Origin of the sequence: Aeromonas sp. Y318-3 (assembly GCF_027706185.1) — a bacterium.
GTDB classification, from domain to species: domain Bacteria; phylum Pseudomonadota; class Gammaproteobacteria; order Enterobacterales; family Aeromonadaceae; genus Aeromonas; species Aeromonas veronii.
The window spans coordinates 1-57,671 of the sequence record NZ_JAPDCN010000017.1 but is presented as its reverse complement, the minus strand read 5'-3'; the positions used below and the strand labels follow the sequence as shown (position 1 = coordinate 57,671).

The 57,671-nt window shown below is 59.3% G+C and carries 46 protein-coding genes and 1 other annotated feature (1 of these 47 running past the window's edge); of the genes, 20 read left to right on the top strand and 26 right to left on the bottom strand.

Annotation, left to right across the window (positions count from 1 at the left end):
• A protein-coding gene (locus tag OKB77_RS19560) for a CHAD domain-containing protein (protein ID WP_270818213.1) crosses the window boundary here: on the bottom strand, positions 1-608 show its 5' portion. The gene continues 259 nt to the left of window position 1, outside the view; only the first 608 of its 867 coding nucleotides appear in the window; it begins with the start codon at positions 606-608; its stop codon lies off the left edge, out of view.
• 15 nt (positions 609-623) lie between these two features.
• Positions 624-896 (bottom strand): acylphosphatase, encoded by a 273-nt coding sequence (locus tag OKB77_RS19555; RefSeq protein WP_005345583.1) that lies wholly within the window; start codon positions 894-896, stop codon positions 624-626.
• An 82-nt stretch (positions 897-978) separates the two neighbouring features.
• Between OKB77_RS19555 and OKB77_RS19550 the strand changes: the two genes are divergently transcribed.
• The gene (locus OKB77_RS19550; RefSeq protein ID WP_270818211.1) at positions 979-2,409 is read left to right on the top strand and encodes a methyl-accepting chemotaxis protein; all 1,431 of its coding nucleotides are present in this window, start codon (positions 979-981) and stop codon (positions 2,407-2,409) included.
• Positions 2,410-2,538: 129 nt separating this feature from the next.
• On the opposite strand, the gene OKB77_RS19545 is transcribed toward OKB77_RS19550, so the two are convergent.
• Positions 2,539-4,116 carry a flagellin N-terminal helical domain-containing protein gene (locus OKB77_RS19545; protein ID WP_270818210.1) on the bottom strand — a complete coding sequence of 526 codons (1,578 nt, stop codon included), beginning with the start codon at positions 4,114-4,116 and terminating at the stop codon, positions 2,539-2,541.
• 294 nt (positions 4,117-4,410) lie between these two features.
• Here OKB77_RS19545 and OKB77_RS19540 point away from each other — a divergent pair, with 294 nt between their 5' ends.
• Together OKB77_RS19540 and OKB77_RS19535 are read left to right on the top strand one after the other, a co-directional pair.
• Positions 4,411-5,604 carry a class I SAM-dependent methyltransferase gene (locus tag OKB77_RS19540; RefSeq protein ID WP_047440115.1) on the top strand — a complete coding sequence of 398 codons (1,194 nt, stop codon included), beginning with the start codon at positions 4,411-4,413 and terminating at the stop codon, positions 5,602-5,604.
• Positions 5,605-5,954: 350 nt separating this feature from the next.
• On the top strand, positions 5,955-7,139 hold the full coding sequence (locus OKB77_RS19535) for an acyltransferase family protein (protein ID WP_265775569.1): 1,185 nt from the start codon (positions 5,955-5,957) through the stop codon (positions 7,137-7,139).
• A gap of 33 nt (positions 7,140-7,172) precedes the next feature.
• Here the strand turns inward: OKB77_RS19535 and OKB77_RS19530 are convergent, their stop codons facing one another.
• Positions 7,173-7,601 (bottom strand): GNAT family N-acetyltransferase, encoded by a 429-nt coding sequence (locus OKB77_RS19530; RefSeq protein ID WP_265775570.1) that lies wholly within the window; start codon positions 7,599-7,601, stop codon positions 7,173-7,175.
• Positions 7,602-8,005: 404 nt separating this feature from the next.
• Here OKB77_RS19530 and selD point away from each other — a divergent pair, with 404 nt between their 5' ends.
• Genes selD through OKB77_RS19515 form a run of 3 tightly spaced genes read left to right on the top strand, consistent with a single transcriptional unit; the run spans position 8,006 to position 10,822 of the window.
• The gene (gene selD / locus OKB77_RS19525) at positions 8,006-9,043 is read left to right on the top strand and encodes a selenide, water dikinase SelD (protein ID WP_088868923.1); all 1,038 of its coding nucleotides are present in this window, start codon (positions 8,006-8,008) and stop codon (positions 9,041-9,043) included.
• Entirely contained in the window at positions 9,040-10,155 is a 1,116-nt protein-coding gene (gene mnmH / locus OKB77_RS19520) for a tRNA 2-selenouridine(34) synthase MnmH (protein WP_270818207.1), read from the top strand. The genes selD and mnmH overlap by 4 nt, the downstream gene beginning before the upstream one ends.
• Positions 10,156-10,177: 22 nt before the next feature.
• On the top strand, positions 10,178-10,822 hold the full coding sequence (locus OKB77_RS19515) for an MBL fold metallo-hydrolase (protein WP_270818205.1): 645 nt from the start codon (positions 10,178-10,180) through the stop codon (positions 10,820-10,822).
• A gap of 809 nt (positions 10,823-11,631) precedes the next feature.
• Here the strand turns inward: OKB77_RS19515 and rnd are convergent.
• The 7 genes from rnd to OKB77_RS19480 all read right to left on the bottom strand — a co-directional run bounded on the left by rnd (position 11,632) and on the right by OKB77_RS19480 (position 19,273).
• Positions 11,632-12,744, bottom strand: coding sequence for a ribonuclease D (rnd, locus tag OKB77_RS19510; RefSeq protein WP_058059758.1), 1,113 nt, complete (start codon positions 12,742-12,744; stop codon positions 11,632-11,634).
• A gap of 108 nt (positions 12,745-12,852) precedes the next feature.
• The gene (gene fadD / locus OKB77_RS19505; RefSeq protein ID WP_085942148.1) at positions 12,853-14,529 is read right to left on the bottom strand and encodes a long-chain-fatty-acid--CoA ligase FadD; all 1,677 of its coding nucleotides are present in this window, start codon (positions 14,527-14,529) and stop codon (positions 12,853-12,855) included.
• A 198-nt stretch (positions 14,530-14,727) separates the two neighbouring features.
• The gene (locus OKB77_RS19500; protein ID WP_265775571.1) at positions 14,728-15,606 is read right to left on the bottom strand and encodes an alpha/beta fold hydrolase; all 879 of its coding nucleotides are present in this window, start codon (positions 15,604-15,606) and stop codon (positions 14,728-14,730) included.
• A gap of 8 nt (positions 15,607-15,614) precedes the next feature.
• Entirely contained in the window at positions 15,615-16,130 is a 516-nt protein-coding gene (locus tag OKB77_RS19495) for a Slp family lipoprotein (protein ID WP_270818249.1), read from the bottom strand.
• A 118-nt stretch (positions 16,131-16,248) separates the two neighbouring features.
• Positions 16,249-16,950, bottom strand: coding sequence for a tRNA (adenosine(37)-N6)-threonylcarbamoyltransferase complex dimerization subunit type 1 TsaB (gene tsaB, locus OKB77_RS19490; protein ID WP_201943645.1), 702 nt, complete (start codon positions 16,948-16,950; stop codon positions 16,249-16,251).
• A gap of 90 nt (positions 16,951-17,040) precedes the next feature.
• Positions 17,041-18,960, bottom strand: a complete 1,920-nt coding sequence (locus OKB77_RS19485) for an ATP-dependent DNA helicase (protein WP_270818201.1) — start codon at positions 18,958-18,960, stop codon at positions 17,041-17,043.
• Between the two features lie 67 nt (positions 18,961-19,027).
• The gene (locus tag OKB77_RS19480; protein WP_005336755.1) at positions 19,028-19,273 is read right to left on the bottom strand and encodes a hypothetical protein; all 246 of its coding nucleotides are present in this window, start codon (positions 19,271-19,273) and stop codon (positions 19,028-19,030) included.
• Between the two features lie 187 nt (positions 19,274-19,460).
• Positions 19,461-19,589 (top strand) — a sequence feature (His leader region).
• 24 nt (positions 19,590-19,613) lie between these two features.
• On the opposite strand from OKB77_RS19480, the gene hisG reads away from it, so the two are divergent.
• The 8 genes from hisG (at position 19,614) to hisIE (ending at position 26,983) form a co-directional block, all read left to right on the top strand.
• Positions 19,614-20,510, top strand: a complete 897-nt coding sequence (hisG, locus tag OKB77_RS19475) for an ATP phosphoribosyltransferase (RefSeq protein ID WP_159158899.1) — start codon at positions 19,614-19,616, stop codon at positions 20,508-20,510.
• A 12-nt stretch (positions 20,511-20,522) separates the two neighbouring features.
• The gene (gene hisD, locus OKB77_RS19470; RefSeq protein WP_265775573.1) at positions 20,523-21,848 is read left to right on the top strand and encodes a histidinol dehydrogenase; all 1,326 of its coding nucleotides are present in this window, start codon (positions 20,523-20,525) and stop codon (positions 21,846-21,848) included.
• Positions 21,845-22,930 (top strand): histidinol-phosphate transaminase, encoded by a 1,086-nt coding sequence (gene hisC, locus OKB77_RS19465; RefSeq protein ID WP_265775574.1) that lies wholly within the window; start codon positions 21,845-21,847, stop codon positions 22,928-22,930. The genes hisD and hisC overlap by 4 nt, the downstream gene beginning before the upstream one ends.
• 15 nt (positions 22,931-22,945) lie before the next feature.
• Positions 22,946-24,055: a bifunctional histidinol-phosphatase/imidazoleglycerol-phosphate dehydratase HisB gene (hisB, locus tag OKB77_RS19460; RefSeq protein ID WP_265775575.1), complete on the top strand. Its 1,110-nt coding sequence runs from the start codon at positions 22,946-22,948 to the stop codon at positions 24,053-24,055.
• The gene (hisH, locus tag OKB77_RS19455) at positions 24,055-24,699 is read left to right on the top strand and encodes an imidazole glycerol phosphate synthase subunit HisH (RefSeq protein ID WP_265775576.1); all 645 of its coding nucleotides are present in this window, start codon (positions 24,055-24,057) and stop codon (positions 24,697-24,699) included. Before hisB ends, hisH begins: the two co-directional genes overlap by 1 nt.
• Positions 24,700-25,461, top strand: coding sequence for a 1-(5-phosphoribosyl)-5-[(5-phosphoribosylamino)methylideneamino]imidazole-4-carboxamide isomerase (gene hisA, locus OKB77_RS19450; protein ID WP_042030922.1), 762 nt, complete (start codon positions 24,700-24,702; stop codon positions 25,459-25,461).
• On the top strand, positions 25,461-26,234 hold the full coding sequence (gene hisF / locus OKB77_RS19445; RefSeq protein WP_270818196.1) for an imidazole glycerol phosphate synthase subunit HisF: 774 nt from the start codon (positions 25,461-25,463) through the stop codon (positions 26,232-26,234). The genes hisA and hisF overlap by 1 nt, the downstream gene beginning before the upstream one ends.
• 182 nt (positions 26,235-26,416) lie before the next feature.
• Positions 26,417-26,983, top strand: coding sequence for a bifunctional phosphoribosyl-AMP cyclohydrolase/phosphoribosyl-ATP diphosphatase HisIE (hisIE, locus tag OKB77_RS19440; RefSeq protein ID WP_443111797.1), 567 nt, complete (start codon positions 26,417-26,419; stop codon positions 26,981-26,983).
• Between the two features lie 33 nt (positions 26,984-27,016).
• Here hisIE and OKB77_RS19435 read toward each other — a convergent pair whose 3' ends face one another.
• Positions 27,017-28,531, bottom strand: a complete 1,515-nt coding sequence (locus tag OKB77_RS19435; RefSeq protein WP_270818192.1) for a KAP family P-loop NTPase fold protein — start codon at positions 28,529-28,531, stop codon at positions 27,017-27,019.
• A 354-nt stretch (positions 28,532-28,885) separates the two neighbouring features.
• Here OKB77_RS19435 and OKB77_RS19430 point away from each other — a divergent pair, with 354 nt between their 5' ends.
• Positions 28,886-30,175 carry a sensor domain-containing diguanylate cyclase gene (locus OKB77_RS19430; protein ID WP_270818190.1) on the top strand — a complete coding sequence of 430 codons (1,290 nt, stop codon included), beginning with the start codon at positions 28,886-28,888 and terminating at the stop codon, positions 30,173-30,175.
• 86 nt (positions 30,176-30,261) lie between these two features.
• Here OKB77_RS19430 and OKB77_RS19425 read toward each other — a convergent pair whose 3' ends face one another.
• Positions 30,262-31,884 (bottom strand): acyl-CoA synthetase, encoded by a 1,623-nt coding sequence (locus OKB77_RS19425; RefSeq protein ID WP_270818189.1) that lies wholly within the window; start codon positions 31,882-31,884, stop codon positions 30,262-30,264.
• Positions 31,885-32,549: 665 nt separating this feature from the next.
• Here OKB77_RS19425 and OKB77_RS19420 point away from each other — a divergent pair.
• Entirely contained in the window at positions 32,550-34,076 is a 1,527-nt protein-coding gene (locus OKB77_RS19420) for a YfcC family protein (protein ID WP_270818187.1), read from the top strand.
• A gap of 62 nt (positions 34,077-34,138) precedes the next feature.
• Here OKB77_RS19420 and OKB77_RS19415 read toward each other — a convergent pair whose 3' ends face one another.
• Complete coding sequence (locus tag OKB77_RS19415; protein WP_150389057.1) at positions 34,139-34,327, bottom strand: hypothetical protein; 189 nt, start codon at positions 34,325-34,327, stop codon at positions 34,139-34,141.
• Positions 34,328-34,827: 500 nt separating this feature from the next.
• On the opposite strand from OKB77_RS19415, the gene OKB77_RS19410 reads away from it, so the two are divergent.
• Positions 34,828-35,367, top strand: coding sequence for a glycine zipper 2TM domain-containing protein (locus OKB77_RS19410; protein WP_026035120.1), 540 nt, complete (start codon positions 34,828-34,830; stop codon positions 35,365-35,367).
• A 117-nt stretch (positions 35,368-35,484) separates the two neighbouring features.
• Here the strand turns inward: OKB77_RS19410 and xdhC are convergent, their stop codons facing one another.
• The 11 genes from xdhC to mocA all read right to left on the bottom strand — a co-directional run bounded on the left by xdhC (position 35,485) and on the right by mocA (position 53,405).
• Entirely contained in the window at positions 35,485-35,970 is a 486-nt protein-coding gene (gene xdhC / locus OKB77_RS19405) for a xanthine dehydrogenase iron sulfur-binding subunit XdhC (protein WP_021230037.1), read from the bottom strand.
• Positions 35,967-36,845 carry a xanthine dehydrogenase FAD-binding subunit XdhB gene (gene xdhB / locus OKB77_RS19400; protein WP_270818185.1) on the bottom strand — a complete coding sequence of 293 codons (879 nt, stop codon included), beginning with the start codon at positions 36,843-36,845 and terminating at the stop codon, positions 35,967-35,969. Before xdhB ends, xdhC begins: the two co-directional genes overlap by 4 nt.
• Positions 36,838-39,156, bottom strand: a complete 2,319-nt coding sequence (gene xdhA, locus OKB77_RS19395; RefSeq protein WP_064338011.1) for a xanthine dehydrogenase molybdenum-binding subunit XdhA — start codon at positions 39,154-39,156, stop codon at positions 36,838-36,840. The genes xdhB and xdhA overlap by 8 nt, the downstream gene beginning before the upstream one ends.
• 374 nt (positions 39,157-39,530) lie before the next feature.
• Positions 39,531-40,832 carry an NCS2 family permease gene (locus OKB77_RS19390; RefSeq protein WP_180343373.1) on the bottom strand — a complete coding sequence of 434 codons (1,302 nt, stop codon included), beginning with the start codon at positions 40,830-40,832 and terminating at the stop codon, positions 39,531-39,533.
• Positions 40,833-41,229: 397 nt separating this feature from the next.
• Positions 41,230-42,546 (bottom strand): guanine deaminase, encoded by a 1,317-nt coding sequence (guaD, locus tag OKB77_RS19385; RefSeq protein ID WP_005336781.1) that lies wholly within the window; start codon positions 42,544-42,546, stop codon positions 41,230-41,232.
• A gap of 52 nt (positions 42,547-42,598) precedes the next feature.
• Positions 42,599-44,122, bottom strand: coding sequence for a nucleobase:cation symporter-2 family protein (locus OKB77_RS19380; protein WP_199416304.1), 1,524 nt, complete (start codon positions 44,120-44,122; stop codon positions 42,599-42,601).
• Between the two features lie 95 nt (positions 44,123-44,217).
• Positions 44,218-47,115 (bottom strand): molybdopterin-dependent oxidoreductase Mo/Fe-S-binding subunit, encoded by a 2,898-nt coding sequence (locus OKB77_RS19375; protein WP_270818182.1) that lies wholly within the window; start codon positions 47,113-47,115, stop codon positions 44,218-44,220.
• Complete coding sequence (gene ygfM, locus OKB77_RS19370; RefSeq protein ID WP_064338013.1) at positions 47,112-47,888, bottom strand: molybdopterin-dependent oxidoreductase FAD-binding subunit; 777 nt, start codon at positions 47,886-47,888, stop codon at positions 47,112-47,114. Before ygfM ends, OKB77_RS19375 begins: the two co-directional genes overlap by 4 nt.
• Positions 47,889-47,968: 80 nt before the next feature.
• Positions 47,969-49,297: a putative aminohydrolase SsnA gene (gene ssnA / locus OKB77_RS19365; protein WP_150389055.1), complete on the bottom strand. Its 1,329-nt coding sequence runs from the start codon at positions 49,295-49,297 to the stop codon at positions 47,969-47,971.
• A 30-nt stretch (positions 49,298-49,327) separates the two neighbouring features.
• Positions 49,328-52,438, bottom strand: coding sequence for a putative selenate reductase subunit YgfK (gene ygfK, locus OKB77_RS19360; protein WP_150389054.1), 3,111 nt, complete (start codon positions 52,436-52,438; stop codon positions 49,328-49,330).
• A 319-nt stretch (positions 52,439-52,757) separates the two neighbouring features.
• Positions 52,758-53,405, bottom strand: coding sequence for a molybdenum cofactor cytidylyltransferase (mocA, locus tag OKB77_RS19355; protein ID WP_223849298.1), 648 nt, complete (start codon positions 53,403-53,405; stop codon positions 52,758-52,760).
• A 1-nt stretch (position 53,406) separates the two neighbouring features.
• Here mocA and yqeC point away from each other — a divergent pair, with 1 nt between their 5' ends.
• On the top strand, positions 53,407-54,255 hold the full coding sequence (yqeC, locus tag OKB77_RS19350) for a selenium cofactor biosynthesis protein YqeC (protein ID WP_150389053.1): 849 nt from the start codon (positions 53,407-53,409) through the stop codon (positions 54,253-54,255).
• Between the two features lie 27 nt (positions 54,256-54,282).
• The gene (gene yqeB, locus OKB77_RS19345) at positions 54,283-55,875 is read left to right on the top strand and encodes a selenium-dependent molybdenum cofactor biosynthesis protein YqeB (RefSeq protein ID WP_270818177.1); all 1,593 of its coding nucleotides are present in this window, start codon (positions 54,283-54,285) and stop codon (positions 55,873-55,875) included.
• Between the two features lie 71 nt (positions 55,876-55,946).
• Here the strand turns inward: yqeB and OKB77_RS19340 are convergent, their stop codons facing one another.
• A complete protein-coding gene (locus tag OKB77_RS19340; RefSeq protein WP_047440047.1) occupies positions 55,947-56,870 on the bottom strand; it encodes a DMT family transporter in 924 nt (307 codons plus the stop codon).
• 262 nt (positions 56,871-57,132) lie between these two features.
• Between OKB77_RS19340 and OKB77_RS19335 the strand changes: the two genes are divergently transcribed.
• Positions 57,133-57,627 (top strand): hypothetical protein, encoded by a 495-nt coding sequence (locus tag OKB77_RS19335; RefSeq protein ID WP_270818175.1) that lies wholly within the window; start codon positions 57,133-57,135, stop codon positions 57,625-57,627.
• The last annotated feature ends 44 nt before the right edge of the window (positions 57,628-57,671 follow it).

Sequence of the window (57,671 nt, the reverse complement as noted above, 5' to 3'; positions counted from 1 at the left end):
CGCTCCTGCCAGTGAGTCAGGGTGCTCAACCAGCCGGGATCTCCACTCCCCAGATCCAGCAACAGTTCCACGCCATAACGGGCCTGCTTGATCTCGAGGCGCAGCCGATGCCAGCGGTGCAACTGTTGCTGACGGGAGCTGGCAGATTTCCCAACGCAGGGAAGAGGTTCATCGAGAGCGCTCTGTGCCTCATCAAGGCGCAGGGCCAGATGCTGCTGATAGAGGAGCGCCAATTCCCGCGCATCCTGCACCTGCACCACCACCGCGAGCCAGCGGGCCAGTCGCCTCGACAACAGGGGTACGCGAGAGGCAGATTTGTGAGTATTACCCGTGCTGGCAGGCGGCTTGCCAAAACGCTCGGCGTAGACCTGAGCATCCCTCAGCGCCGAGAGCCGCCCGACCGAGCGCAGCAGACGCTGCTCCAGCTCGGGATGATAGGTGAGTGGCCGCCACAGGGCGAGCAGCGCCAGCAAGCGGCGCGCCGCGATACGGTACCCATGCACGGCCGGTTCGCTGGCCTCTTCGCGCACCGCTCGCGCCGCCTCCTGATAACGGGCGACCCAGCTTGTTGCCTGAGTCAGCAACAGACCTTCCTTGTCAGCGTCCATCTCGTCTCCGCCCCTTCAGTTGGTGTGAAAGCCCTGACCGGTGGGCGGCAGCGCCTCTTCATATTCCATCCGGGTCACCCGAGCGGTGCGCGGGCCATGCTCCAGCCAGCCCAGCATCATCTGTACCCCCTGCGCGGGGCCGCTGATGAGGATCTCCACCGAGCCATCCTCCAGGTTGTAGGCATGGCCCCGCAAACCCAGTTGCAGCGCCCGCTCACGGGTGAAATAACGAAATCCCACCCCCTGCACCTGCCCCCACACCCGAATGACAAACGATTGCTCTCCCATTTCTCACACCTTCCGCTTAAGAAAAAAATTCCCGAGACGATAATGTGCCCGACACTCTATCTCTGCAGGATGCAGCTCCATTATGAAAGAAGTTAAATTCCGGTGGGTTGACCGCTATCTCATTCACCTCACCATCAGTGAAAAATTCCATATCACGTTCTGGTTACCTCTCTTCATCATCGCCTTTCTCAGCTGGTATATGCTGGCGGCCAGCCATCAGCAGGAGATCTCCCTGCGGGTAGCGCAGTTGCAACAACGGGTCGAAACCACGGCGCAGCTGGTCAGCCAGCAGCCCACTCTGGTGTTGCCTGCTGATCTGCGTCTGACCCGGCAAGGCAGCAGCGGGTTGCAGCAGCAAGGAGGTCACTACCTCTTTACCGCGCCAGCGGGTCAGGCGGGCTACGTCACCGGTGATCTCGATACCGGCAACCTCTCCATGTGGAAGGGTCAGGGCTCGACCCTGCTCCTGATCGGCGCGCTGGCCGCCCTGATGGCGCTAGTGATCCACTACATGATGACCTTTGTCTCCGGAGCGCTTTACTCCACCAACAAGGCGCTGCAAACCGTGGCGGACGGGGATCTCACCTTCCGACTCAACTTCTTCCCGGTGCGGGACGAGTTCTCCACCCTGGCGGGCAGCATCGACCGCTTTACCGACCGCCAGCACCAGATCGTCAAACTGGTGGAGGAGTCTGCCGAAGCGCTGACCATGGCCGCCGACGAGTTTCGTGACCATGCCCGCGAAGGCGAGACCATGGCGCGCTCCCAGCGCCAGCACATGGATTCACTGGCCACCGCCATGGAGCAGATGTCAGCCGCCATTCGCGAAGTAGCGCGCAATGCCAACGACACCCTGCAGCAGACCCGCCAGTCGAGCGAAGAGGCAGCCAATGGCGCCAACCGGGTAGCCCGCACCATCGAAGCGATCCGTACCCTGGCCGACGAGATTGGCAACGCCTCCGGCGCGGTCGAGCGCTTGACCCACAACGCCAACCGGATCAACGAGGTGGTCAACGTCATCAACGCCATCTCCCAGCAGACCAACCTGCTGGCCCTCAACGCCGCTATCGAAGCGGCCCGTGCCGGTGAGCAGGGTCGCGGCTTTGCGGTGGTAGCGGATGAAGTGCGTACTCTCGCCAGCCGTACCCAGCAGGCGACGGTGGAGATCCAGCAGATGATCGAAGAGCTGCAGACCGGTACCGGCGCGCTGAACGAGATAATGGAAAAGACTGTAGGGCGCGCCGCCAGCAGCCAGCAGCTCATCAGCGAGGTGGGGCTAGATATCGAAAAACTGAGCAACCACAGCGATGCTGTGCTGGAGATGAGCACCCAGATCGCCACCTCCAGCGAAGAGCAGAGCTCGGTCGCCGCCGAGATCACCCACAATCTGGATCAGGTGCGCCATGAAGCGGCGCAGGTGGAAGAATCTGCCAGCGCCTCGGTAGCCGGTACGCAGGGGCTGAAAGCCACCGCCAGCGAGCTGACCCAGGCACTCAAGGGGATCACTCTCTGACGCTGCCGAATAGCATCCGGCAACAAGAAGCAATAAGAAAAGAGGCCACCCATTGGGTGGCCTCTTTGTCTGTATGGATAGTGACCATGAATGATAGCGACCAATTGCTATGCTGGCTGGCAGCCCCGCTCAGGATTGCAGCAAACTCAGGGCCGCATTGGGGCGACTGTTTGCCTGACTCAAAATCGAAGCACTCGCCTGCTGCAAGATTTGAGTGCTGACCAAACGCGCCGATTCTACCGCCATGTCGGCGTCCCGGATCCTTGAACGGGCAGCGCTGAGGTTCTCATTGGCATTGGCCAGATTGCGTACCCGTGAATCCAGCGCGTTGGCTTGGGCCCCGAGCCGAGAACGCTGAACACCCAGCTGTTTCATACCCACATCCAGGGTTTTGATGGCCCTGCTGGCGTTGTCTTCACTAAGAACATCAATATTATCAACGGTATATTTCTTCTTGTCCTCTTGATAAAAGCCAAGCGCATGCAAGCTGGATCCCTGCATATCAATATTGGAATACTTGTCGCCTGATGAGCGCAGCTCCATCTGACCGATATACGTCGTCGATGTAACATCGGGTAACAGAGAGCTCAGAGAGGAACTACTGATCACCGGAGGCGCCGGTGGTGCCGGTGGTGCTGGTTGCGGAGGGGGGGTTGTGCCATTGGCCAGCGCAAGGCTGTTGCCCTGAGCGCTATGCATGGTCAATGCATTGCTGGCGGGATTGCTGTTGTTGGAGGCACTCACATAAAAACCCAGACCTGCCGATTGCGCAGTATTGTTGATGCGTTGAACCACGGTTGCCATGATGGCACTATTTTTTGCTGTCGGATTGACCGGATCCCATCCGGTCATATCAATGCCTGTGGTCAAATCCACAGAGTGACCCGCCACATCGATATAGGAGGGTAATGCGGATAAATCGACCGCGGAGGCGACTGAAAATGGCAGTTGTTGCGCTTGTACCGGCCCCTGATTATTGGGAAAGGTGGTGCCATTAATATCTGCCACGAACGCTTCCAGGGTTGAATAGTCCTTGTCAAAAGTGACGCCATTAAGGGTGATAGGCTGAGATGAAAGCTTGAGATCAGCAATGTCATACGCCCCAGGCTTGCTTCCTGCCGGACTGCGCGCTCGCCACTCCATCTCCCCCAGATTTTTGGTCTGGGCATTGAGATCGGTAATGACGGTATTCTGTCCTGCATAGGCACCGACCAAGAAGATACCTTCGTAACTCCCCGCCAGCAGGTCCTGTCCGGCAAACCGGGTACCTGTGGCAATCCGGTCCATCTCCAACTGCAGTTGCTTGAACTCAGCATTCAGGGCTACGCGATCCTCTGCTGTATTGGCACCGCTTCCCGACTGCAGTGCCAGGGTGCGCATCCGCTGCATCAGGTTCACCGACTCATCAAGCGCCCCATCGGCGATGTTGATCACCGAGATCCCATCATTGGCGTTGCGAATAGCGGTGTTGATCCCGTTCACTTCACTGGTGAGGCGATTACTGATCTGCAAGCCTGCTGCATCATCAGCGGCACTGTTGATGCGCAAGCCGGATGAGAGTCGTCGATATACCGAATCCAGCGTGTTGGATGATTGACCAAGATGGCGAGAAGCATTGAGGGCAGAAATATTGGTAGCGATGGAGAGGAACATGGACAGCTCGATACAGGAAAGATTCAAAATGGTCTTCCCCACTATCGACATCATCAAATGACTCTTTAGCGAAAATCACTATAAAGTAAGGTTAAAACGCTTTATTGGCTACATTGTGCACATATAGCGACCAGCGCTGAACAAAAAAAAAAGCACAACCAACTGTGACATATAAGATAAACAGCGTGAAACGCCAACATTGAGATTCTGCAAATCTTGCATATGCAACACTCGGGCGTTGTCCAGACGTACAATTCGTCACTCTGCCATATACCAGCAAAGGCTGGCTTAGCCGCACTATTGCACATAGAATGTGGCCCCTTTTCTTTCTACCATCGGCAAACATCCATGAGCGCTTCCATCTATCTCGTCAAAGGCCGCGAAAAATCCCTGCTGCGTCGCCACCCCTGGATCTTCTCCAAGGGGATTGAGCGGGTTCAGGGCAACCCCATTGACGGCGATACCGTCGAGATCTATGCCAACGATGGCAAGTGGCTCGCCCGTGGCGCTTGGTCAGGCAGCTCCCAGATCCGAGCCCGAGTCTGGACCTTCGACAAGGATGAGACCGTCGATCTCGACTTCTTTATCCGTCGTCTCAAATATGCGCAGGAGTCTCGCGATCCGCTGATCAAGCGTCAGGGTCTCACCGGTTATCGCCTCTGCGCCGCCGAATCCGACGGCCTGCCGGGTCTGACCATCGACCGTTATGCCGATTTTCTGGTGTGCCAGGTCCTCTCTGCCGGCGCCGAGTTCCAGCGTGAGCTGATAATGCAAGCACTGCGTACCCTCTACCCAGAGTGCAGCATCTATGAGCGCTCCGACGTGGCAGTGCGCAAGAAGGAAGGGCTGAAAGAGCGCACCGGCGTCATCTATGGCGAGACCCCGAACGAGCCGGTGGTCATCGAGGAGAATGGCGGCGTCAAGATCCTGGTGGATATTCGCAACGGTCACAAAACCGGTTTCTATCTGGATCAGCGGGATAACCGTCAGGCTGCCGCCAAGTACACCGAAGGCAAGCGGGTGCTCAACTGCTTCTGCTACACCGGTGGGTTTGGCGTTTATGCCCTCAAAGGCGGCGCCAAGGAAGTGGTCAACGTCGATCTCTCCCAGAATGCGCTGGATATCGCCCGCCAGAACGCCGAGCTGAACGGGCTGGATACCAGCAACACCCAGTTCGTCCGTCACGACGTGTTCAAGCTGCTGCGGGAATATCGCGAGAAGGGCGAGAAGTTCGACGTCATCGTGCTGGATCCGCCCAAATTCGCCGAGAGCAAGGCCCAGCTGCTGGGCGCCTGCCGAGGCTACAAGGACATCAACATGTTGGCGTTCCAGCTGCTGGCGCCGGGTGGCGTGCTCTTGACCTACTCCTGCTCCGGTCTGATGGAGCAGAGCCTGTTCCAGAAGATCGTCGCCGATGCGGCGCTCGACGCCGGTCGCGATGCCCAGATCCTGGAGCTGCTCTCCCAGGCCTCTGATCACCCCATCGGTACCGCCTATCCGGAAGGCTTCTACCTCAAGGGTCTGGTGGTACGCGCCCGCTGATCGACAACCACCCTCCCCTTGTGATCAATCAGGCCCCTCGCGGGCCTGATTGTTTTGCATCGCGCCGTATGGGCCTGAGCCTGACGCTCGCCCCGATGACCACCCTCTCTGCTTTATTCGCGTTCCTTCTCCTCCTCTTTTGCTGCCGGCGCCCCACTTCTTCTCTGTTTAAATTACTTTGCACAATAACTGCACATTTATGATTCAAATCACATCCGTATGACTCTCTTTTTCGTAGTGTGATCCCGCCTGCGGCAGCCAAGCCGGGGCAGCCGCACCGTCAGGATTGATGGGCGGCACAACAACAAAATAGATGTCAGGCCAAGCTGAACATCACAAGGGATCCCGTTATGAATCAATCATTGCCGCTGTTAACGCCGCTGCGGGGCATCGCTGCCCTGATGGTGGTGCTGTTCCATGCCCGCTTGCTGCTCTTTCCTCAGTGGATGGAGCTGATCGCAGGCCACACCCAACTCATCGAGAACGGCTACCTCTGGGTCGATCTGTTCTTTATTTTGAGCGGCGTGGTGCTGGCCCATGTCTATGGGGAGGCCTTCACCCGCACGCCCCGCACCGTGGGCTATGGCCGCTTTCTCTGGCTGCGGCTGACCCGCGTCTACCCCCTCTACCTGGTAACCCTGCTGTTGCTGGTCGGCTGGGAACTTTACAAGGCGCAGCACGGAGTAGGCTTCTATGCCGGCCCCTTGTTCAAGATGTGGGAGTGGGAAGGGATGCCGCCTTTCGGTTCCCCCTTCACGCCAGCCGAAGCGCTGCCCAGCGCCTTACTGCTGCTGCAGGTGGTAACCGATCATGGGTTGACCTGGAACTTCGCCGCCTGGTCGCTCAGCGTAGAGTGGATCAGCTACCTGCTGTTCCCGCTGCTGATCCCGCTGGCGGTGACCCGCAGTCGCTGGAGCCATCTCGCCCCCCTACTGGCGCTGACGGTGCTGGCCTTTATCGTGCACAGTCGCGGCACCCTGGATGTCACCAGCGGCGCGCTTGCAGTGGGACGCGGGGTGAGTGAGTTTGTGCTCGGCCTCTGGCTGCTGCCGAGGGTGAAGGCCGCGAAAAGCTCGCCCATGATGAAGCATGATCTGCCGCTCTTGATCGCCTTTGTGCTGCCCTTCGCGCTGATGCAGTTCGCCATGACGCCGCAGCTGACCCTGCTGCTGATCAGCTCCTACGTGCTGTTGATCTGGATTGCCGCCGCCCAGGGGGAGCGCCAGAGCCCGCTGCTGCGCCTTTTGGATAACCGCTTCACCAACTGGCTGGGGGATCTCTCCTACTCCATCTACCTGCTCCATGCGCTGGTCCTGCTCACCGGCTGCGAGCTCATCCACTATCTGGCGCCAGGGCTCACCGAGTGGTGGTATGGCCAGACCAACCCGCTGCTGGGGGTGGTGGCCACCTTGCTGATGCTGGCGGTGCTGATCGGGCTCTCGTCGCTGAGCTACAACCTGCTGGAGCGGCCACTGCAACGGCGCCTGCGCCGCTGGGGCAAGTCACGGCAACCGGCGCTGGAGCAAGCCGGATAAATTAATCTCGCCCTGCTGGATGAGTTGACGGTTTTATGCCAACTCATCCAGTACCAGTTCATCCAGACTGCTCATCACCCAGGCACTCGGGTGCTGGCTAAATCCGAGCTTGGGGTAGTATACCACCGCCTGCGGCGCGGCCAGCAGGATCAGCTTGCAGCCAGGCTGCAATTGCAAAAACGTCTCGCGAATAAGTGCTTTGCCAATCCCCTGCCCCTGCACCGACTCGGCCACCGCCAGATCCGAGAGGTAGCAGCAAAAATGAAAATCGGTCACCGAGCGGGCCACACCGACCAGGGTCTCGCCCTGCCAAGCGGTGATCAGCAAATTGGCGTGATCCAGCATGCCCTGCAGGGTGGCCGGATGGTCCAACGGCCGTCTCGCCCCCAACGAGGTCTGCGCCAACAACGCCGCAAACTGCGCCGTGGTAATGGGGTGGTTAACCAAAAATGTGGTGGTCACTAAGCTCTCCTCCACGGGGTTGTGGTTGCACGCGCTGTTGCACTTTGACGTTCTCTTTGCTGCATCTGTACTGCAATCAATCAGCCAGCGCCGGATCCAGACCGATGACAGGCAAGTGCGGGCAATTCCCTGCTGTTTATGTGAATTCCTGTTCGAACCCCAAGGGGCAAATGTGGCATAATGCCCCGTCCTGTGGCCCTTGGCGGGGCTGCGCTGGCGCACCTTGTCGCCCTTTTCTTCCCCGTCCGGCCTGGCGGTCCTTCATAACTGCCAGTCATCGCTGCCCCTGTTGGCACCGAGGCCACCCATATTTGCGGCTTCTTGTCCTTCTCTCTACAAGGCCGCCCATTGACCAAGACGGCTCCACAGAGCCTCTGCTCTGTTTGCAAATAAAAGGGGTAAGTATGTCTTCCATTCGTCTGACCCAATACAGCCACGGCGCTGGCTGCGGCTGCAAAATCTCTCCCAAGGTACTCGACACCATCCTCAAGAGCCAGATCCCGGGCTTCAACGACCCGACCCTGATCGTTGGCAACAGCAGCAAGGATGACGCGGCCGTGGTCGATATCGGCAACGGTCAGGGCATTGTCTCCACCACCGACTTCTTCATGCCCATCGTCGATGACCCCTTCACCTTTGGCCGCATTGCCGCCACCAACGCCATCAGCGATATCTACGCCATGGGCGGCAAGCCCATCGTTGCCATCGCCATCCTCGGCTGGCCCATCAATACCCTGCCAGCCGAAGTGGCCCAGCAGGTGATCGACGGCGGCCGTCAGGTGTGCCATGAAGCGGGCATTTCACTGGCCGGTGGCCACAGCATCGATGCCCCCGAGCCCATCTTCGGCCTCGCGGTGACCGGTATCGTGCCTCTGGATGCCATCAAGCAGAACGACACCGCCAAGGTGGGTGACACCCTCTATCTGACCAAGCCTCTTGGTATCGGTATCCTCACCACCGCCCAGAAGAAGGGCAAGCTGAAGCCTGAACACGAGCAGCTGGCCCCCAACGCCATGTGCACCCTCAACAAGATTGGCCAGCGCTTTGCCGAACTGCCGGGTGTGCACGCCATGACCGACGTCACCGGTTTTGGTCTGGCCGGTCATCTGCTGGAGATGTGCGAAGGATCCAATGTCAGTGCCCGTCTCGACTTCAAGGCGCTGCCGCTGCTGGATGAGGTGGATTACTACCTCGCCGAGGGCTGCGTACCGGGCGGTACCCTGCGCAACCACGACTCCTACGGCCACAAGCTAGATGCCATGGACGATCGCACCCGCAACATCATGTGCGACCCGCAAACCAGCGGCGGCCTGCTGGTCGCCGTGGGTAAAGAGAGCGAAGCCGAGCTGCTCGCCATCGCGCGCGAAGCTGGGCTAGAACTCTCGCCCATCGGTCAGATCAAGCCCCTTGAGGGCTCCCGCTTTATCGAGATTGTCCAATGAGTAAATTGCCACTGGCCACGGACTACGCCCAGATTTTTTTAGGCGATGTGCCGTTGATTGATGTGCGCGCGCCCATCGAGTTCAAGGAGGGGGCCTTCCCCTGCTCGACCAGCCTGCCCTTGATGACAGACGATGAGCGCGCCCAGGTGGGGACCTGCTTCAAGAAGCAGGGTCAGGCTGCCGCCATTGAGCTTGGACACAAGCTGGTGGGGGGAGCTGTGCGTGCCGAACGACTCGAAGGCTGGCTGGCGCAGTTGCGCAAGCAGCCCGATGCCGTGCTCTACTGCTTTCGCGGCGGCCTGCGCTCGCAAACCGTACAACAGTGGCTGGCTGATGCCGGGGTGACTCGCCCCCGCGTCGCCGGTGGCTACAAGGAGCTGCGCCGCTTCCTGATCGACACCCAGGACAAGGCCTCTGCCGAGTGTCGCTGGACTGTGCTGACCGGCATGACCGGCTCCGGCAAGACCCATATGCTGGACCACGTGGCCCAGGCGCTCGATCTGGAAGGACACGCCCATCACAGGGGCTCGTCGTTTGGTCAGCTGCCCGGCGGCCAGCCCAGCAACATCAATTTTGAAAACAACATGGCCATCGAGCTGCTTAAGCGCCGCCATCAGGGCGAGCATGCCTTCGTGGTCGAAGATGAGAGTCGCCTGATCGGCCGCTGCTGCCTGCCCCTCTCCCTCCATGAGGCCATGAGTCAGGCACCGCTGGTGGTGGTAGATGTACCGCAGATCGATCGCGCCGAGCAGATCCGCGAAGATTACGTGCACGATCTCTGGCTGCGCTATCAAGCTATGTATGGCCAAGAAGAGGGATGGCCGCTGTTTGCCGCCTACCTCACCGATGCGCTGGCCCGCCTCAAGCGCCGCCTCGGCGATCAGGCCCACCGTGAGCTGGATGCCCTGATGCAGACCGCTCTCACCGAGCAGGAAAAGAGCGGTGATACCGCGCTGCATCTGGCCTGGATCACCCTGCTGCTGACCCGCTACTACGACCCCATGTATCTCTACCAGCTTGGCAACAAGCAGGAGCGCATCGTGTTTCGCGGTGACAAACAGGCCTGTCTCGACTATTTCGCCGAGCAGCATGCCAGCGCGCTGCGCGACTGACCCATCCCAAGAGAGGAACTCTATGTTGAAATTCGAGGTGATCCCGGTCACCCAGTTCGCCCAGAACTGCTCCCTCATCTGGTGTGACGAGACCCATCAGGCCGCCCTGATCGATCCGGGCGGCGAAGCGGACAAACTGCTGGCTGCCATCGCCAAGCGCGGCCTGACCCTGACTCATATCCTGCTGACCCACGGTCATCTGGATCATGTGGGTGCCGCCGCTGCTCTGCGGGAAAAGACCGGCGTCGCCATCACCGGCCCTCATAAGGAAGACGTCTTCTGGCTCGATATGCTGCCCCAGCAGAGCCAGATGTTCGGCTTCGCCCATACCCCCGCCTTCACGCCGGATCGCTGGCTTGAGCAGGGTGACAAGGTGCAGCTTGGCCAGTGCGAGCTGGATGTCTACTTCTGCCCCGGCCACACCCCGGGCCATATCGTGCTGCTGAGTCAGGCCGAAAAACTCGCCTGGGTGGGCGATGTGCTCTTTGCCGGCAGCATAGGTCGGACCGATTTCCCCCGAGGCGATCACGCGACCCTGATTAAGTCGATCACCGAGACCCTGCTGCCGCTGGGCGACGAAGTCGTCTTTATCCCGGGCCACGGCCCCAGCTCCACCTTCGGTCGCGAGAAGGTGAGCAACCCCTACCTGACCCAGCCTATCTGGTGATCAAAAAAGGCAGCGGTGTTCCGCTGCCTTTTCCTTTTTTCTGAAGTCCTCATTGCTATAGGTACAAGCGAGTCTTTATAATTCACCATGATTTGTCTCTGACCATCAAAACTTGGGAACAAAAATGTATCTTGCTTTAGCTATTGCCATATTGTTATTTATTTTTTTCCTGAAGAAGTCACGAGCCAGATATAGAATCAGAGATTACAAACGCCCAACAATCATTCATGGGATAATAATACTACTCGTTAATATTGCATTTGAAATAATATATAGAGCTGAGTTTGTCCCCATTCAGGCCAGTTACAGCAGCTTACTAACCTATGTACTGCCTCAAGTTATATACTACCTATTGTTGATCACCATTTTTTTAGTTATGGCATATAGATATGGTTTTTTCATATGGCCAGATGATAGAAATGCAATAAATAGACAGCATACAATCAATATCCCTATGTGCTTCTTGTTGACTATTTTTATAGTATGCCCATCTGCCATGCGAAATGGAATTATTGAAGCATCACCATATCTGCATGTTTGCAGTCTTATTGGTAGCGGACTTACCTCTATCTATCTTGTAAGAATTTTCACTATCAAGTTTAACAAGACAATTAATGATATATAACTTTTATTGCCAACACAGTCACGAAAAATAAGCTCGTTTATTTCGAACTCTTGTTCTTGAGCCACAATTATTTGATAAGCGACCGCAAGATATTCTGACATTTTAAATCTTAAATATCCCCTGAAAATAAAAAAATCCCCACCCGAGGGTGAGGATTGATTTATAGGTGCAACCGTCTGGTGGCTTATTGTGCCAGCAGGTGACCGACCAGCTCATGACGCCACCCTTGCAGCAGCATCGGCTTGTCGCTGCGAGCCCGCTCTTCGTCGTTCATCCGCCAGCTCCAGGTGAAGTACTGGTGAATGATCTTCTTGCTGGCAATCAGCTCGGGCGGAATATTGCTCGCCTTGGCCTTCTCTTCCACCATGGCTTTGATGCGCTTGAGCTCGGCCTTGTACTGGGGGAAGTCCACCAGCCGACGAATGGGCTCGGGCCAGCTGTCAGGATCGCTCTGCTGCGCCTTGGCGACAATATCGAGCATCCGCTTGCCGTGGATCTTGATCTCGATGGGCGAGAGGCCGAGCTCGTTGAGATCCCGCAGGGAGGCAGGACGACGCTCTGCCACCTTGAACAGGTGCAGCTCTTTGACCACGAAGTTGAGGGCCAGATCCCGGCGCACCGCCTCTTGCTGGCGCCAGGCGGCCAGCTCACGCAGGATGGCGAGCTCGCGGCGCCCCAGTTGCCAGGCGTTGACGATGTCAAGATATGCCTGACGGGGATCGCTACCCTGGGTCTTGCGGGCGGAGTGGTTTTGGCACTCCTGCTCGAACCAGGCAAACTTGCCGCTTTCCCGCAATTTGGCCATCACTTTCTCGTAGAGCGGCATCAGGTAGAAGACATCCGCTGCCGCGTATTCGAGCTGACGCGGCGTAAGCGGGCGTGCCAGCCAGTCGGTGCGCGCCTGATCTTTTTCCAGCTCGACCCCGAGGAATTCATTCACCAGCGCACCAAAGCCGACCGAGACGCCGTAACCGAGAAAGGCGGTAGCAAGCTGGGTGTCGTGCATCTGGTTGGGCAGGTGGCCAGCCTGATGCTGGATAAGCTCCAGATCTTCGCCAGAGGCGTGCAGGATGGCGATCTGCCCTTCCCTGCCCAGTCGTTGCCAGAGGGCGGAGAGATCCAGGGTAAGCGGATCCAGCAGCGCCAGATGCTCGCCGTCATAGATCTGGAACAGGCCAAGCTGGGGGTAGTAGGTACGGGTGCGAACGAATTCAGTATCGATAGCCAGGGGAACGTCGGCCAGAGAAGCGAGATACTGCTCAAGTTCGTCTTGCTGAGTGATAAGTTGATAGTGCATCTGTGCCTGCGCGGTTGATCAGGGCCAAAAAGAAAAAACCGTGGGATGACCCACGGTTTTGCATAACGACGGTGCTGGTTTGCAGAGGCTTCTGCAGCCACAGTCCGGTTATTGCTTGGCAATCTCCTCGTCGCGCAGTACGCGGCGCAGGATCTTGCCCACATTGGTCTTGGGAAGTTCGTCACGAAATTCTACCAGTTTCGGCACCTTATAGGCAGTCAGATGTTTGCGGCAGTGGGCAATAATCTCGTCCTCCTGCAATTTTGCATCTTTCTTGACCACAAAGATCTTCACCAACTCGCCGGAGACCTTGTGCGGCACACCCACGGCGGCCACTTCCAACACTTTCGGGTGCAGGGCAACGACATCTTCGATCTCGTTCGGATAGACGTTGAAACCGGAGACCAGGATCATGTCCTTCTTGCGGTCAACGATCTTGAAGAAGCCCTGCTCGTCGCACACCGCGATATCACCGGTACAAAGCCAGCCATCCTGCATCACTTCGGCGGTCGCCTCGGGACGCTGCCAGTAGCCCACCATCACCTGCGGGCCGCGCACCTGCATTTCGCCCGGGGTGCCGAGGGCGTGGATCACCTGACCGTTGTCATCTACCAGACGGATCTCGGTAGAGCAGACCGGCAAACCGATAGAGCCGTTGTAATCAGTGAGGTCGTAGGGGCAGACACTCACCAGTGGCGAGCACTCGGTCAGACCATAGCCTTCCAGCAGCGGAGTGTCGGTCAGTGTCTTCCACTTCTCCGCAACCGCGCGCTGCACCGCCATGCCGCCGCCGATGGTGAGCTTGAGCTTGTCAAAGGCGATCCCCTGAAACTCTTCGTTGTTGACCAGCGCATTGAACAGGGTGTTGACCCCGGTAATGCAGGTGAAGGGGTACTTCTTGATCTCTTTGACAAAGCCCGGAATGTCGCGCGGGTTACTGATCAGCAGGTTGTAACCGCCGATACGCATAAAGAGCAGGCAGTTCACGGTCAGGGCAAAGACGTGGTAGAGCGGCAGCGCGGTGACCACGAACTCCTTGCCGCGCTCCAGCATGGGGCCGTAGACGCCGAGGCACTGCTCGACGTTGGCAATCATGTTGCGATGGGTCAGCATGGCCCCTTTGGAGAGGCCGGTGGTGCCACCGGTGTACTGCAGGAAGGCGAGATCGTCGTTGGTGATCTCCGGCTTGATGTACTGCAGGAAACGCCCCTTGGAGAGGGCCTGACGCATGGTGGTGGCGTGGGGCAGATTGTATTTCGGCACCAGCTTCTTGACGTACTTGACCACGAAGTTGACCAAGGTGCCCTTGGCCAGCCCCAAGTTATCCCCCATCCGGGTCAGGATGACGTGCTTGATCGGGGTGTCGTAGACCACCTTTTCCAGGGTATGGGCGAAGTTGGAGACGATGACGATGGCTTTGGCACCGGAATCTTTGAGCTGATGCTCCAGCTCGCGCGGGGTATAGAGCGGGTTGACGTTGACCACGATCATGCCGGCGCGCAGGATGCCGAACACGGCGATGGGGTATTGCAGCAGGTTAGGCATCATCACCGCAACCCGATCCCCTTTCTCCAGCTTCAGCTCGTTTTGCAGGTAGGCAGCAAAGGCGCGGGACTGCTCTTCCAGCCGGCGGTAGGTGATGGTTTGGCCCATGTTGACGAAAGCGGGCTGATCGGCAAACTGGGTCACCGAGGATTCGAACATCTCGACCAGGGAGCTGTATTGGTCTGGATTGATCTCGGCGGGGACCCCTTCCGGATAACGTTTCAGCCAGACTTTTTCCACAAACTTCTCCTGCATAACTAGCACCTGTGCGCTCACTGTGTTGCCTCCATCCCGGTTCACATCCATTTTAATCGGTTGTTTTAAGCTGATGCTCTAATGCCGCACATATTTACACAGCGCAACATCAATTAACAGCAAATTAACAACAGAAAAATGTGAGGGAGAAAACAAACCTGGAATTATTGAAAGCTGGCGATTCTACCGAACTTGACAAAACTTTACGATACAAACGGCCGTATCAACCGAATTTTCCATATGAAAATGGTGGTTTCCACCCAATATGACCCTCTCGATCTGCTGGAAGGCATCCTGACGGGCCTGCCATTGGGCTTCAAGCGCAGCAAAGCCCTGCTCCCCCTGAATCAACAGCACAGGACAACGGATAGCCGCCATCAATGCACGAGCCTGTCCTTCACTCATTCTCAGGGGCGACAGATCCCGCAAACGGGGGTCGCTGCGCCAGTGCCAGCGCCCTGCCCGCTCTTCAAGCTGCCGCTCACAGATAAGACGCGCCGCCTGCGACGTGATATCCGCCACTTTGCAACGGGCGGCGACAGCCTCATCGATGGAGGCAAAGCCGTTGGCACTGCGCTCCCGAGTGCGACTGCGGTTTAAAATCGCACGTCGCAGCTGGGCAGGTACCTCCTCATCGGGCTGGCTCAGCGGCCCCAGCCCCTCCAGCATGATCAACCGCTCCACCTGTTCGGGGAACACCCCGGCATAGGCCGAGGCGATCAACGCCCCGAGGGAGTGACCGAGCAGAGTGAAGCGCGACCACCCTGCCGCCTGCACGATCTGGTAGAGATCGTCCAGCCAGTCGACAAAGACATAGGGGGTAGTTTTGTGATCGGAGTGACCGTGCCCCGGCAGATCGACACAGATGAGGTGAAAATCCCCCAGATGGGGCGCGAGTGGCAAGAAGCTGGCACTGTTGTCGAGCCAGCCATGCAGGGCAATCAGCAGGGGTTTGCCCTGCTGATCATGCTCCACAGACTGGTTATCCAGCAGGGCTACCCGCCGCCCATCAGCTAATGTCAGCAGACGCTCGTGCAGAGTGCTTTTGATGCTCTTGATCATGGCAAGCCTTAGCGACGCAGCGGCCGTCTCGGCCAGAAGGGATCATAGAAGGGGTCGTAGAAGTAGGGGTCCATATAACGCACCTCCACCTCCTTGACTGGCGGCCACAGCTTGCTGCCCGTCACATTGAGCACAGAAAAGCGGTACTTGTGCTCGCCAATCTGGCTATCCACCGGTTTGCCTATGGTGCCAAGCACCGTCAGGCTGCGCCCCTTGGCATAGAGGGTCGGATCGACAAAGCCCTTCATGATGGCCAAAAAGCGCCCCGGGCTCTGCTCGGTCTGCTCAGGCACACCATTGGACTTGAGCGGCAGATAGACCACTTCAATAACGCTCTGATCCGCCTTGTTGTGCACCGCCGAGATAACGCCGCTCCAGCGGGCCGGTTTGCCCTCCATTCCGCCAAGGGCGGGCTGATAGGCCAGCAGCTGGTTTTCTGGCTCATAGGCCAGTTCCTTGGGGACCGAGCTGCAGGCCCCGAGCAGCAGAGCCAGCACCCCGACCACCATAGTGCGTTTCATCATGTCGCTTCTGCTATTACGCATCATGTCACTCTCCTGTTGCCGGCGTGGCCCGTCGGGCCACCCGCTTGTGTTGCAGCTGATGAGCGGCAAGAGCGACATGCTGTCAGTGCTCCTGCCCTTATTCGCGACCCGGCAGTTTTTTCCAGGTCACCTTGTCACGCAAATAAACCGGCGTCGCCTTCTCCACAGGCACAGCCTCCCCCGCCAGCCAGGCGGCGCGGGCCAGCGGCAGCATGTCCTCTGCCGCCGGGAAGCGCACCTGACTCTCCGCCAGCTCATCGGCCAGACCACTCAGGGTCTCGCCATAGGTTTCAAAACCGGTGCCGACGCAGGTCACCCGACCCGCCAGCTTGCCACGGACGTCAACCAGTACCGCGGGCTCGCTCACCACCTCGTCCCCCACCAGCTGCATGCGGCCATCAATCAGCTCATAACGGCCGAAATAGACTTCGTTCATCCGCGCATCGATGGCGGTCAGCACCTGCTCGGCGCCATCCAGTCGATAGGCGCCTTGCGCCATGGCGGCCAGGGTCGAGATGCCAATCAGCGGCACACCCGCACCAAACGCCAGACCTTGCGCCACACTGATGCCGATCCGCACGCCGGTAAAGGAGCCCGGGCCGCGGCCGAACGCGATGGCATCGAGGTCACTCAAACTTATCCCGGCATCCTCTAACACAGCCTGAACCATGGGCAGGATTTTTCGGGTGTGATCCCGTGGCGCCTCCTCCCAGCGGGAGAACAGCTTGTCACCCACCAGCAAGGCGGCGGAGCAGGCTTCGGTGGCGGTATCAACGGCCAGGATCTTCAACTCGTTCATGCTTTCCAATCTCTATAAAATCAGTCAATTACATAACCGGCAAGCGAGATATGCTTACCCGTTGTTCAAATCTGTTATCTGGCGGCACACTTATTCACAGCGTTCAGTGCGATCGAAAAAGCTCCCCAGCGTTCCCAACTCCCGGGTGCGAGGGATGGCGGGCAGACTCTTGATAAAGGTGGCGCCATAAGGCTTGTTGACCATTCGTGGATCACAGATCACCAGCACGCCGTGATCAGTGCGATCACGAATAAGCCGCCCCACCCCCTGCTTGAGGGCAATCACCGCCTTGGGCAACTGCAGCTCGGCGAAGGGATCCCCCCCCTTGAGCTTGCAATCATCCACCCGCGCCTTGAGCAGCGGATCATCGGGGCTGGCAAACGGCAGCTTGTCGATGATAACACACGACAACGCCGCCCCTCGCACGTCGATCCCCTCCCAGAAGCTGCTGGTCGCCACCAGCACGGCACGGCCATTCTCGACAAACTCCTTGAGCAGCCGCTGCTTGTTGTCCTCCCCCTGCAACAAGACGGTGCGGCCAATCTCCCGGCGCAGCACCTCAGCCACCTGACGCATCACCTGATGGCTGGTGCAGAGGAAGAAACAGCCCCCCGGCGTCTTGTTGATGAGGGGGATCATCAGATTGGCCAGTTGCTCTCCACGGCCAAAGGCGTTGGGCTCCGGTAGATAACGGGGTACACAGAGCCGCGCCTGCTCGCCATAGTCGAACGGACTGTCGAGGATCAGCTCGGCGCTGCCCGCCAGCCCCAGCTCGGCCTTGAAGTGATCAAACCGCATATCCACCGTCAGGGTGGCAGAAGTAAAGACCCAGGCCACCTCCGGTCTTTGCACCTCGGCACTGAATCGCTCGGCCACCGAAAGCGGCGTGAGATTGAGGGTGAAATGAAGCCGTGAGCAGTCGTACCAGTAGGAGAAACCGGTCTGGTTAACCGCCAGCACCTCGCCAAGACGGGTGCGCAGTTCACTGATGCGCTCGAAGGCGTGATCCAGCTGCTCACCCCGGCCGAGAGCCAGTTTGAGCACTTCGTAGCAAAGCCCGATGGCGTCGTTGAGACGAGCCAAAGCCTGCCCCCAAAGCGGCTGGCGCAGCATGTCGCGGGTATTGCCGCGACCGCCATCCACTCCGAAGGCGAGCCGCAGATCCTGGCTGGCGATGGCAAGCCTGTCCGCCGCCTTGCCAAGCTGGGCCATGTCGTGCGCCTCGGCCCGATAGGCCAGCTGGATATCCTGCGCCAAATCCTGAATCGTTCGGCTGCCCACCGACTTGCCGAAGTAGCTGGTGGCGATCTCTGGCAGCTGGTGCGCCTCGTCAAACACATAGACTTGCGCCTCCGGCACCAACTCGCCAAATCCGGTGTCTTTCACCGCCATATCGGCGAAGAAGAGGTGATGATTGATCACCACCACCTGGGCATCCATGGCGCGGCGTCGGGCCACCACCAGATGGCAATCGTCGTAATAGGGGCAGTCGCGACCGAGACAGTTATCGTTGGTGCTGGTGACGTGGGCGAGGATCTCGGCGTTCTCCTGCAATCCCGGAATATCCCCCACATCGCCGCTATCGGTAGCAGTGGACCAGGATTTGACCTTCACCAGATCGTTCAGGATCTCAGGCTTTTGCAGATGGGATTCGCTCAAGAGACGGTTCATCCGCTCGATGCAGAGATAGTTGCTGCGACCCTTGAGCAGGGCAACCGGCGGGGTGTAGGAGAGCGCCCCTGTGATGGTCGGGAGATCCCGATAGAAGAGCTGCTCCTGCAGGTTCTTGGAGCCGGTGCTGATCACCACCCGCTTGCCGGATTCCAGCGCAGGGACCAGATAGGCGTAGGTCTTGCCAGTACCGGTCCCTGCCTCAACCAGCAGACGGGCACCACTCTTGATGGCGCGCGCGACCGCTTCGGCCATCTCCAGTTGGGGAGCGCGGGCTTTGAAACCGTCGATATGGCTGGCCAGAGGGCCATCTGGCTTGAACAGGGTCTGGATGGTCAAAAGGGCGTCCCGCAGCAAAAGCTGCCATTATGCCAAAAGCGCGGCAAAAGCGGGACAGATAATCTGCCTAGACGAACAGATCGATCTGATGCTCGGGGTCCGGCTTGTGATCGCCCTCCTCCGCCTTTGGCTGATCACGCTTGGCGGGCGTGCTATACGCCTGCTGGCGCTGCTGGGAATCACTGTTGTCAGTGCTGGTCTTGCGCAGCTGATGCTTCTTGCTGATCTGGTTCACTTCCCGCTTGATCTCTTCGCTGCCGGGCGCAGCGGGCGCCCGGGGCAAAATGGGGAACAACAGGTCCTGGCTGGGCATGATGGCGACTCCTGCAGGGGTTATTGTCTAGTTATCGACCAGAAAACCGTTTTCGCCACTTTAATCGATCAAATCACAATTTCGGGTTGCATTTTCTGTCAAGGCAGGTAGTTTAAATCAGGCGTCAATTACGACATCTTATTTTGTAAAGGATTGATTACATGAAGTTCACCACCCTGAAGACTCATCACCACCATCATCATCCCGACTAGTCTTTCAGGAGGTTGACTGCTGGAGGACACTTAACTGGTGACTTCCAAAAGGACCGCAAGATTCATAAACCCTCGGAAGCACCCACTTCCGAGGGTTTTTTCGTTTTTGACTAGAAGGAAATCGAGCAATGGAAACACAACGTCTACGTATCGCCATGCAAAAGTCCGGTCGTCTGAGCCAGGACTCCCAAGCCCTGTTCAAGAGCTGTGGCCTGAAAATAAACCTGCGCGAGCAGCGCCTTATCGCCCATGTCGAGAACATGCCCATCGATATCCTGCGGGTGCGTGATGACGATATCCCGGGTCTTGTAATGGAAGGGGTGGTCGACCTTGGCATCATCGGCGAAAACGTGCTGGAAGAGGTGCAGCTTATTCGCGCTTCACAGGGACTGCCCTTCGAGGTCAAAACCCTCAAGCAGCTGGACTTTGGTGGCTGCCGCCTTTCGCTGGCAGTGCCGGAAGATGTGACCTACACAGGGCCAGAGAGCTTGGCCGGCAAACGCATCGCCACCTCCTATCCCGGGCTGCTCAAGCGCTTCTTTGACGAAAAGGGTCTCGGCTTCAAGAGCGTGATGCTGGGCGGCTCGGTGGAAGTGGCGCCCCGCGCGGGCCTGGCCGATGCCATCTGCGATCTGGTCTCCACCGGCGCGACGCTGGAAGCCAATGGCCTCAAAGAGGTGGAGGTGATCTATCGCTCCAAGGCGGTACTGGTACAGGCCCCCAACCCCTTGTCCGATGCCAAGCAAAAGCTCATCGACAAATTGCTGCCCCGCATTCAGGGGATGCAGCAGGCCCGCGAGAGCAAGTACATCATGCTGCACGCCCCCAAAGAGAAGCTCGATGCCATCACCGATCTGCTGCCGGGTGCCGAGCGTCCCACCATCATGCAGCTGGCCGGTGACACCAATCAGGTGGCGCTGCACGTCGTCTCCAGCGAGACCCTGTTCTGGGAGACCATGGAGCAGCTCAAGGCCCTCGGTGCCAGCTCCATTCTGGTGCTGCCCATCGAAAAAATGATGGAATAAGGAAGGGACATCATGCAGACCCTGATCTGGAAGACCCTCTCCCCTGCCCAGCAGGCCGACGTGCTGACCCGACCGGCCTTGAGTGACGAGGCCGATATTGGCGCCGTAGTGCAGGATATCATCGCCGCGGTGCGTAGCCGTGGCGATGAGGCCCTGCGCGAGCTGAGCCTGCGCTTCGAGCGTGCCCCCCGTGAGCAGTTGCGCGTCAGCGAAGATGAGATTGAAGCTGCCTGCGCGCGGCTGGATGACGACATCAAAAATGCCATCGAAGCGGCCATTGCCAATATTCGCACCTTCCACGCCGCGCAAGTGCAGCCGGTGGTACGGGTAGAAACCCAGCCCGGGGTGGTGTGCGAGCTGCGCACCCAACCCATCAGTCGAGTCGGCCTCTATGTGCCGGGGGGCAGCGCGCCGCTCCCCTCCACCGTAATGATGCTGGCCATTCCGGCTGCTATCGCAGGTTGCCGTGAAGTGGTGCTCTGCACTCCGTCCCCCGCCAGCGACGAGATCCTGTTTGCCGCCCGCGCCTGCGGCGTCGAGAAGGTGTTCGCCATCGGCGGCGCCCAGGCCATCGCCGCCATGGCTTACGGCACCGAGAGCATTCCCAAGGTGGACAAGATCTTTGGCCCGGGCAACGCCTATGTGACCGAAGCCAAGGGACAGGTATCCCGCGACTGGCGCGGCGCCGCCATTGACATGCCCGCTGGCCCCTCCGAGGTGCTGGTGATTGCCGACGAGAGCGCCAACCCCGCCTTCGTGGCGGCGGATCTGCTCTCCCAGGCCGAGCACGGCCCCGACAGCCAGGTGGTGCTGGTGACTACCTCACCTCTGCTGGCCGATGCCATCGCAGGGGAGATCAAGAGCCAGCTGGCGAAACTGAGCCGTCGCGATATCGCCTCGCAGGCGCTGGGCTCAAGTCTGGTGATCCTCTGTGACGATCTGGCCGAGGCGTGTGCCATCTCCAACGCCTACGCGCCGGAGCACCTGATTGTGCAGACCCGAGCCCCGCGCGAGCTGCTGGACCAGCTTGAGAATGCCGGCTCCATCTTTCTGGGAGCATGGACGCCGGAATCAGTCGGCGATTACGCTAGCGGCACCAACCACACCCTGCCCACCTATGGCTATGCCCGTACCTGTTCCAGCCTTGGCCTCGCCGATTATCAGCGCCGCTATACGGTGCAGGAGCTGAGCGAGCGCGGCATTCAGGGCCTTGGCCCCATCGTCGAGCGCATTGCTCAGGCCGAAGGGCTCGATGGCCACAAAAATGCCGTCACCCTCAGATTGAACGCCCTGGCCGCCGCGCCCCAACCAACAGCACAGCAGAAGGATTTGTCATGAGCATTGCCAATCTGGCGCGCCGCGTGGTGCGGGCCCTCACCCCTTATCAATCCGCCCGCCGCATCGGCGGCAAGGGCCACGTCTGGCTCAACGCCAACGAGGCGCCGCAGGCCTATCCCTTTACCATCGAGGGGAGCCGCCTCAACCGCTACCCCGAGTGCCAACCGGCCGAGGTGGTGAACAGCTATGCCGCCTACGCCCGGGTCAATCCCGATCAGGTGCTGGTGAGCCGCGGCGCCGACGAGGCCATCGAGCTGCTTATTCGCACCTTCTGCGAAGCGGGTGAAGATCAGATCCTCATCTGCCCGCCCACCTACGGCATGTACGCCATCAGCGCCGAGACCTGTGGCGTCGGCATTGTTGAGCAACCATTAGCCGAGCAGCCGCTCACCGCCAGCCGCCAGCCGGACTGGCCCGCCATCGCCGATCGCCTCAGTGACGTGAAACTGGTGTTCCTCTGCTCCCCCAACAATCCCACCGGGGATCTGGTGGGGCGCGACGGCCTTATCGCCCTGCTGGAAAAAGCGCGGGATCGCGCCATCGTGGTGGTGGACGAAGCCTATATCGAGTTCTGCCCCGAGGCATCCGTGGTGGACCTGCTGGCCCGCTTCCCCAATCTGGTGGTGACCCGCACCCTCTCCAAGGCTTTTGCGCTGGCGGGGATCCGCTGCGGCTTTACGCTGGCAAGCCCCGAGGTGATCGCCATGCTGGCCAAGGTGATCGCCCCCTATCCCATCCCCGAGCCCATCGCCCAGATCGCGGCGCAAGCACTCTCCCCCATGGGGCTGGAGCTGATGCGCGAGCGAGTGGCAGAGCTCAACAAGCAAAAAGCCGCCTTCAAGGCTGAGCTGGCAAAGCTTGCCTGCGTGAAGGAAGTATTCGAGGACAAAGGCAACTTCGTGCTGGTGCGCTTTGTGGATGGCGCCGCCGTCTTTGCTGCCATGAAGGCCGCTGGCATCATACTGCGGGATTTCTCGACCAAACCCGGCTTGGATAACAGCATTCGCGTCACCATCGGCTATCAGGGCGAGATGGATGCCGTGCTGGCGGTACTGCGTGATCTGCCCTCTCCCACTTTGTAAGACAAGGATGTAGCGATGAAGACCCCGTTTTTGTTTATCGACCGCGACGGCACCCTGATTGAAGAGCCGGTGACCGACAAGCAGGTGGATAGCCTCGCCAAGCTGCGCTTCGAACCCATGGTCATTCCGGTGCTGCGCGAGTTGCAGGCCGCTGGCTATGTGCTGGTGATGGTCACCAACCAGGATGGGCTGGGCACCGCCAGCCTGCCGCTGGAGAACTTCCAGCCCCCCCACGACCTGATGATGCATCTGTTTGAATCGCAAGGGGTGAACTGGGAGCAGGTGCTGATCTGCCCCCACTTCCCCACCGACGGCTGCAGCTGCCGCAAGCCCCACCTCGGGCTGGTGAAGGAGTATCTCGCCTCCGGTCGCATCGACTTTGCCAACTCCTTCGTAATTGGTGATCGCCAGACCGACCTGCAGCTTGCCGAGAATATGGGCATTGGCGGTATTCGTTACCACCCGCAGGATCACGACTGGCTCGCTATCCGTGATCAGCTGCTCTCCAAAGGACGAGTTGCCGAGGTAGAGCGCTATACCAAGGAGACCCGCATCCAGGCGGCAGTGGATTTAGACAAGAGCGGTGGCAACCAGATCGCCACCGGCATCGGCTTCTTTGATCACATGCTGGATCAAATTGCCACCCACGCCGGTTTCCAGCTCAAGCTGAACGTCAGCGGTGATCTGCATATCGACGATCACCACACGGTGGAAGACGTCGGACTGGCGCTGGGTCAGGCGCTGCGTCAGGCCCTTGGCAGCAAGCGCGGCATCGGCCGCTTCGGCTTCGTGCTGGCGATGGACGAGGTGCAGGCAGTGATCGATGCGCGCCCGCTGACCGAGCAGGAGGTGAGCACAGCGCTGGATCTCAGCGGCCGCCCCTACTTCGTGTTTGACTGCCCGAGCGGCTTTGGCCGCGACAACGTGGGGGAGATGGCCACCGAGATGGTGCCCCACTTCTTCCGCTCGCTGTCAGACGCCATGGCCATCACCTTGCAGATGAAGGTGGGCAGCGGCAACACCCACCATCAGGTGGAGGCGCTGTTCAAAGGCTTTGGCCGCGCCCTGCGTCAGGCCATTCGGGTGGAAGGGAGCGAGCTTCCCTCCAGCAAGGGAGTGCTGTGATGGATGTGAGCAAGCAGAAGCTGGTCATTATCGATACCGGCTGCGCGAACCTGGCCTCGGTCAGAATGGCGTTTGAGCGCCTCGGCGTGCAGCCGCTGGTCTCAAGCCAGGCCGCCGATATCGAGCAGGCGGACAAGCTGATCCTGCCCGGTGTCGGCACTGCGGTGGCCGCCATGAAAAACCTCAATGAACGGGGGCTGGTGCCCCTTATTCGCGCCGCCAAGCAGCCGCTGCTGGGCTTTTGCCTCGGTATGCAGATGCTGGCGGAGGCCTCCGAAGAGAGCATGGGTACGGATGACTCGTCAGAGCGGCTTATCGACTGCCTTGGCATAGTGCCGGGCAAGATCCGGTTGATGGACGTCGGCACCTTACTCCAGTCAAGCATGCGCCTGCCCCATATGGGCTGGAACCAGATTGAGCATGACGAGACCCATCCTCTGCTCAAGGAGATCCCGAGCGGCAGCTACTTCTACTTCGTGCACTCCTATGCGCTGGAAGTGACCGAAGCGACGCTGGCGACCTGCGACTACGGCAAACCTTTTACCGCGATTGTGGCCCGTGAAAACTTCTTTGGCGCCCAATTCCACCCGGAGCGCTCAGGCGCAGCCGGTGCCCGTTTGCTGCAAAATTTTCTGGAGCTATGAATGATCATTCCCGCAATTGACCTTATCAACGGTCAGGTGGTTCGCCTCTATCAGGGGGACTACGAGCAGAAGACCGAATACAGCAGCAGCCCGCAGGCTCGCTTCGACGAATATGTCTCCCAGGGGGCGGTGCAGCTCCATCTGGTGGATCTGGACGGTGCCAAGGATGCCAAGGCGCGCCAGCTGCCCCTGCTGACCCAACTGCTGTCGGCCACCGAAGCACCGGTGCAGGTCGGTGGCGGCGTGCGCACCGAACAGGATGTGGCGGATCTGCTGGCCGCCGGCGCCAGCCGGGTGGTGATTGGCTCCACCGCCGTCAAATCCCCGGATCTGGTAGCCAGCTGGATGGAGAAATATGGCCCCGAGCAGATCGTGCTGGCGCTGGACGTCAATATCGATGAGCAGGGCAATCGCCATATCGCAGTGGCGGGCTGGCAGGAGAACAGCGGTGTGACCATCGAGGCACTGATCGAGCGCTTCCTCCCCGCCGGGCTCAAGCATGTGCTCTGCACCGACATCAGCCGTGACGGCACCCTGGCTGGCACCAACGTCGAGCTCTATCGGGATCTCTGCGCCCGCTACCCGAGCGTCGCCTTTCAAGCCTCCGGCGGCATTGGTGGCATCGCGGATATCGAAGCGCTCAAGGGCTCCGGCGTCAAGGGGATCATCCTTGGCCGTGCCCTGCTGGAAGGCAAATTCTCGGTAGGTGACGCCATCGCCTGCTGGCAAGCTCCCGCTGCCGATACCACAGGAGGCAACTGATGCTGGCAAGACGCATTATCCCCTGCCTCGACGTGAAAGATGGCGTGGTGGTCAAAGGGGTGCAGTTTCGCAACCACGAGGTGATGGGCGGCATTGTCGAGCTGGCGCGCCGCTACGCCGAAGAGGGCGCTGACGAGCTGGTGTTCTATGACATCACCGCCTCCAGCGATGCCCGGGTGGTAGACAAGAGCTGGGTGAGCCGGGTAGCGGAGGTGATAGATATTCCCTTCTGCGTCGCCGGTGGCATCAAGAGCGTGGAAGATGCCCGCCAGATCCTCGAATTTGGCGCCGACAAGGTCTCCATCAACTCCCCTGCTCTGGCCGATCCGACCCTCATCAGCCGACTGGCCGAGCGCTTTGGCGTGCAGTGCGTGGTGGTGGGCATTGACTCCTACTTCGACGCTGCGACAGGCCACTATCAGGTCAAACAGTTTACCGGCGACGAGAGTCGCACCCGTACTACCGCCTGGCACACCCTCGACTGGGTGCAGGAGGTGCAAAAACGCGGCGCGGGCGAAATCGTGCTGAACGTGATGAATCAGGACGGCATGCGTCAGGGTTATGACCTCGACCAGCTCAAGCTGGTGCGCAGCGTCTGCAAGGTGCCGCTGATCGCCTCCGGCGGCGCCGGTGCCATGACGCACTTTCGCGATGCCTTTACCCTCGCCGATGTGGATGGGGCGCTGGCCGCCTCTGTATTCCACAAGGGCCTTATCCCCATTCCCGAACTGAAACGCTGGCTGAAAACCGAAGGAGTCGCCATCCGTGAATAACTTCTCTGAAAATGCACAAACCACCGCCAGCGCGCGCCCCCTTGCCGATCAGCTCGATTGGGAAAAATGTAAATGCGCCATGATCCCCCGCCCTGAGTGCCGATCTGATAATAGAGGAGCCGATACCCGTGCATAATTCCAACTTATTAATTGAACAGCTCGACTGGGAAAAATGCGATGGCATGATCCCCGCCATCGTCCAGCACGCCGCCAGCGGCGAGGTGCTGATGCAGGGCTTTATGACCCGCGAGGCGCTGGAGAAAACCCAGAGCAGCGGTCAGGTCACCTTCTTTAGCCGCAGCAAACAGCGGCTCTGGACCAAGGGTGAAAGCTCGGGCAATGTGCTCCAACTCGTCGCTATCAGCACCGACTGCGATCAGGACTCCCTGCTGATTGCCGCCAACCCCGTCGGCCCCACCTGCCACAAGGGGACAACCTCCTGCTTTAACGGCCACCCGCTGCCGCCCCTCGGTTTTTTGGCAGAGCTGGAGCAGGTACTGGCTTCTCGCAAAGGGGCCGATCCGGCCACCAGCTACACCGCCAGCCTCTATGGCAAGGGCACCAAGCGCATCGCCCAGAAAGTCGGTGAGGAAGGTGTTGAAGTAGCGCTGGCCGCCATGGCCAAGGATCGGGAGGAGCTCATCAACGAATCCGCCGATCTGCTCTACCACCTGACCGTACTGCTGCAAAACGAGGGGCTGGGATTACAGGATGTCGTTCAGCGACTTTACGAGCGGCATAATAAATAAACTGATAATAGAGCCGGGTTACCCCGGCTTTATTTAGTCAAGATGCACGGCCAGCTCAACTAAATTTTTATATGTTATTAGATGAAGCTCCAATTGCGATAACTCTTTTTCTGCCAAAATTGAATTCTCCTCTATTGTTAACTCCCGAACCCTATTAGAAAATTCTTTCATCAATTTTATAAGTGAGATCGAGTGATTATAACTTGAATTTGGTCTTAACATGTTTTGGTATGAAACAGATAAAATATTCCTTAAAGAAAGAGTATACTCTTTATCTTCAAAGTGATTTGTATACAACCCATCATTTATTATTTTAATCTGTTCACCCATAGAACTTTTTACCTTTATCAGGCATGAGAAATTTTGGTCCTCATACTCATTTATTAGGTCAGTAAACCCTTTTAATTTAGGAATGCCATGTGCTGCAGACATTTTACCATCCACTACAGCGCGATAATCTCCATTGTTTTTCTCGCATAGAGAGAACAGGTAAACAAGAAAAATCAGATTTAATGTGCAACCTTCGTAATTAACGATGGAAGCGATAGTTCTATCAAGCACTTGCTCTGTTTTTCTTAAGTTCAATGAAAAATGATCACAGACAGCTGTCAATATATTTACCAACACGTCGCTATCAGTGACCTCAGGCCATACATTAACGTTATCAAACTGCTGCTTTTTATATGATAACGCCTGTTGAATAAACTCTCGCCGAGATATAGTGCTTAACGTAAAGCGTCTATGAAAAAATCGTCCAAGATAGCTTTCTGCATCAAAACCATCGCCATAAATGACCTTGATAGCATGCTGCAACTGCTCAGTATCCGTTGCCAACACAAACACCACGCCCTTAATATCAAAGATATGCTTGATAGTCTCCAGCATTTCTACGGCATAAGAAGGACGACAACGATCAAGCTCATCTATCAAAATAAATGCGGGATAATCCAGTTCTCCTTCACTTAAACCAACAGCTCCCTCAACCCATTGCCGGATCTCTTGTTTAAGATACTGGATAGATTCATAACGCTCTTTCTGATTATTGCATAAGGCATCGACCAGCTGATTGGCATCATCCTCTTCCAGCGAAAAATCATCTTCTTCCAATCCAGCCTTCTTGATTGCCGCTTTCAATGCCAGTTTGCCGCCGACCTTAAATAATCCAAGCAGCCGCTGACGCATCCCATCTGGAATCGGGTTTGCTTTTCCCGCAATCATCTTTAACTGGTCAATAATCGACGAAATCACCGTCAATAAGGGATCATCGGAAAAATCCTGCTGCCAGGCATCGATATAAACGGTGGGATAATGCGCTTTCAGCTCCATATACCAGCGCTTGATAAACCAGGTTTTACCCGCCCCCCATTCGGCATTGAGGTTGAGCACATAGTTGCGCTGCTTGCCTTCGGCGGCGAGGTATTTAGTCAGAAACTCGGCATAGCGAGCGCGTTCCAGCCGATCACCAGCCAACTCTTCACCGCCCGCAATGGCCCCCGGCCCATCCCATGTAATCGGTTCCTGCCAGTCAAATACTGTTCGCTCTGCCATCCTGCACTCCCCAAGCCAAATAGTGCGGCAATGGTATCAGGGGCACAGTGAAAATAGTTTGATTAAAGACCTGTTTGTTGCCCTTTCTGTTGCTCGGGCTGGCGTATTTGACTGCCGGGCAATTGCTCTGCTGCTGGCCCACGATGCTGGGCCGATATAGGTGGGACGGTTATCTGCATAGCCACGGACTCAGTTGATTTCCTTTGATCACACCAACGATGACAATCGTGTGACATGGCGCAGAACTTGCGGAAATAAACACGAAATATGGCCTGTTCAGTGCTTAATTTAAACCGTTGGTACATATATTAGCGCGGTATACAACGACTCCATTGACCAAGGATGGTTAACCCCATGAAGGATGAACCCTTCTCTATCCAGTTACAGCATGAGCTGGATCACCTCAAAGCCATCTTCAACGAGACGGACGCCTACATGTTTACCAAGGATCTGGCGGGCCGTTATACCTATGCCAATCAGGCGGTGCTGGATCTCTTTGGCTGTACCCTAACCGAGTTGCAGGGGCAGGATGATCGGGCCTTTTTTGATCTCGAATTCTCCGATGCGATTAAGCGCAACGACCAACTGGTACTGGAGCAGCAACTCGCCATCGCCCAGGAGGAGATCAACTACCTCAAATCCACCGGGGAAAAGCGCTGCTACTGGACCGTTAAAAAGCCCATCCATGACAAGGATGGCAACCTGATCGGCCTGTGCGGCATCTCCACCGATATCACCGAACACAAGCTGATTGAGGCGCGGCTGGCGGAGCAGCATCAGCTGCTGGAAATCATCCTCGCCAACGTGGATGCCCATATCTATATGAAGGACAGCCTGCACCGCTTTCTCTACGTCAACCAAAAGGTCGCCGATCTGCTGGGCCTTCCTGCCGAGCAGATCATCAACCGACGCGATGATGAGGTGATCCCCGCTGCCAGCGCCTGCCAGCTGTGGCGGCTGGACAACCGGGTATTCGAAACCGGCGAGCTGCAAGCCGGGGAAGAGATGCTGACCGATCCCGAAGGCAATCAGCACTACTACTGGTCGGTCAAGGTGCCCTTTCTGCTGGGGGATGGCACTCCCACCCTGATCGGTATCTCCTCCGACATTACCGAACTGCACCAGCTCAAGGAGCAGCTGCACCAGCAGTCTGTGCGCGATGGCCTCACCGGTCTCTACAACCGCCGTTTCTTTTTCGAGATGTGCGAGAAGAACCTCAGTCTGGACATGCGCCACCATCTCACCTCGGTGCTGATGGTGCTGGATGTGGATCAGTTCAAGTGCATCAACGATCGCTTCGGTCATCCCCTTGGGGATAGCGCGCTGGTGCATCTGGGCAGGGTGATGCAATCGGTGCTGCGCAGCGAAGATGTGCTGGCCCGCATCGGCGGTGACGAGTTTGCCATCTTGCTGCCCAACACCACCCTCTCGGCCGCCGCATCCCTGGCCGAGCGGCTGCGCCTTCAGGTGATGCAAAGCCCGCTGCCCCTGCCCGATGGGGATAAGCTGGTCATCACCATCAGCGCCGGACTGGTGGAAAATGGCGAAGGGGAGCTGATGGAAAGCCTCTACGCCCGCGCCGACCAGATGCTCTATCAGGCCAAACAGAGCGGCCGCAACTACGTTGCCTGCAAGGCTCCCTAGCCACACAACGGGAGGGCCAGCAGCCCTCCAGACCCCTTGTATCTCCCTCCTATGAATGGCTGTGCTGGCTCCTTACGAACAGGCTGCTACCCCAACTGTTTGCGCAGCACGAATTTTTGCACCTTGCCGGTCGAGGTCTTCGGCAGCGGGGTGAAGATGATCCGTTTGGGGGCCTTGAAGTGGGCCATCTGCTCCCGGCAAAAGGCGATCAGCTCCGCCTGGGTGGTCTCTCGCCCCTCTTTCAATTTCACGAAGGCGCAGGGCACCTCCCCCCACTTCTCATCGGGCATGGCGATCACCGCCGCTTCGTCCACATCGGGATGGCGATAGAGCACATCTTCCACCTCCAGACTGGAGATATTCTCCCCGCCGGAGATGATGATGTCCTTGGATCTGTCCTTGATCTCCACATAACCATCCGGGTGCCATACCGCCAGATCGCCACTGCGAAACCACCCCTCCGCCATCGCCTCGGCGCTGGCCGCCGGATTTTTCAGATATCCCTTCATCACCACATTACCCCGCAGCACTATCTCCCCCATGGTTTTGCCATCCTTGGCCACCGGCTCGCCACTGACCGGATTGATGACCCGCATCTCCCCCTGCAGGGGCGACGCAACACCCTGGCGCGCCTTGAGGCGGGAGAGCGCAGTGGCATCCTGACCTTGCCAGCTTCTTTGCGGTTCGCACAACACGCAGGGGCCATAGGTTTCGGTGAGGCCATAGACGTGGGTCACGGCGATCCCCATCGCTTCCATACCGGCGATCACGGTGGCGGGGGGCGCAGCGCCAGCGGTCATCACCTTGATGGGGTGATCCAGCCCCCGCTTGAGCGCCGAATCGGCATTATTGAGCATATTGAGCACGATGGGCGCCGCGCAGAAGTGGCTCACCTTGTGCTCGTGCAGCGCCTCATAAATGGCGGCGGCCTGCACATGCCGCAGGCAGACGCTCACCCCGGCGGTGGCCGCCAGCGTCCAGGGGAAACACCAGCCGTTGCAGTGAAACATCGGCAAGGTCCAGAGATAGACGGGATGTTTGGGCAGCTCCCAGGAGAGTACGTTGTTGATGGCGTTGAGGTGGGCACCGCGATGGTGATAGACCACTCCCTTGGGGTTGCCGGTGGTGCCGGAGGTGTAGTTAAGGGAGATCGCCTGCCACTCATCTTGTGGCAGCCAGCCGGGCTCATCGCCGTTACCAGTGGCAATAAAGGCCTCATAAGTCAGTTCACTGACAAGCGCCCCCTCCCGGTAGAGGGGATCGTCGATGGCGATGACCAGCGGTTGGCGCTCCAACAGATCCAACGCCTTGCGCACCACAGGGCCGAACTCCCTGTCCACCAGCACCACCTTGCTCTGGGCATGCTGGAAGATAAAGGCCATCGACTCTGCATCGAGCCGGGTATTGATAGTGTTGAGCACGGCGCCGCTCATGGGCACCCCGAAGTGAGCTTCAAACATCGCCGGGATATTGGGCGCAACGATGGAGACGGTATCCCCCTCCCCGATACCGCTAAGCCGCAGGGCCGAGGCCAACTGGCGGCAACGGCGGGCGGTCTCGCCCCAGCTCTGGCGCAGCGAGCCATGGATCAGCGCCGGATAGTCGGGATAGACCCGCTCCGCCCGCCCCAGAAAGCTGATGGGGGTCAGGGCCTCAAAATTGGCGGCGGTTTTGGCAAGGTCGCGCTCATAGATGTTCTGCACTGTCATCGGATTCCTTCCTCACAGGTGGCACAAAACGGGCAGTTTCGGGATGATTCAGAGATCAGCAAGCGACATGGGCATCCTGCCCGTCACTGGTCTCTTATGGGGATGACAGCCTAACAGCGAGCCTGCAGCGGCAGGTATTAGCAAAACGTCTTAGACCGGGGCAGCCTGCTGCCAACAGGGTCCCCTGTCTTCGTTGCAAAAAATATTTCGTTACGGAAAAGCGTGCCATTATTTTCACAGGCTGTTTTTGGCGAATAACGAAAAATGACGATAGTGGAATATTATTCCGTCAAAGCTGATTTATATGTCATTTCATTCATCTCGGCACGCACTATTTTCATGACCTTTATTTAAGGTAAACCGCGTAAAACGAAAGCTGAAATAGTTATTGCATAATAACTTTTATTTCATATCAGCTGTTAAATCCATGGAAAATAAATTTTGTGAGCCATCCCATAAAGAGAGCATGGCACCATGTTCATCCAGCCGCACACGGGTTACGGTTACAACGTGAAACAATCTACCGGATGTTCAATATCAGGCCAGATTTCTCGCCAATCACTACGCAATCCACAGTGGGTTTGCGTACCTTGGATGTATGACGCAGAAACCCTATCGACCCGATATTCCGCCGAGCCCAAACCTGCTTTATCAAGGAGCATTTTATGTGTGCCGTGCCGAATACCACACCACGTAGACAATTCCCTACTGCATTTACCATTCTGTTTCTTATTATGTTGCTGGCCATTGCACTGACCTGGATAATTCCGACGGGCGCCTATGCCAAGCTCTCTTATAATCCAGCCAGTGAAAGCCTGATGGTCAATAGCCCACAGGGGGAAATAAGCCGACTTCCCGCAACCCAGGATGCCCTGGCAAAACTTAATATCAATATTTCGGTGGAGCAATTTACCAACGGCACCATCCGCAAGCCCATTGCCATTCCCGGCACCTATGCCCGATTGGAGCAAGCGCCCAAGGGGTTCGGTGACGTGGCGGTCAGCATGGTCAAGGGCACCATAGAGGGGGCAGATATCATCGTCTTTATTCTGGTGCTCGGGGGGCTGATCGGCGTCATCAACAAGACAGGCGCATTCAGTGCGGGGCTTGTCGCCCTCTCACACAAGACCCGGGGCAACGAGTTCCTGTTTGTGGCGCTGGTCTGCTTCGTGATGGCGCTGGGAGGCACCACCTGCGGACTGGAGGAAGAAGCGGTCGCCTTCTACCCCATACTGGTGCCCATCTTTCTGGCGCTCGGCTATGACTCCATCGTCTGCGTAGGGGCCATCTTCCTCGCCGCCTCCATGGGAACCACCTTCTCCACCATCAATCCCTTCTCAGTGGTGATCGCCTCCAATGCCGCCGGCATTCCCTTTACCGAGGGGCTGATCTTTCGCGCCATTGGCTGTCTGGTGGGCACCCTGGTGGTGATCGGCTATCTCTACTGGTACTGCAAGAAGATCAAGGCCAATCCAGCCTTCTCCTACACCTATGAGGACAGAGAGAGTTTTCGCGCCCGTTTTCTCAAAGAGGGCTCTATGGACGAAGGGGTGCCCTTCACCCTGCGCCGCAAGATCATTCTGACCCTGTTTATCCTCGCCTTCCCGCTGATGGTGTGGGGCGTCTCCATGGCCGGTTGGTGGTTTCCGCAGATGGCGGCCTCCTTCCTGACCATCGCCATCATCATCATTTTTATCTCGGGTCTCAAAGAGAAAGAGGCTGTCGAGGCCTTTACTCAGGGGGCGTCGGAGCTGGTGGCCGTCTCCCTCATCATCGGGCTGGCGCGGGGGGTCAATCTGGTACTGGATCAGGGGATGATCTCGGACACCATTCTGGCCTACGCCTCCGATCTGGTCTCCGGCATGCATGGCGCCGTGTTCGCGGTGGCGCAGATGCTGGTGTTCACCCTCTTGGGGCTGGTGGTGCCCTCCTCCTCGGGGCTCGCAGTGCTCTCCATGCCCATCATGGCGCCGCTGGCAGATACCGTCATGATCCCGCGCTATATCGTGGTGTCGGCCTACAACTGGGGGCAATACGCCATGTTGTTTCTGGCCCCCACCGGACTGGTGCTGGTCACTCTGCAGATGCTCGGCATCCAGTTCAACAAGTGGGTCAAGTTCGTGCTGCCCATGGTGGGTTTTGTGCTGGGATTTGGCGCCCTGATGCTGGTGGTGCAAGTGATGTTGGCCTGATGGGCCTGTGATACATGAGTGACAACACCCCGAGCCTGGCGCGGGGTGTTCTTTTGTCAGTCTTAGTGGCGCACCCGCCCCTGCTGGCGGAAGCAGTAGAGTTTAAGGCTGATGGCGGCGATATCGGCGGGAAGCTCCTCTCCCTGCTCGGCCAGGGATCGGTAGAGGGATGAGAGCAGACGTTCGGCCTGCTGCACCGTGATGATGTTGGCCTGGATGGCCGGGGTGATCCAGCTGGGTAACATTGACATATCTCCCCCTCGTTGATCCGGTGATCTCGGGTGAACATCTTCATATCAGGTCTTACGCAGTTGTCTGCCGACCCGTTCACCCTCTGCTTCACCCAATCAAAGCAAAATGCTTGCCGTGATCTCTTATCGGCCAACATCCGATGGGGCTGGAGCCATTTATCAACCACTTGCGTGGCCATCTCAACGAACAGAGCCCTTGCTCAAGGCCTCCCTTGACCTGCCCCCGTCAGCACTTTGCCACTCTGGCGTTCTGCTCACCGCCCGCCTTGCAAATTGCGACTCGAATTGCTCCTTATCACACTGGCACAGTCCACCATGCGCCGGAAACTGGTCACTTTTAGTCCGTTGTCGCAAAAGTCAGACACTTTTCCATGGTGGCTGTTTTTGACCTTGCCAGCGACTGTCGCAGGCCCATCCCCCTCGCCTTGTCCGGCCAGCCGGTTGTGACAAGATGACGCCAGATTGGAACAGCCCGTATGGGTATGCAGGAGAACCATAAGATGAACAGATCCATGATGGCAGGTATCGGTATTGGCATCGCCTCGGCCCTGGCACTCTCGGCGGCGGCCAGCGGCTCCCTCTTTACACCCCAACCCACCTTTGCCGAGGTGATCGCCAGCAAGCCGATCACCGAGACCATCAAGACTCCCCGACAGGAGTGTCGCAACGTCACCGTGACCCACCGCAAGCCGGTACAGGATGAGCACAAGATCCTCGGCACAGTGGTTGGCGCGGCGCTGGGTGGCGTGGTTGGCCACCAGTTTGGCGGCGGCAGTGGCAAGAAGGTGGCCACCGCAGCCGGGGCAGTCGCGGGTGGCTATGCCGGTAATCAGGTGCAGGGCAATATGCAGGCGGGCGATACCTACACCACCACCGAACAGCGCTGCAAGACCGTGCAGGATACGAGCGTCAACACCATAGGTTATGACGTGACCTATCGCCTCGCAGGTCAGGAGGGGGTGATCCGCATGAAGCAAGCCCCGGGCGCCACCATTCCGGTCAAAGATGGCAAATTGGTGATCGACCAGCCAAAAGTGTGATTTCTCCTGACCCCACTCAGCAGCAGGCCCGCCTCTTTCGAGGCGGGCCTGTGTTTTTGGGCGGCTTGATTTCCTTTTTTCAAACAACGGCACGCACCACTCACGGCACCCGAACTATCACCCTTTGCAGCACTTCTTCACCGCCCGTACCACGTTCTGATAACCGGTACAGCGGCAGAGGTTGCCCGACAGCCCGCGGCGGATCTCCGCATCGGTCAGCGGACGGCGTTCGGTCTTGTCGAGCAGGGCCGCACTCGCCATCACGAGGCCCGGGGTGCAAAAACCGCACTGCACCGCCCCCTCGTCGATAAAGGCCTGCTGCACATCGGAAAGCTCGTTGCCTTTGCGCTCCCCCTCCACGGTACGAATGGATTTGCCATCGGCCCACACCGCCAGATAGAGGCAGCTGTCGATAGCGGTGCCATTCACCCGCACGGTACAGGCGCCGCACTCACCCACACTGCACCCCTCTTTCACACTGATCAGCCCCTGCCCGCGCAGGAAGTGGAGCAGCGACATGGTAGGCGGCACAGCGTAGGAGTATGGTTTGCCGTTGATCTCGCACTGGATCTCCACGGCGGGACAGCTTTGCGGTTGCATCATAGGATCTTCCCTCCGGCACGTTCGACTGCGCAGGCGACCACCCGCTGCGCCAGGGTTTTGATAAGGTGCAGGCGAAACTCCTTTTCTGCCCGCCAGGAGGAGCGCGGCGCCACATCGGCTACCACCGCCTCGGCAATCGCTGCCAGTGTGGCGCGAGTCAGGGGTTGCCCTTCGGCCGCCGCTTCCGCGTGAGGGGTGCGCACCGGCGTCGGTGCCGCCACGCCGTAAGCAAGCCGCAAGCGCTTGAAGTGGCCATCCTCAATCTGGCAGTAGGCGGCGCAGCCGATGGTGGCGATATCCATGGCACCCCGCATGGCGTACTTGAAATAGTGGGAGCCCACATGGGGGTGTGAGTCCGGGGCAAAGTGAAACGCCACCAGAATGTCCGCCGGTTGCAGCGCCACCTTGCCAGGGCCGGTGTGAAAACCGGCGATGGGGATGCGGCGTGTGCCATCGGGCCCCGCAATTTCCAGCTCTGCTTCCAGCGCGACAGTCGGCGCTGCCGAGTCTGCACTGGTGGCGCCATTGCAGATATTGCCGCCATAGGTGGCAACGTTGCGGATCTGCGGGCCGGCGATGGTGGCAGCCGCTTCCGCCAGCATCGGCAGGCGGCGCTGTACCAGTTCGTTCTCGATGAGCTCGGTAAAGGTGGTGCCGGAGCCGATGCGGATCGACCCATCAGGCAACTCGCACACCCCTTTGAGTTCGGGCAAGTCGTGAATATCGACGATATGACGATAGGCTGCGTTGAGGTGATGCAGCTGGATCATCACATCGGTGCCACCGGCCAAGAGACGCGCCTCAGAGTCGGCCTGACGCAGGGCGACCGCCTCGGCCACACTGTGCGCCTTGTAGTAACGGGCAATATCAAACATGGTGTTGCTCCTCCCCTGCTCCCTCGCCAATCAGACCCGCCGCGACAAACTCCCGAAACAGGGTTTTGGGGGTGATAGGCAGCTCGTTGATGGCGACGCCGGTCGCCATGCGGATGGCGTTACGAATAGCAGGGCCCGGCGAGATGATGGGCGGTTCCCCCAGGGATTTGTGGCCATAGACCGACTGGGGTTCATAGGTCTGCACGAAGTCGCACTCAAGCTCTGGCAAATCCAGCATAGTGGGGAACTTGTAGTCGAGCAGGTTGGGGTTGCGCACCACGCCGCTCTTGGTGTCGATGGTCATCTCCTCGAACAGCGACCAGCCGATCCCCATCCCCATGCCGCCGTGCACCTGCCCCTCCGCCAGCTGCGGGTTGAGGATCTTGCCTGCATCGTGCAGGTTGATGATGCGATTGATGGTCACCTTGCAGAGATCGATATCAACGCTGAGATCGACAAACGTGCATCCGAAACTGGGCGGGTTGGTGGTGGTCTTGTGGGAGACCTCGGAGGTGATCTGGCCGCCGATAGTGAGGTGGTAATAGGCGTTGACCGACACCTCGGCGACGCTGATCAGCACCTTGTCCGGCGCACCGGCCAGCACCACGTAGCCGTCGATCAGGGTCAGCGACCCTACATCCTGATGGCAGAGCTGGGCCGCCAGCGACAAAATGCGGGCCCGCAACTGCAGCGCCGCCTGATGGATGGCGGGGGCTGCCACATAGCTCTGGCGCGAGGCGAACGAGCCAGGATCATAGGCGGTGATGTCGGTATCCTGAGTCGAAATGACCCGGATCTGCTCAAACGGGATTCCCAATGTCTGGGCCGCCATCTGGGCAAAGACGGTATCCGACCCCTGCCCTATCTCGGTGGCACCGATCTGCAGATTGACGGTGCCATCCTGATTGAGCAGCATGCGGGCGCCGGCAATTTCGACCCCCACCGGATAGGTGTTGGAGCCGTAGCTAAAGCACGCTACCCCGATGCCACGCCGCACCCGGCTGGCAGGATCCTGCCCCAGACACTCGGCCTTGAGTCGATCCCACTCGAACATCTCGCGGCCACGCAGCAGGCAGTCCGGCAACCCGGCGCTGTAGATGGTCTTCTGGTTGACCTGATTGACGTCCCCTTCCCTCGCCACGTTGGCAATGCGCACATCAAGCGGATCCAGCCCCAGTTCGGCGCAGGCGTCATCCAGCATGCATTCAAGGGCAAATATCACCTGCGGCGCGCCGTAACCGCGCATGGCACCGGCGGTGGGCAGGTTGCTGTAGAAGGTTTTGGCGTCATAACCAAAGGCGCTGCGCGGATAGAGGTAGCTGATCTTGTTGCCCCCTGCGCTAGCGATGGAGTGGCCGTGAGAGGCATAGCCGCCGGTGTTGGAGAGCACGTCGAGCTGATAGCCCTTGAGGGTGCCGTCGCGGTTGAGGCCTAGCTTGCCGTCGATTGCAAAGCCGTGGCGGGTGCGAGAGGCAAAGAAGCACTCCTCCCGGCTCAAGGTCACCTTGACCGGCACACCGCCGAGTTTGTAGCTCAAAAACGCCGCCATCGGCTCTTCCAGCACATCCTGCTTGTTGCCAAAACCGCCGCCCATATAGGGCTTGATCACCCGCACGCTCGACCAGGGCAGGCCGAGAGATTTGGCCACCCGGCTGCGCACTATCTGGGGGATCTGGGTGCTGCTGACCACGATGATGTGGTCCGGTTGATCCATGTAGGCGTAGCAGGTCACCGTCTCCAGATGGCAGTGCTGCACCACCGGCGTCCGGTAGTGCCCCTGAAACTGCAGATCGGCCGCCGCAATGGCCTGCTCCGGGTCATTGGCGCGAAGCTGGCTTTGCCGCAGCAGATTGCCGCTCGGGTGAATGGGATAGGCATCGTCGGCCAGCGCGCTTTGGGCATCCGTCATCACCGGCAGCGGCTCGTAAGTCACCTTGACCAGGGCGGCAGCCTTCTCGGCCACCAGCGGATCCCGGGCCACCACGATGGCGACGCCATCGCCGAAGTGGCGTACATGGTCGGTGAGCAGACGGCGGTCTTTCACGTCCCGTTTCGCCTCATCGAGAGACCAGGCGTGACCGGCGGTGCGAAAACAGGTGGTGGGCACATCTTCATGGGTAAACACGGCTTCGACCCCGTGCAGGGCCAGCGCTTCGGTCGCATCAATGGCAAGCACCTTGCCGTGGGCAATATTGCTGCGCACGTACTTGGCGTGGCGCATCCCGAGCATGATGTTGTCATCGGTATAGCGGGCGCTGCCGGTCACCTTGGCCTCGGCATCCACCCGCTTGAGCGGTAATCCTATGGACATATGCAAGTCCTTTTTCGAATGGAAAAATCTGGAACCGACATAAAAAACAGCAAGATATGCGCCTGTTTCCCGCCATCGTCAGAAGAATGGGGATAAGTGTGAAGGGGATCCCATCTAGCCTGCTTTTGTTGGCCCGCAGCGACAAGCCAAGGGCAGCCCCTGAGCAAACGGGGCACATCAGCGGTGATAAAAGCGGCAGGGCGAGGAGAGCAAGGGGGGGAGCCTATCAATCTGGTAGGGGGATTTATCAAAATGGTATCGCGATGCCCCCCCAACTGCGGAGACAGCCTAGGCATAATGCCTGCATGGGCGGGCTAAAAATAACAGGCATAAAAATGGGGCCGCCAGAGCGACCCCAAACGGGCGGGTTATCCCTAAATAGCCCACCCCCCAGCATAAAAGAGCACCAGTGCCAGGGCGATGACCACGGTGCCGACGTTGAGCTTGTGCCACTCCTTGGAGCAGATGCGGCCGATCACCAGCGAGCTGAAGCCGAGCATGATGCCGGTGACGATATTGCAGGTGAGTACGATAAAGACGGCGCATACCAGCCCGGACATGGCCCCGACAAAGTCATCGAAATCGAGCTTGGTGACGTTGCTCAGCATCAAGAGCCCCACGTACATCAGGGCCGGTGCGGTGGCATAGGCCGGCACCAGATAGGAGAGCGGCGAGAGGAACAGCATCAGCAGGAACAGGCCGCCGACCACGGTCGCGGTCAGGCCGGTTTTGCCTCCCGCCGCCGTGCCCGCCGCCGACTCGATATAGACGGCAGCCGGGGCCGCCCCCACCAGACTGGAGAAGATGCTGCTGACCGAGTCGGCACTGAGCGCCTTGCCGCTGTTGATGATGTGACCATCCTTATCGAGCAGGTTGGCCTGCCCCGCCACGGCGCGGATGGTGCCGGTGGCATCGAATACCGCCGTCATTACCAGCGCCAGTACGCTGGGCAACACCAGCGGCGAGAGGGCCCCCATGATATCCAGACTGAAGATGAGGGACTTGCCCTGATCGTCCGAGAGGCTCGGCAGGGCGAACAGTCCCTGATACTTCACCGCCGGATCGAAAATCAGGCCGAAGATTGAGATGGCGATGATCACCAGCAGGATCCCGCCCGGTACTCTCAGCTTCTCCAGCCCGAAGATCACCGCAAGGCCGATCAGGGACATAATGACCGGCATAGAGGTAAAGGCTCCCAGCGCCACCGGCAGCCCCTCCAGCGGGTTCTTGATCACCAGCCCCACCCCGTTGGCGGCGATAAGCAGCAAGAAGAGACCAATCCCGATGCCGGTGCCGTGGGCAATCCCCATCGGCAGGTTGTCGAGGATCCAGCTACGCACCCCGGTCACCGAGATGGCGGTAAACAGCACCCCCATCAGGAAGACGGCCCCCAACGCCACCGGAATGGGGATCTGCTGCCCCAGCACCAGACTGAAGGCAGTAAACGCCGTGAGGGAAATAGCGCAGCCGATGGCCATCGGCAGCTTGGCCCAGAGCCCCATCAAGAGCGAACCGAAACCCGCCACCAGACAGGTGGCGACAAACACGGCGCCGGGGGGAAAGCCCGCCTTGCCGAGCATGCTCGGCACCACTATCACCGAGTAGACCATGGCAAGGAAGGTGGTGAGGCCCGCCAGAACCTCCTGTCTGACATTGCTGCCCCGCTCGCTGATCATAAAGTAGCGATCAAGAGCCGTGAGCGGCTGTTGCTTTGCTGCGCTCGGGCTGGCGTCATCATTGGCCAGCTGTTCCACGCTGTTTGTCCTGCTGTTTGCTTGGGTCATACCCAACTCCTTCACACGCGCCTGAATGTTCCATGACGAAATGGCGACAGGATCTGCGGGTCTGCCTCGCGCCAGTCTGATGAGAAACAGGCGATGGAGGCAGAGGATGCTACAGACAGACCAGGGCAGGCAGCCTTGACTCAAACGTTTGCCTTGCTGGTCAAAAAAACCGGGCCATTTCACGTTCTATGCGGGGAGATCCCCTGTGGTGCGGCAAGACTGGCGCCCCTGTGGGGCACGCCAGCCACCGTATTCGTTGGGGCTGCGCCGCGGCAGCCCACTCCAGCCCCTACCCCCGTTCATGCACCAGTTGGCCATCCACATAGGTGCGGTAGATGGATCTGTCATCCCCCAGGGTCAACAGCACAAAGAGCTTGTCCCGCAGGGTGGTGGAGTTGTCATAACGCAGCTGCTGCAGCGGGGTGGCGACCGGGTCGAGCACCACAAAATCCGCCTCCTTGCCCACCGCAAAGCTGCCGATCTTCTCGTCCAGCCCCAGCGAATGGGCGCCGCCCAGGGTGGCCAGATAGAAAGCCTGATAGGCCGAGAGCCGCTCCCCCTGCAACTGCATCACCTTGTAGGCCTCGTTGAGGGTCTGCAGCATGTTGAAGGTGGTACCGGCGCCAATGTCGGTGCCCATCCCCACCTTCACCTGCTTGCGCCACGCCTTGTGCAGCTTGAAGAGCCCGCTGCCCAGATAAAGATTCGAGGTGGGGCAGAAGGCGATGGTGGAGCCGGTCTCCTTCAGGCAATCCCACTCCTGCTCTTCCAGATGGACGCAGTGGGCAAACACGCAGTTGTGGCCGGTGAGCCCATGCTGGTGATAGACATCGAGATAGCCCTTGTGCGCCGGGAAAAGAGATTTGACCCAGGCGATCTCATCCTTGTTCTCGCACAGATGGGTGTGCAGATAGGTGGTGGGAAACTCTTCGCGCAGTCGCCGCGCCATCGCCAGCTGCTCGGGTGTCGAGGTGGGTGCAAATCGTGGTGTGATGGCATAGAGCAGTCGACCATTGCCGTGCCAGCGCTCGATAAGCTGCTTGCTCTGCACATAACTGCTCTCGGCGGTATCGAGCAGATAATCGGGCGCATTGCGATCCATCATCACCTTGCCCGCGATCATCCGCATATTGATGCGGCTGGCAGCCTCGAACAGGGCATCCACCGACTCGGGGTGCACTGTGCCGAACACCAGCGCCGTGGTGGTGCCGTTGCGCAGCAACTGCTTGATAAAGAAGGTGGACATCTCGCGGGCATACTCGAGATCGTTGTAACGCCGCTCGGCCGGGAAGGTGTGGCGGTTGAGCCACTCCAGCAGCTGCTCGCCATAGGCCCCCACCATTTCACTTTGGGGATAGTGAATGTGGGTATCGACAAAGCCAGGCACTATCATCTTGCCGCGATAATCCCGCACCCGTACCTCGGCCGGAATGCGATCTTTCCCCTCCTCCCACTCACCGAACCAGTCGATGCAGCCGTTGCGAATGATCAGCAGACCATCCTCGATAAGACGGGCATTGGACTCAATCTCCTCGGGCTGATCCACCACCCGGGTGATATCGAAGAAGCTGCCGCGTACCGCTTTGACAGAGTTGTCGTTTTTCATAACCGTTTCCCTGTTTTTCTTGTTCTGTTGACGTTTTTTGCCGGTTTAACCGTCAGATCCGTTCCACTTGTGGCGCCACCGCCTGCCCGGGCACTGGCTCTGGTGAACCCTCCCCCTTGCTGGCCGATGACAGGCCCGCACTGCGGGCGGTAAAGATCACATCCGGCTTGTCGCTCAGCTGGATCACTTCAACCGCCTCTGCATCCCTGACGGCTGCCTTGCGTTTGCGGCTCTGTGGCAACACCAGATTCATGATGATGGCGGTGATGCCGCCGGCGCAGATGGGGTTCTCCACCAGCATGTAGATACCCGCCGGCAGCACCTTGAAGACGTTCGGGTCATAGGAAACGCCAAGCCCAAGACCCAGCGAGGTGGCGACAATCAGAGTCTCCCGCCGATCGAAGCCGTGGCTGATGATGATGCGACCACCGGCGATGGCGATCATGGAGAACATGATGACCATGGCGCCCCCCATCACAGGTGACGGTATGGTGGTAAAGAAGCGCCCTACTACGGGGAAGAGCCCCAGCAGCACCAGAATGACGGCAATGAACTTGCCCACATGGCGTGACGCCACTCCGGTCATCTGGATGACGCCGTTGTTCTGGGCAAAGGTGGTGAGCGGCAAAGAGCCGAGGGCAGAGGCGATCACCGATACCAGACCGTCAGCCAGCACGCCGCCGGAGAGCCGTTTTTGAAACTCGGGGCCCTGAATATCCCGGTGGGAGACCATGGCGGTGGCGGTGATGTCCCCCACCGCCTCCAGCACGCTCAACAGATAGATGGTGCCCGCCAACATAAAAGCGTGGAAATCGAAGGAGAAACCGTACTTGAACGGGATCGGCACCGTAATAAGCGGCAGGTTCTCAAGGGCGGAAAAATCCACCATGCCGAGCATCAGGGCCACCGCATAACCCACCATCAGACCGATGGCAATGCCGCTCATCCGCAGCAGCGGGCTTCGGCTGCAGTTGAAGGCGACGATGACGCAGAGCACCAAAAGCCCCAGCCCGATGTGCTCGTATTTGCCAAAGGTGCCTCTGCTCATGGCGGAGAAGCCGCCGCCAAAGTCGATGATCCCCACCTTGATAAGGCTCAGGCCAATCATCAACACCACTACCCCGCTCACGGTCGGGGTGATCACCCGCTTGAGGTAGGGCAGCACGAAGGAGGAGCCCATCACCAGAAAGGCGCCGACAAAGGAGACCCCGAGCAGGGTCGAGACAATCAGCTCCTCATGGATGCCATCTTTTTTCATGGCGCCGCCCAGGGCGATCATCACGGTCACGAAGGAGAAGTTGACCGACTGGATGGAGAGCAGCCCCGAACCGATGGGGCCATAACGGTTCACCTGCAACCAGGTGCCGATACCGGAGGCGATCATCGCCATGGAGACCAGATAGGCGGTGATCTCGGTGGAGAGGCCCAGGGCGCCGCCGACGATCAGCGCCGGGGTCACCATGGGGACAAAAATCGCCAGCAGATGGGTCACTGCACCCATCAGGGTTTGATAAAACGGGGGTTTGTCTTCCAGCTCGTAAATGAGATCCGAGTGCTTGCGTGTTGTTTTAGACATCGTGTTTGTCCCATCACACAGAATGTAGGCGGAGTACTCATTCCGCCGTCAGGCGCTGGGGGCGAGCTTTCACCCGCCCCACACCTTTTCTTTTGTTATGCCGACATGTTTTGCTCCAGCTTGCCGAGCCCCCGCAGGATCTGCTCCGGCGTGAAGTGCCACTTGCGCAGCCAGACACCACAGGCGTCATGGATGGCGGTGGCGATGGCGGGCGCCGCGCCGTTGACCCCGATCTCCGAGATGGACTTGGCGCCGTAAGGGCCGACCTTGTCGTCACTCGGTACCAGGAAGGCCCGGAAGTCGCGCGGAATGTCGCCAATCTTGGGCGCGCCATAGCTCTTGAGGTCCCGGGTCAGCGGGATGCCCTTGCTGTCGTAGCAGATCTCCTCGGTCATGGTGTGGCCGATGGCCCGCATGGTCGCCCCGTAGATCTGGCCGAGGGCCAGCTCCGGGTTGATGGGGGTACCGCAGTCGAGCAGGGCGTAGAACTTGTCGAGGCGGATCTCGCCGGTTCTGACGTTGACCGCCACCTCGGCGAAGTTGGCGCCATACGGGAAGGCGAGTTCCGAGGTGATATAGCTGGCGGTGCCCACCAGAATGCCGAAGCCGGTACCTGTCTCCGCCTTGTGGGCCAGCTTGGCGAGGCTCACCTCCCCCAGCTTGCCGCGCACTATGCCCGGATGAACCAGCTCTACGTCTTCGACCGGCTCGCCCAGCATGGCGGCGGCGTGGAACAGGATCTTCGCCTTGAGGTTCTCGGCCGCCATCTTGGCCGCATTGCCGGAGAAGCAGGTGCCTGACGAGGCGTAAGCCCCCTTGTCGAACAGGGCGTGGTCGGTGTCGCCAGAGATCACATGCACATCGCTGAGCGGGCAACCGAGCACCTCGGCGGTCAGCTTGGCCACCACGGTATCGAGGCCGGTGCCGATATCGGCGCCACCGGAGTGGACGATAAAGGTGCCGTCCGATTCCAGCTTGACCATGCAGTTGGCCTGATCGATATCGGGGATCCCCGATTTTTGCATGATGATGGCGACGCCACGACCGATGCGCCAATCCCCGTCAGCGGGTTTGGGGCTATCCCAAGCAATCAGTTCGCGACCCTGTTTGAGGATGGGCTCGAGGGCACAGCTGGCCGCGTGGGGCACAGAAGTGGGCATCTTGCCCTCGCCGATGGCACCCAGCACCTTGAGGATATCCCCTTCGTGCACCCGGTTGTGCTCCACCATGTCGAGCTGATCGAGCCCCAGTTTCTCGGCCAGCTCGGCAATGGCCATGGTCAGGGCGAAGTTGCCCTTGGGCGCGCCATAACCCTGATAGGCGCCGGTCGGACAGATGTTGCTGTAGTAGGTGTTGACGGTAAAGCGCACGTTGTCGCACGGATAGAGCGGCAGGGAGAGCGCCGGGCCGTTGCTCGGCACCGTCAACGAGTGGTTGCCGTAAGGGCCGGTGTTGGCGCGAAAATCCATATCGATGGCGGTGATGGTGCCATCTTTTTTGGCCCCCACTTTCACCTTCACCTTGGCCACATGGCGGGAGGTGTTGCTGATGAACTCCTCTTCACGGGTGTAGCGGAAGGTGACCGGACGGCCGGTGACCTTGGTCGCCCATGCGCACACCTCTTCCAGCAGGATATCCTGCTTGGAGCCAAAGCCGCCCCCTACCCGCTCCTTGATCACGTGCACCTGATGTTGCTTGAGGCCGACGATGCGCGCCACCTGACGGCGCACGTGCCACGGCACCTGGGTGGAAGCGTGAATGACCAGACGCTCACCATCCATGTAGGTGAAGCAGATGTGCGGCTCGGTCGGGCACTGCTGGGCCTGGGTCGATTCGTAGATGCGTTCGACTATCTCGTCCGCCTCGGCAAAGCCTTTGGCCACATCGCCGATCTGGCCATGGACGCTGGCGGCCAGGTTCTCGTGCGGGCGGGAGCCGATGGGGAAGTTGATGATCATGTGCTCGTCGCCGCGGCGCACCGAGCAGGCGTTCTGCTGCTCGAGATCCGCAGGCGCCCCGGCCATGTAGACAATGGGCTCGTCGTGCACCAGCGGCGCATTGGGGGCCATCGCCTCATCGATGTTCATGACCGCTGGCAGCACCTGATACTCGACCTCGATGAGTTTCAGCGCCGCCAGCGCGACCGCTTCGCTCTCGGCCACCACGGCGGCGACCCTGTCACCTACGTGGCGCACCTTGCGGCTGAACATGCGGCGATCGAGCGGTGACGGCTCGGGCGCACTCTGACCACCCGGGGTGTAAAACACATCCGGGCAGTTGAGGTGGGTGATGACATGCACGACGCCCGGCAGCGCCTGCGCGCGGCTCACATCGAGTTTGGTGATCACCGCATGGGGATGGGGACTGCGCAGCATCTTGATGATCAGCGCATCTTCGGTAACCCTGTCCTCCACGTAGCAGGGCTTGGCCTGCACCATCTTGGCGGCGTCCACTTTCGGACAGCTCTTGCCGATATGACGCAAATCGTCGCGAAACTCGGGGGCGATCTGGCACAGGTAATCGGGATCCTTCATCCGTGAACAGGCAAGCTCGATGGCCTGATAAAACTGCTGATAACCGCCATCGCGGTGAAACAGGCCCGAGAGGGCATCGTCGATTTGATCACGGCTGGGTTCGGGGTGGCGATCAAGCAGGTCGGTGACGATGAGCGCGGCGGCCGGATCGTTGTAGCCGGACTGCACCACGCCCACATCTACCATCGCCTGCTGTACCAGACTGAGCTGGTTCCAGCTGCCGAGGGACTCGGCGGTGCGCACGTCGGATCCATCCAGCTGGGCGGCGATCAGCAGGGAGGCGTTGATCACCTTGCCGTTGAAGAGAATGGCGTCGGAGCCGGCAAAACCGAAGCCGTCGTCACTGTTGCGCACCGAGTGCATCCGGCACTGGTTGAACAGCACCCGCTGGGCATTGTCACCGGCCTTGCAGATGACGGTGCGCAGGGCACCGTTCAGGGTAAAGTTGAGTTCCATCATGCTTGCACCTCCTGCTGCTGGCAATCCACCAGCAGATCCGCCACTACCACGCCGGTGATATACCGCTTGTAACTTATGCTGCCCGCCAAGTCCTCACGGGGCGCAATCAGCTCGCTCACGGCGGCCTCCAGCGCGGCATCGTGCAGATCGCGGCGCTCCAGATCCCGCAGGCGCATCGGCTGCGGGGTGACGCCAGCGACGGCCACCCGCATCTCGCCAATGCTGTCGAGGGCAACCGCGGCGGTCATCACCGCCAAGCCATCGGCGTTGCGGCTGATGCGGCGAGTGGCGCAGCGCAGTTCAGGCTCCGGCAGCACAATCCCCAGCACCAGGGCATTGCGCTGCCCCGCCAGATAGGCGTCGATGGGTTGCAGCAGGTTGTTCTCCAGCACGACCACCGCTTCGAGTACCAGCAGCACCGGCAGCAAGGGGGAATCCTGCTGTTGGCAGGCAAGTTCGCCGCCGAGGGTGGCCTGATTGCGCAGATGGCGGGAGTAGACAAACCCCAGCGCGTCGCACAGGGCGGCCGGGGTACGGGGATCATCTTTCAGGGTCTGCAGGGTGACGGTGGCGCCGATATGGAGCTGGCCGTGCTGCTGCTCAATCTGGTTCAGTCCCAGCTTGTCCAGCGAGATAGCGACCTTCTTGTCGGTGCGAGTCGGAGCGGCGTTAAGCTTGCTGCCGCCCCCCATGTAGACGGCGTCGTTGCCGAAACTGGCCTTGAGTTCCAAAGCCTGACCCAGTTGCTCGGGTCGGAAGAATTGCTCAATCATGTGTCGTCCTTACTCTTGCTGCCCGCCGCCGGGAAAATCCACAGGGCGGGCAATCCGGTCCAAAACTGTGGAAGGTGGCCTTAGGCCAGCTGATCCATCCGTTGCCACAGGCGGCTCGCCACCTTGCTGGCCTGCTGATAAATGGGTTCGACGTCAAAGGCGAACTCGCGGTCCTGATAGACCATGCGCCCCTCGACCATCACGCTGTTGACGCTGTTCGATCCCATGCCGAAGGCGAGATGGCCACCGAGGTTGCGCGGCGCCAGCGGGGTCGGTGCGTCGTAGTCGCAAATGGTGAGGTCGGCCTTGTATCCCGGCTCCAGGCGGCCAAATTTGGCGCCGAAGTTGCGCTCCAGCAGGGTGTTGCCGTTCCAGAGGAAGCGGGCAAAGCTGTCGGGCCAGAGCGCTCCGCCAGCATCTTTGTGTTTGAAGTAGGCGAACTTGAGCTCTTCAAGCATGTCGGAGCCGATGCCGTCGGTGCCAAGCGCCAGATTGCGATACTCCGGCAGGTGCATGTTGTAGCCCACGTGGTTGTTCATGTTGGAGCGGGCGTTGTGCACCAGGAAGGCATCGCGGCTGTTGAGCAGCTCGATATCGGCCGGGCTCAGATAGATACCGTGGGCGATCAGAGTCTTGCTGTCGATCAGGCCAAACTCGTCCAACCGGGCGATGGGCTCCTTGCCATAGTGGTGGTGGCCGTGAGCCATGTCGTAGCGGTCTTCCGCCACATGGATATGCAGGCCGCGACCGGTGACCTGCACCGCTTCACGCAGCATGGCCAGCCCCTCGTCTGGTACGGTGAAGGGGGCGTGGGCGCCAATATGGGCCTCCACCAGATAGGGTTCGTTCCCCTTGGCCTTGGCGGCATCAATGGCCTGCGCAAACAGGATGTTCTCCTCCACCCCGGCCTGCAATTCGGCGAGGCCACCGTTGCGATCCGTGGTCTCGAAGCAGGTCATGCCGCGCAGGCCCGCCTCCACAAACCCTTTGCGCAGCACATTCAGGGAGCCCTTGATGAAGTTGGGCGAAGCGTGGTGGTCGATCACCGCACTGCAGCCGCTCTTGATCGCTTCCAGCGAGCAGATAAGGCCGCTGTAGTAGAGGGACTCTTCATCGAGCGCCCGATCGAGCCGCCACCAGAGATTTTTCAGGGTGGAGATAAAATCCGGGCAGGGGGCGATATTGGCCATGATCCCCCGCGACAGGCCGGAGTAGAAGTGGTTGTGGGCACAGACGATGCCCGGCATCACCAGCTTGCCCCCCATCTCCCGATAGTTGGCCTCCGGGTAGAGGGCCCGCAGATTGGGCCCCACCGCTTTGATAAGGGTGCCTTCGATGGCGATATCCACCCCTTCCAGCACACGGGTCGGCTCCAGCTGGACGGCGGTGACGTTCTTCAGAATAAACATGGTTTGCTCCTTCGCTTATTCGTTATTCGCTCAGGCCTCGACAGCCCCCAGCAGGTAGTGGTGATGGGCATGGACATGGCTGATGATCCGGCACATGTCGCCAAGGGCCGCTGGCGCATCCTTGATCCGGCTCTGGGCGTCTATGGTCAGGCGATAGGTCTCGCCATCCTGACGCACCCGCAGTTCGCCACCGTCAGCCAGATAGAAACCGGGGTTGCGGCTGTTGTCGAAGTCCTCGGGCAGGCTGAAGATGGTGACCTTGTCCTGATAGGGCTTGCCCTGCCACGGGCAGAACTGGGCGCAGTTGCCACATTCGTTGCAGTAGGCATCCAGGTGCAATGTCTGGAACTGGTCTTTGAAGCCCGGCACCGCGATGGCGACGTTGGCCCGGTTGGGGCAGACATCCACGCACTTGCTGCAGAGGTAGTTGCACTCGAGGCAACGGTGCGCCTCTTGCGCCACGAAGGCATCCCGCTCGTTTTTGTCAACCATGGTGACGGCGATGCTCCCCTTGCGGCGGTAGATCTCATCCTTGCCCGACGGCTGGATGGTCACTTCACTCTGCTGGCTGGCGATATGCTCGCGAGAGAGCACCAGATCCGCGGCGCGGCGGGCACCACCGATGGCACCGACGATGGAGGATGGGCCACTCTGCACGTCACCGATCAGGAAGACGTTGCGACGGCTGGTTTCGCCGGTCTGGCTATCCACCTCGGGCCAGCCATCGCTGCCAAGAGGAATGCCCATCGCTTTGAGCACCTCACAGTCAGGCTGCTCGCCGATGGCGGTGATCAGCGCATCCATCTGCATCACTTCGGTCTGCTCGGTGGGCACCGGACGGCGGCGGCCCTGCTCGTCAGGTTCCCCCAGCACCATCATCCGCACGGTGAGCTTGCCATCTTTCTCAAAGCGCTCCGGATTGGTGAGGAAGCAGAAACGCACCCCATCCTCCACCGCTTCCAGAACCTCCTCGCGATAGGCTGGCATCTCTTTTTCGCTGCGGCGGTAGATCACGGTGACATCGCTGACACCCGGCACCTTGAGGGCGGCGCGGGCGCAGTCCATGGCGGTGTTACCGGCGCCGATCACCGCCACATGGCGGCCCAGCGGCAGCGGTTTGCCCTGATTGAAGCTGCGCAGGAAATGGAAGGATTTGTAAATCCGCTCGTGACCCCCCTCGAGGCGCATGCCGCCATTCTTGTCGGCACCGATGCCGACGAAGACATAGGTAAAGCCCTGGGCGTGCAGCTTGTCGACGGTGAGAGCCGGATCGCAACCAAACTCGAACTTGACCCCGTGGGCGGCGACAAAGTCGATATCGTGCTGGATAAGCTCGGCCGGGATGCGGAACTCGGGGATGATGTGCTTGACCACGCCACCGGCATCCGCTTCGCGCTCGAACACGGTGACCGGGTGACCGGCACGGGCCAGGAAGTAACCGGCGGAGAGACCGGCGGGGCCTGCGCCAATCACCGCAACCGGGTGCTTGTCACCGCTGCCTGCCGGTTTGTGCCAGCGCGCCTTGTACCCTTCCCAGCCGCGTTCCAGCGCCACTTTTTTCAGCTCACGGATATTGAGCGCGCTGTCGTAGTCGAGACGGGTGCAGTTGTACTGGCACTGGTGATCGCAGATATGGCCGGTGATGGCGGGCAAGGCGTTGCGCTGATAAATCAGCTCAAGGGCCGCCACATACTCCCCCTCGCCCATCAGGCGAATGTACTCGGGGATATCCTGATGCACGGCGCAGGCGGTGACGCAGGGTGCCACGTAGCAGTCGGTCAGCGGCAGACCGCCCCCCACTTCGATCCGATCCCCGGACTTCCACTCCTTCTGGGTGTAATCCATGGTGAGCGCCTTGGCGGCAAGCGCTTCCAGCTTGGCCACATCCACCTGACTCATGCCCCAGCTGCCCGACGCATCAATCTCTTTGAGACACTCGATCTGGCGCAGGTAGCCGCCCGGCTTGAGCAGGTCGGTGGCCATGGTGATGGGACGAATACCGGTCTCGAAGATCTCGGCGATGTTGAATTTGCTGGCACCACCGGAGTAGGAGATGGGCAGCTTGCCATCGAAGGCGCGAGACAGCACGGCCGCCACGTTGATTGAGAGCGGGAACAACGCACGGCCGGACATATACATCTCATCCCCCGGCAGTGCCCCTTTGCGGTTGATGGTGCCAAGGGTGTTGGTCAGCTTGACCCCGAAGGTGAGCCCCTTCTCGGCCCCCAGCGCCATCAGACGGGTCAGCATCGCCTTGGCCTGATCCAGCTTGAGGTCGTGATCGAACGACTCTTCGCTCAGACCAATGTAATCAAAGCCGCAGGTATCGAGGATCTCGCGCACCCGCGGGTAGCCCAGCAGGGTCGGGTTCAGTTTGACGAAGGTGTTGAGTCCCTTCTCTTCCAGCATGTAGCGGCAGATGGCCTCGATCTCGTTCGGCGGGCAGCCGTGCATGGTGGAGAGGGTGACACCGTGCACCAGCTCGGCCGGGATACGATCCACCAGCTGTTGCAGACGATCGCGGCGCGCCCCCAGCCCCAGCTCGGCAATAAACTGCTCGTCGGCCACGAGGTCACGTACCACCTGCTGGTACTCGGCAAACTTCGGACTTTGGCTTGCATCCATCAGGCTGTGGATAAACTGCTGCATCGGTGGCTGTTTGATGCCATCGAGGTTGTAACCCACGCTCATGTTGAAAATGAAAGACTTGGCCTCCCCTTCAAGACGCGGGTCAAACACCTCCTCCAGCAGGTAGAGGGCAAACCAGGCTTTAAGATACTCGTCAAATGCCTTGGGCAGAGTGAACTCGGTGGACCACTCGGTGTTGAAGCACTCATCCTCGGCATCGATACAGGGCTTTTCCAGTTCGAGACGGTCCAGGATCTGCACCGTCTTGAGCTCGATAAAGCGCCCGCCGGTCAGCCAGGAGGTGACGATGTTCTGGGCCAACTGGGTATGGGGGCCGGCTGCCGGGCCAATGGGGGTCTCGCAGGTTTCACCGAACACCTTGATCTTGCGCTCGTCCTGTTTGCGATAGAATTGCGCAGCGGGAATACCGAAAATGCTCTGACTCTCTTTATATTCCGCAAAAATACGGGTCAGCAGATTCTTGAACGGAACGGGTCGCATAATATCGCCCATGGCTATCTCCTTGCAGCTGTTCTGCCCATTGGCAGCATGAATAAATGGGGTATCCCGCACGGGTGTTCCCCCTTGGCAAGGAGAGGAGCAACAATCAGGCCACTACAGTTACAAAACTATTTTTTACGGTAAAAGCGTGAGGCAGCTCCAATTAATGGAGAGAATTTACGATGCCACCATTATGGGTATTGCGAGTAGTTATCAATCACTCTGGAATTTACTTAATGAGCAGTTCAAAAAGAACTCACCCTATCAGATCAAGTGCGAGAAATATCACTTTGATACGCCATTTATCTCCCCGTTATCTTTTTAAACTGGGTTATTTCGTGGGCTCGCTCTCATTTTCAAGAATACCACCCAGCAGCGCCTGATAGCGCTCCGGAGTATCCACATCAAACAGGATGGCGGGGCTGTCAACGGGCACCATACGGTGCGGATGCCCTTGCAACCAGCGTCGTACCGACGGCTGCACCGGGGCTGCAGCCAGCTCGTGGGCAAGGGATTTTGGCAGCAACACCGGATGGCCCGCCTCCCCCTGCCAGGTGGGAAAGAGAGCCTCACAACCCCGTGCCTGCCAGAGCTGTTGATAGACCTCGCGCGGGATACAGGGGAGATCCCCGTGGCTGATAAAGAGGTAGTCAGCGTCACTGGCCGCCAGAGCGCAGCGGATGGAGCTGCCCAGCCCCTGCCGATAGTCGGGGTTGTAGACGACAACAATATCCGGCCGTGATCCGTAGCGCGCTTGAAGCTCCTCGCCACGATGGCCCACCACCAGAATAACCCGCTGACAAAAGGCCAGGGCATTTTTGAGACTTGCATCAAGCATTGTCCCCTGGCAATAAGGTAGCATCATTTTCCAGGTGCCCATTCGGGAAGATAAACCCGCCGCCGTTATTATACAGTCACACTGCACCTGTTCCTGGCAACGTTGTTTTCCACTCCCTTCGATATTTATTTTGGTCGTCATTATGTCGCACCCACACGCTGTTGCTGTCGCATTTCCAGATATAGATCCGCTATTAAACCCGCTCACCAAAAATATTGATAGCCATACTACCTTAATTAGCCTCTGCGGGGCCGGTGGAAAAACCAGCACCCTGTTCAGGCTGGCGGAATATTTTTATAAACAGGGTAAAAGGGTGCTAATTACCACCACCACCAGGATGTTTCTGCCTGCCCCGTCACACTATCGGGAATTGATCCTGGAAGCCGATCCCGTCCGCCAGTTGACCCGCTGTCAGCAGCTGCCCGATGAACCGACTCTGGTCGCCCTGTTCAGCCATATCGATCAGGCCAGCGGCAAGGTGGCGGGCCCCACGCCCCAGCAGATTGATCTCATCAAGGGGCAGCAGCGCTTCGATCTGATCCTGGTCGAGGCGGATGGCGCCAATCACAAGTTATTGAAAGTGCCCGCTTTGCACGAACCTTGCATTCCCCAGAGCAGTGATTGGGTGATCGCCCTGACGGGAGGTGCCATGGTGGGGGCCAAGGCCGACCCGCAGCAGATCCACCGCTGGGCAGAGCTTCAGGCCCTGTGCGGGATAGAGGCCGGTGCCCCGCTCGACTGGGCCCTGTTTCACCAGCTGCTCTCCCACCCCGAGGGGCTGTTCAAGGGCACCCCGGCCAGGGCGCGCCGGATCTGGTTTATCAATGGGGATTATCAAAATGAGGCGTCGTGGCTCGATGAATTGATAAAGCTGCATAGCCGCCACCCCGAGATCCACGCCATCTGGCAGGGGGCGGTTCGCGAACCACAGCCCATTCGCCTCGCACTCGGTTACTTCGCTCAGGATGAGGCTCAGCCGCCTCGCCCATGATGGTTTAAGGATAAGAAGAGGTACCTTATGAATCTGTTTTCACACGCAGCCCGACTGGAACAGGAGAACACTCCCTTTGCCATGGCCCAGATCATCGAGAGCCGGGGCTCCACCCCGCGCCATCAGGCCCAGATGTTGGTGATGGCCGATGGCCGGATCCTCGGCACCATCGGCGGCGGCATGATCGAGCGGCTGGTGATCGAGGAAGCGATGGCCGCCATTGCCGAGCGCAAGCCGCGCATCTTCCACGGCCGGATGGCCCGCAACGGCGAACATGCGGTCGGGTCGGACTGTGGTGGCGCCATGTCGGTCTATATCGATGTCTATGGCCTGCGGCCACGGCTGGTGCTCATTGGTGCCGGTCACGTCAACCGGGCGCTGGCCCATGCCGCCGCGCCACTGGGTTTTGATATCCATGTGGGCGACTGTTTTGAAGGGAGCCTCAACCCCGATCACTTCCCCGCCGGCACCCATCTCAAACAAGCCGATACCATCAGCGCGGTGATCGAGGCGCTGGCCATCGAGCCCGCCAACTTCGTCATCATCGCCACCAACCATCAGGACAAGGAGGCGCTGGAGCGGCTCATCAATCGCCCCCTCGCCTATCTGGGGCTGCTCGCCAGCAAACGCAAGGTACAGACCTTCACCCAGGCGCTGCGCCAGCAAGGGGTGAGTCAGGAGCAGTTGCAGCGGCTGCACGCCCCTATCGGTTACAACATAGGTGCCGAAACCCCCGAGGAGATCGCCATCAGCATTCTCGCCGAGCTGCTGCAGGTGAAAAACGGCAAATCGGGTGGGCTGATGCAGGATGACGTGCGCCTCAAGCGGGATCAACTGGTGGTGATGCGCGGCTCCGGCGATATCGCTACCGGCGTGGCGCTGCGCCTGCACAATGCCGGCTTCAAGGTGGTGATGCTGGATCTCGACAAACCCACGGTGATCCGCCGCACCGTCGCCTTCGCGCAAGGGATGTTCGATGGTGAAACCAGTGTCGAGGGTGTGCGCGCCAAGCGGGTCGAGAGCGTTGAGCAGGCGTTCGAGCAGCTGGATCGGGGCGTCATTCCGCTGCTGGTTGACCCCGACTGCGCCAGCCTCACCGAGCTCAAGCCCCGCTATCTGGTGGATGCCATCCTCGCCAAGCAGAACCTCGGCACCCACAAGGAGATGGCCCCCATCACGGTCGCCCTCGGCCCGGGATTTGAGGCGGGACGCGACTGCGATGCGGTGATCGAAACCAACCGCGGTCACCATCTGGGGCGGGTCATCTATCAGGGCCCCGCCCAGCCCAACACTGGCATTCCCGGGGTGATCGAGGGGCACTCCGCCCGCCGGGTGGTGCGCGCCCCCGCCCCCGGGGTGATGAAGAGCCTGATCAAGCTCGGCGATCTGGTGCAGGAGGGAGATGTGATCGCCCATGTAGGTGATACCCCCATTATCGCGCCCCTCTCCGGCATGGTGCGGGGGCTGCTCAGCGATGACATCGAAGTGCCGGTCGGCTTCAAGATTGGCGATATCGACCCGCGCGGCGAGCGCGCCGATGCCACCACCGTCTCTGACAAGGCTCGCGCCATCGGCGGCGCCGTGCTGGAAGCCATGATGCATCTGGCCAAGCGCAGATAAGAGAGTGTTCTTAAAACCAGAAGGGCCCGCCATGATGGCGGGCCCTTTTTATCTCTTCGCTGGCAATCGGCTCAGCCGTGCTTGATACGGGTCTCCCCCGCCACCGATACCACGGAGCGCTTGCCCTTGCGGCTAATCACCAACAACGCCAGTACGATAAGGGCGATGCCGCTCCCCTCCACCGGCCCCGGATTTTCCCCAAGCAGCCACCAGGAGAGCAGCACGCCGGTTACCGGCACCGCCAGGGTGCTGAGGCTGGCAATACCCGCCGGCAGCTTTTTCAGCACAAACAGCCAGAGACTCCAGGCGATGGCGGTGGCGAAGATGGCGCTATAGGCCAGCGCGCCCATCACGTAGGGCTGCCAGTCGATGGGGCGCTCCGGCACCAGCGCCGCCACCAGCGTCATCACCAGGGTGGCGTAGATCATCTGCCAGGTGGTGAGGGACATCAGATCCACCCCGGGATGGCGGGCATACATCCGCTTGGCGATGATGGCGCTGATCCCCCAGCAGATGCCGGAGAGTATCGCCAAGAGCGCACTCTTGAGAGATTCAAGATGCAGCAGCCAGGGCTGGATCACCAACAGCAACCCGCAGGCCGCCACCCCGACCGCCAGATAGTGCAGCTTGCGCATCCGCTCGCCGAGAAAGAGCGCCGCGAAGATCACCACCCAGAACGGCATGGTGTAACTCAAAATGGCCACCTTGCCCGCCCCGCCGCTGATAAGGGCCCATTGTGCCAACCCCACCATGCCGCAGGTCTGGAACAGGGCGATGGCTAATGTATAGCGAAACGGGGTGGGTTTGAGGTAACGGCGGCCACGCAGGGCCAGCACCAGCAACAACACCAATGAACCGCACAAGCAGCGCAGGGCGGTGAACTCGAACGCCCCCGCGTAGAGCATTACCTGCTTCATCACGATCCAGCTGTAACTCCAGATTGCGGTGAGCAGGACCAGTCCCCCCAACGCCGCCATATTGATCTTTGTGCTCATTACTCTGCCTTTTTGGCGCCTGTACGCCTGCATGCCGGGCTAACCAGCCCCTAAAAGGACCATCTTACTCTTGTGGGGGCCGACAGCCCAAACGTGCACGCCCCCTGAAGAGGGGCGTTGACGAAGAACCTTGCCAAGGTGGGCCTCGAACGACCAACACGCTATATACCTCCCTTATGTGACCCCTGGTAAAATCGATTGCCATCATCAAACGCAAATGCTAATACTTCTCACCCCAAAATCCGTTCAAGGTTTTCACAAGATGTTTCGTCACCCCCTGGCAAAGTTGCTGCTGCTCGGTCAGCTCGCCCTGATGAGCTGGATGGCGCAGGCAAATCCCATGGTTGAAGTAGAAGATGTGATGGGCCGCAAGGTCTCCCTCAGCCTGCCGGCCAGCCGTATCGTGCTCGGTTTCTATCCCGAGGATTATCTGGCCGTGGCCGGTGAAGGCGGCGCCGATCGGCTGGTGGGCATGTCCCGTGGCTGGTTCGTCAAGTCCCGCCCCGCCATCTGGTCGCTGTATGTGGCCAGCCTGCCGCAACTGGCCAAGGTGCCTGACCTTGGCAATGTGCAGGATCAGAGCTTCTCCATCGAGAAGACCCTGGCGGTCAAGCCCGATTTGCTGATCCTGGCGAAGTGGCAATATGAGGCTCTCGGCCCGGATCTGCCACGCTTCGAACAGGCTGGGATCCCGGTGGTGGTCATCGACTACAACGCCCAGACCCTAGGCTGTGTTCTTAAAGTGATGAAGATATAATCTCAAATCCTCTCAATAGCTTAAGACCTACGCAGTGTCCCGTC

Coding starts and splice junctions, on each gene's coding strand:
- OKB77_RS19555 (WP_005345583.1), bottom strand. CDS start 896: ATGGGAGAGCAATCGTTTGTCATTCGGGTGTGGGGGCAGGTGCAGGGG.
- OKB77_RS19550 (WP_270818211.1), top strand. CDS start 979: ATGAAAGAAGTTAAATTCCGGTGGGTTGACCGCTATCTCATTCACCTC.
- OKB77_RS19545 (WP_270818210.1), bottom strand. CDS start 4,116: ATGATGTCGATAGTGGGGAAGACCATTTTGAATCTTTCCTGTATCGAG.
- OKB77_RS19540 (WP_047440115.1), top strand. CDS start 4,411: ATGAGCGCTTCCATCTATCTCGTCAAAGGCCGCGAAAAATCCCTGCTG.
- OKB77_RS19535 (WP_265775569.1), top strand. CDS start 5,955: ATGAATCAATCATTGCCGCTGTTAACGCCGCTGCGGGGCATCGCTGCC.
- selD (WP_088868923.1), top strand. CDS start 8,006: ATGTCTTCCATTCGTCTGACCCAATACAGCCACGGCGCTGGCTGCGGC.
- mnmH (WP_270818207.1), top strand. CDS start 9,040: ATGAGTAAATTGCCACTGGCCACGGACTACGCCCAGATTTTTTTAGGC.
- OKB77_RS19515 (WP_270818205.1), top strand. CDS start 10,178: ATGTTGAAATTCGAGGTGATCCCGGTCACCCAGTTCGCCCAGAACTGC.
- rnd (WP_058059758.1), bottom strand. CDS start 12,744: ATGCACTATCAACTTATCACTCAGCAAGACGAACTTGAGCAGTATCTC.
- OKB77_RS19500 (WP_265775571.1), bottom strand. CDS start 15,606: ATGATCAAGAGCATCAAAAGCACTCTGCACGAGCGTCTGCTGACATTA.
- OKB77_RS19495 (WP_270818249.1), bottom strand. CDS start 16,130: ATGATGAAACGCACTATGGTGGTCGGGGTGCTGGCTCTGCTGCTCGGG.
- tsaB (WP_201943645.1), bottom strand. CDS start 16,950: ATGAACGAGTTGAAGATCCTGGCCGTTGATACCGCCACCGAAGCCTGC.
- OKB77_RS19480 (WP_005336755.1), bottom strand. CDS start 19,273: ATGCCCAGCCAGGACCTGTTGTTCCCCATTTTGCCCCGGGCGCCCGCT.
- hisG (WP_159158899.1), top strand. CDS start 19,614: ATGGAAACACAACGTCTACGTATCGCCATGCAAAAGTCCGGTCGTCTG.
- hisD (WP_265775573.1), top strand. CDS start 20,523: ATGCAGACCCTGATCTGGAAGACCCTCTCCCCTGCCCAGCAGGCCGAC.
- hisC (WP_265775574.1), top strand. CDS start 21,845: ATGAGCATTGCCAATCTGGCGCGCCGCGTGGTGCGGGCCCTCACCCCT.
- hisB (WP_265775575.1), top strand. CDS start 22,946: ATGAAGACCCCGTTTTTGTTTATCGACCGCGACGGCACCCTGATTGAA.
- hisH (WP_265775576.1), top strand. CDS start 24,055: ATGGATGTGAGCAAGCAGAAGCTGGTCATTATCGATACCGGCTGCGCG.
- hisA (WP_042030922.1), top strand. CDS start 24,700: ATGATCATTCCCGCAATTGACCTTATCAACGGTCAGGTGGTTCGCCTC.
- hisF (WP_270818196.1), top strand. CDS start 25,461: ATGCTGGCAAGACGCATTATCCCCTGCCTCGACGTGAAAGATGGCGTG.
- hisIE (WP_443111797.1), top strand. CDS start 26,417: ATGATCCCCGCCATCGTCCAGCACGCCGCCAGCGGCGAGGTGCTGATG.
- OKB77_RS19435 (WP_270818192.1), bottom strand. CDS start 28,531: ATGGCAGAGCGAACAGTATTTGACTGGCAGGAACCGATTACATGGGAT.
- OKB77_RS19430 (WP_270818190.1), top strand. CDS start 28,886: ATGAAGGATGAACCCTTCTCTATCCAGTTACAGCATGAGCTGGATCAC.
- OKB77_RS19425 (WP_270818189.1), bottom strand. CDS start 31,884: ATGACAGTGCAGAACATCTATGAGCGCGACCTTGCCAAAACCGCCGCC.
- OKB77_RS19420 (WP_270818187.1), top strand. CDS start 32,550: ATGTGTGCCGTGCCGAATACCACACCACGTAGACAATTCCCTACTGCA.
- OKB77_RS19415 (WP_150389057.1), bottom strand. CDS start 34,327: ATGTCAATGTTACCCAGCTGGATCACCCCGGCCATCCAGGCCAACATC.
- OKB77_RS19410 (WP_026035120.1), top strand. CDS start 34,828: ATGAACAGATCCATGATGGCAGGTATCGGTATTGGCATCGCCTCGGCC.
- xdhC (WP_021230037.1), bottom strand. CDS start 35,970: ATGATGCAACCGCAAAGCTGTCCCGCCGTGGAGATCCAGTGCGAGATC.
- xdhB (WP_270818185.1), bottom strand. CDS start 36,845: ATGTTTGATATTGCCCGTTACTACAAGGCGCACAGTGTGGCCGAGGCG.
- xdhA (WP_064338011.1), bottom strand. CDS start 39,156: ATGTCCATAGGATTACCGCTCAAGCGGGTGGATGCCGAGGCCAAGGTG.
- OKB77_RS19390 (WP_180343373.1), bottom strand. CDS start 40,832: ATGATCAGCGAGCGGGGCAGCAATGTCAGACAGGAGGTTCTGGCGGGC.
- guaD (WP_005336781.1), bottom strand. CDS start 42,546: ATGAAAAACGACAACTCTGTCAAAGCGGTACGCGGCAGCTTCTTCGAT.
- OKB77_RS19380 (WP_199416304.1), bottom strand. CDS start 44,122: ATGTCTAAAACAACACGCAAGCACTCGGATCTCATTTACGAGCTGGAA.
- OKB77_RS19375 (WP_270818182.1), bottom strand. CDS start 47,115: ATGATGGAACTCAACTTTACCCTGAACGGTGCCCTGCGCACCGTCATC.
- ygfM (WP_064338013.1), bottom strand. CDS start 47,888: ATGATTGAGCAATTCTTCCGACCCGAGCAACTGGGTCAGGCTTTGGAA.
- ssnA (WP_150389055.1), bottom strand. CDS start 49,297: ATGTTTATTCTGAAGAACGTCACCGCCGTCCAGCTGGAGCCGACCCGT.
- ygfK (WP_150389054.1), bottom strand. CDS start 52,438: ATGGGCGATATTATGCGACCCGTTCCGTTCAAGAATCTGCTGACCCGT.
- mocA (WP_223849298.1), bottom strand. CDS start 53,405: ATGACGACCAAAATAAATATCGAAGGGAGTGGAAAACAACGTTGCCAG.
- yqeC (WP_150389053.1), top strand. CDS start 53,407: ATGTCGCACCCACACGCTGTTGCTGTCGCATTTCCAGATATAGATCCG.
- yqeB (WP_270818177.1), top strand. CDS start 54,283: ATGAATCTGTTTTCACACGCAGCCCGACTGGAACAGGAGAACACTCCC.
- OKB77_RS19340 (WP_047440047.1), bottom strand. CDS start 56,870: ATGAGCACAAAGATCAATATGGCGGCGTTGGGGGGACTGGTCCTGCTC.
- OKB77_RS19335 (WP_270818175.1), top strand. CDS start 57,133: ATGTTTCGTCACCCCCTGGCAAAGTTGCTGCTGCTCGGTCAGCTCGCC.